The 57,188-nt window shown below is 60.9% G+C and carries 52 protein-coding genes and 1 tRNA gene; 27 read left to right on the plus strand and 26 right to left on the minus strand.

What is annotated here, in order from left to right:
• The 9 genes from VJR68_RS20230 to VJR68_RS20270 all read right to left on the minus strand — a co-directional run.
• Positions 1-884: amino acid--tRNA ligase-related protein (locus VJR68_RS20230; RefSeq protein ID WP_324150572.1), on the minus strand; the 884-nt coding region annotated here is incomplete at its 3' end.
• A gap of 93 nt (positions 885-977) precedes the next feature.
• Positions 978-1,292, minus strand: coding sequence for a hypothetical protein (locus tag VJR68_RS20235; protein WP_324150573.1), 315 nt, complete (start codon positions 1,290-1,292; stop codon positions 978-980).
• Positions 1,293-1,314: 22 nt separating this feature from the next.
• Positions 1,315-2,440 (minus strand): peptide chain release factor 2 gene (gene prfB / locus VJR68_RS20240; RefSeq protein ID WP_324150575.1). Its coding sequence is split into 2 segments (ribosomal slippage): positions 1,315-2,364 and positions 2,366-2,440, totalling 1,125 coding nucleotides; the frame shifts between segments, so codons are not numbered across the junction.
• 333 nt (positions 2,441-2,773) lie between these two features.
• Positions 2,774-4,441: an asparagine synthase B gene (gene asnB, locus VJR68_RS20245; protein ID WP_324150576.1), complete on the minus strand. Its 1,668-nt coding sequence runs from the start codon at positions 4,439-4,441 to the stop codon at positions 2,774-2,776.
• Between the two features lie 116 nt (positions 4,442-4,557).
• The gene (locus VJR68_RS20250) at positions 4,558-4,686 is read right to left on the minus strand and encodes a hypothetical protein (RefSeq protein ID WP_324150577.1); all 129 of its coding nucleotides are present in this window, start codon (positions 4,684-4,686) and stop codon (positions 4,558-4,560) included.
• A 107-nt stretch (positions 4,687-4,793) separates the two neighbouring features.
• On the minus strand, positions 4,794-5,159 hold the full coding sequence (locus tag VJR68_RS20255; RefSeq protein WP_324150579.1) for an STAS/SEC14 domain-containing protein: 366 nt from the start codon (positions 5,157-5,159) through the stop codon (positions 4,794-4,796).
• A 205-nt stretch (positions 5,160-5,364) separates the two neighbouring features.
• A complete protein-coding gene (gene recJ / locus VJR68_RS20260; RefSeq protein WP_324150632.1) occupies positions 5,365-7,083 on the minus strand; it encodes a single-stranded-DNA-specific exonuclease RecJ in 1,719 nt (572 codons plus the stop codon).
• Positions 7,083-7,997, minus strand: a complete 915-nt coding sequence (locus VJR68_RS20265) for a phosphoglycerate mutase (RefSeq protein ID WP_324150580.1) — start codon at positions 7,995-7,997, stop codon at positions 7,083-7,085. Before VJR68_RS20265 ends, recJ begins: the two co-directional genes overlap by 1 nt.
• A gap of 3 nt (positions 7,998-8,000) precedes the next feature.
• Complete coding sequence (locus VJR68_RS20270; protein WP_324150581.1) at positions 8,001-9,884, minus strand: ABC-F family ATP-binding cassette domain-containing protein; 1,884 nt, start codon at positions 9,882-9,884, stop codon at positions 8,001-8,003.
• Between the two features lie 172 nt (positions 9,885-10,056).
• Between VJR68_RS20270 and VJR68_RS20275 the strand changes: the two genes are divergently transcribed.
• The 8 genes from VJR68_RS20275 (at position 10,057) to VJR68_RS20310 (ending at position 16,527) form a co-directional block, all read left to right on the plus strand.
• A complete protein-coding gene (locus VJR68_RS20275; protein WP_324150634.1) occupies positions 10,057-10,401 on the plus strand; it encodes a hypothetical protein in 345 nt (114 codons plus the stop codon).
• Between the two features lie 256 nt (positions 10,402-10,657).
• Positions 10,658-11,695, plus strand: coding sequence for an agmatine deiminase family protein (locus VJR68_RS20280; RefSeq protein ID WP_324150583.1), 1,038 nt, complete (start codon positions 10,658-10,660; stop codon positions 11,693-11,695).
• A 13-nt stretch (positions 11,696-11,708) separates the two neighbouring features.
• Positions 11,709-12,461 (plus strand): helix-turn-helix transcriptional regulator, encoded by a 753-nt coding sequence (locus VJR68_RS20285; protein ID WP_324150584.1) that lies wholly within the window; start codon positions 11,709-11,711, stop codon positions 12,459-12,461.
• 309 nt (positions 12,462-12,770) lie between these two features.
• The gene (locus VJR68_RS20290; protein WP_324150586.1) at positions 12,771-13,298 is read left to right on the plus strand and encodes a YbhB/YbcL family Raf kinase inhibitor-like protein; all 528 of its coding nucleotides are present in this window, start codon (positions 12,771-12,773) and stop codon (positions 13,296-13,298) included.
• A gap of 78 nt (positions 13,299-13,376) precedes the next feature.
• Positions 13,377-14,267 carry a carbon-nitrogen hydrolase gene (locus tag VJR68_RS20295; RefSeq protein ID WP_324150587.1) on the plus strand — a complete coding sequence of 297 codons (891 nt, stop codon included), beginning with the start codon at positions 13,377-13,379 and terminating at the stop codon, positions 14,265-14,267.
• A gap of 193 nt (positions 14,268-14,460) precedes the next feature.
• Positions 14,461-15,693, plus strand: coding sequence for a TraB/GumN family protein (locus tag VJR68_RS20300; RefSeq protein ID WP_324150588.1), 1,233 nt, complete (start codon positions 14,461-14,463; stop codon positions 15,691-15,693).
• A gap of 129 nt (positions 15,694-15,822) precedes the next feature.
• Positions 15,823-16,155 (plus strand): cytochrome c, encoded by a 333-nt coding sequence (locus tag VJR68_RS20305; protein WP_324150590.1) that lies wholly within the window; start codon positions 15,823-15,825, stop codon positions 16,153-16,155.
• Between the two features lie 21 nt (positions 16,156-16,176).
• Positions 16,177-16,527: a cytochrome c gene (locus tag VJR68_RS20310; RefSeq protein ID WP_324150591.1), complete on the plus strand. Its 351-nt coding sequence runs from the start codon at positions 16,177-16,179 to the stop codon at positions 16,525-16,527.
• An 85-nt stretch (positions 16,528-16,612) separates the two neighbouring features.
• Here VJR68_RS20310 and VJR68_RS20315 read toward each other — a convergent pair whose 3' ends face one another.
• Entirely contained in the window at positions 16,613-17,221 is a 609-nt protein-coding gene (locus VJR68_RS20315) for an NfuA family Fe-S biogenesis protein (RefSeq protein WP_324150592.1), read from the minus strand.
• Positions 17,222-17,417: 196 nt separating this feature from the next.
• On the opposite strand from VJR68_RS20315, the gene VJR68_RS20320 reads away from it, so the two are divergent.
• Both VJR68_RS20320 and VJR68_RS20325 read left to right on the plus strand, forming a co-directional pair.
• Positions 17,418-17,759, plus strand: a complete 342-nt coding sequence (locus tag VJR68_RS20320; RefSeq protein WP_324150594.1) for a 4a-hydroxytetrahydrobiopterin dehydratase — start codon at positions 17,418-17,420, stop codon at positions 17,757-17,759.
• Entirely contained in the window at positions 17,756-19,273 is a 1,518-nt protein-coding gene (locus VJR68_RS20325; protein ID WP_324150595.1) for a CPBP family intramembrane glutamic endopeptidase, read from the plus strand. Before VJR68_RS20320 ends, VJR68_RS20325 begins: the two co-directional genes overlap by 4 nt.
• A 64-nt stretch (positions 19,274-19,337) precedes the next feature.
• Here the strand turns inward: VJR68_RS20325 and VJR68_RS20330 are convergent, their stop codons facing one another.
• Positions 19,338-20,312, minus strand: coding sequence for an RluA family pseudouridine synthase (locus VJR68_RS20330; protein WP_324150597.1), 975 nt, complete (start codon positions 20,310-20,312; stop codon positions 19,338-19,340).
• A 340-nt stretch (positions 20,313-20,652) separates the two neighbouring features.
• On the opposite strand from VJR68_RS20330, the gene rne reads away from it, so the two are divergent.
• Positions 20,653-23,778 (plus strand): ribonuclease E, encoded by a 3,126-nt coding sequence (rne, locus tag VJR68_RS20335; protein WP_324150598.1) that lies wholly within the window; start codon positions 20,653-20,655, stop codon positions 23,776-23,778.
• Positions 23,779-23,874: 96 nt separating this feature from the next.
• Here rne and VJR68_RS20340 read toward each other — a convergent pair whose 3' ends face one another.
• The gene (locus VJR68_RS20340) at positions 23,875-24,525 is read right to left on the minus strand and encodes a response regulator (RefSeq protein WP_324150600.1); all 651 of its coding nucleotides are present in this window, start codon (positions 24,523-24,525) and stop codon (positions 23,875-23,877) included.
• A 219-nt stretch (positions 24,526-24,744) separates the two neighbouring features.
• Here VJR68_RS20340 and VJR68_RS20345 point away from each other — a divergent pair, with 219 nt between their 5' ends.
• Together VJR68_RS20345 and VJR68_RS20350 are read left to right on the plus strand one after the other, a co-directional pair.
• The gene (locus VJR68_RS20345) at positions 24,745-24,984 is read left to right on the plus strand and encodes a hypothetical protein (RefSeq protein ID WP_188792283.1); all 240 of its coding nucleotides are present in this window, start codon (positions 24,745-24,747) and stop codon (positions 24,982-24,984) included.
• 93 nt (positions 24,985-25,077) lie between these two features.
• Positions 25,078-25,164, plus strand: a tRNA-Leu gene (locus tag VJR68_RS20350).
• A 27-nt stretch (positions 25,165-25,191) separates the two neighbouring features.
• Here VJR68_RS20350 and VJR68_RS20355 read toward each other — a convergent pair.
• A complete protein-coding gene (locus VJR68_RS20355; protein WP_324150602.1) occupies positions 25,192-25,791 on the minus strand; it encodes a carbapenem self-resistance protein CarG family protein in 600 nt (199 codons plus the stop codon).
• A gap of 187 nt (positions 25,792-25,978) precedes the next feature.
• Here VJR68_RS20355 and VJR68_RS20360 point away from each other — a divergent pair, with 187 nt between their 5' ends.
• The 3 genes from VJR68_RS20360 to VJR68_RS20370 are packed head-to-tail and all read left to right on the plus strand — an operon-like array spanning position 25,979 to position 28,074.
• Positions 25,979-26,257, plus strand: a complete 279-nt coding sequence (locus VJR68_RS20360; RefSeq protein WP_324150603.1) for a hypothetical protein — start codon at positions 25,979-25,981, stop codon at positions 26,255-26,257.
• On the plus strand, positions 26,254-26,499 hold the full coding sequence (locus VJR68_RS20365) for a hypothetical protein (protein WP_324150604.1): 246 nt from the start codon (positions 26,254-26,256) through the stop codon (positions 26,497-26,499). The genes VJR68_RS20360 and VJR68_RS20365 overlap by 4 nt, the downstream gene beginning before the upstream one ends.
• A 12-nt stretch (positions 26,500-26,511) precedes the next feature.
• The gene (locus VJR68_RS20370) at positions 26,512-28,074 is read left to right on the plus strand and encodes a PepSY-associated TM helix domain-containing protein (protein WP_324150606.1); all 1,563 of its coding nucleotides are present in this window, start codon (positions 26,512-26,514) and stop codon (positions 28,072-28,074) included.
• Here VJR68_RS20370 and VJR68_RS20375 read toward each other — a convergent pair.
• Positions 28,069-28,266, minus strand: a complete 198-nt coding sequence (locus VJR68_RS20375) for a hypothetical protein (RefSeq protein WP_324150607.1) — start codon at positions 28,264-28,266, stop codon at positions 28,069-28,071. The two genes, VJR68_RS20370 and VJR68_RS20375, sit on opposite strands and share 6 nt — an antisense overlap.
• Between VJR68_RS20375 and VJR68_RS20380 the strand changes: the two genes are divergently transcribed.
• Complete coding sequence (locus tag VJR68_RS20380) at positions 28,255-30,291, plus strand: TonB-dependent siderophore receptor (protein ID WP_324150609.1); 2,037 nt, start codon at positions 28,255-28,257, stop codon at positions 30,289-30,291. The two genes, VJR68_RS20375 and VJR68_RS20380, sit on opposite strands and share 12 nt — an antisense overlap.
• 137 nt (positions 30,292-30,428) lie before the next feature.
• Here VJR68_RS20380 and VJR68_RS20385 read toward each other — a convergent pair whose 3' ends face one another.
• Both VJR68_RS20385 and VJR68_RS20390 read right to left on the minus strand, forming a co-directional pair.
• Entirely contained in the window at positions 30,429-31,811 is a 1,383-nt protein-coding gene (locus tag VJR68_RS20385; RefSeq protein ID WP_324150635.1) for an ATP-binding protein, read from the minus strand.
• Positions 31,812-31,816: 5 nt separating this feature from the next.
• Positions 31,817-32,482 carry a response regulator gene (locus tag VJR68_RS20390; protein ID WP_324150610.1) on the minus strand — a complete coding sequence of 222 codons (666 nt, stop codon included), beginning with the start codon at positions 32,480-32,482 and terminating at the stop codon, positions 31,817-31,819.
• 141 nt (positions 32,483-32,623) lie between these two features.
• Here VJR68_RS20390 and VJR68_RS20395 point away from each other — a divergent pair, with 141 nt between their 5' ends.
• On the plus strand, positions 32,624-33,592 hold the full coding sequence (locus VJR68_RS20395; RefSeq protein ID WP_324150611.1) for a zinc-binding alcohol dehydrogenase family protein: 969 nt from the start codon (positions 32,624-32,626) through the stop codon (positions 33,590-33,592).
• Between the two features lie 47 nt (positions 33,593-33,639).
• Here VJR68_RS20395 and VJR68_RS20400 read toward each other — a convergent pair whose 3' ends face one another.
• Positions 33,640-34,002 carry a 2-hydroxyacyl-CoA dehydratase gene (locus tag VJR68_RS20400; protein WP_324150613.1) on the minus strand — a complete coding sequence of 121 codons (363 nt, stop codon included), beginning with the start codon at positions 34,000-34,002 and terminating at the stop codon, positions 33,640-33,642.
• A 352-nt stretch (positions 34,003-34,354) separates the two neighbouring features.
• Between VJR68_RS20400 and VJR68_RS20405 the strand changes: the two genes are divergently transcribed.
• Positions 34,355-36,016 carry an MASE1 domain-containing protein gene (locus VJR68_RS20405; protein WP_324150614.1) on the plus strand — a complete coding sequence of 554 codons (1,662 nt, stop codon included), beginning with the start codon at positions 34,355-34,357 and terminating at the stop codon, positions 36,014-36,016.
• A 24-nt stretch (positions 36,017-36,040) separates the two neighbouring features.
• Here the strand turns inward: VJR68_RS20405 and VJR68_RS20410 are convergent, their stop codons facing one another.
• Positions 36,041-36,532, minus strand: coding sequence for a hypothetical protein (locus VJR68_RS20410; RefSeq protein ID WP_324150615.1), 492 nt, complete (start codon positions 36,530-36,532; stop codon positions 36,041-36,043).
• A 332-nt stretch (positions 36,533-36,864) separates the two neighbouring features.
• Between VJR68_RS20410 and VJR68_RS20415 the strand changes: the two genes are divergently transcribed.
• Entirely contained in the window at positions 36,865-37,272 is a 408-nt protein-coding gene (locus VJR68_RS20415) for an H-NS histone family protein (RefSeq protein WP_324150616.1), read from the plus strand.
• A gap of 225 nt (positions 37,273-37,497) precedes the next feature.
• Here the strand turns inward: VJR68_RS20415 and VJR68_RS20420 are convergent, their stop codons facing one another.
• Positions 37,498-40,458: a TonB-dependent receptor gene (locus VJR68_RS20420; RefSeq protein ID WP_414647825.1), complete on the minus strand. Its 2,961-nt coding sequence runs from the start codon at positions 40,456-40,458 to the stop codon at positions 37,498-37,500.
• A 390-nt stretch (positions 40,459-40,848) separates the two neighbouring features.
• On the opposite strand from VJR68_RS20420, the gene VJR68_RS20425 reads away from it, so the two are divergent.
• The 3 genes from VJR68_RS20425 to VJR68_RS20435 all read left to right on the plus strand — a co-directional run bounded on the left by VJR68_RS20425 (position 40,849) and on the right by VJR68_RS20435 (position 46,344).
• Positions 40,849-41,898 carry a phosphatidylinositol-specific phospholipase C1-like protein gene (locus VJR68_RS20425; protein WP_414647826.1) on the plus strand — a complete coding sequence of 350 codons (1,050 nt, stop codon included), beginning with the start codon at positions 40,849-40,851 and terminating at the stop codon, positions 41,896-41,898.
• A 179-nt stretch (positions 41,899-42,077) separates the two neighbouring features.
• Complete coding sequence (locus VJR68_RS20430; protein ID WP_324150617.1) at positions 42,078-43,313, plus strand: histidine-type phosphatase; 1,236 nt, start codon at positions 42,078-42,080, stop codon at positions 43,311-43,313.
• A 193-nt stretch (positions 43,314-43,506) separates the two neighbouring features.
• Positions 43,507-46,344 carry a ligand-binding sensor domain-containing diguanylate cyclase gene (locus tag VJR68_RS20435; protein ID WP_324150618.1) on the plus strand — a complete coding sequence of 946 codons (2,838 nt, stop codon included), beginning with the start codon at positions 43,507-43,509 and terminating at the stop codon, positions 46,342-46,344.
• Between the two features lie 204 nt (positions 46,345-46,548).
• Here the strand turns inward: VJR68_RS20435 and ilvD are convergent, their stop codons facing one another.
• From ilvD to VJR68_RS20465, 6 genes are all read right to left on the minus strand, one after another.
• A complete protein-coding gene (ilvD, locus tag VJR68_RS20440; RefSeq protein WP_324150619.1) occupies positions 46,549-48,387 on the minus strand; it encodes a dihydroxy-acid dehydratase in 1,839 nt (612 codons plus the stop codon).
• 527 nt (positions 48,388-48,914) lie between these two features.
• Positions 48,915-49,247, minus strand: a complete 333-nt coding sequence (locus VJR68_RS20445; protein WP_324150620.1) for a hypothetical protein — start codon at positions 49,245-49,247, stop codon at positions 48,915-48,917.
• A gap of 71 nt (positions 49,248-49,318) precedes the next feature.
• Positions 49,319-49,906, minus strand: a complete 588-nt coding sequence (locus VJR68_RS20450; protein WP_324150639.1) for a hypothetical protein — start codon at positions 49,904-49,906, stop codon at positions 49,319-49,321.
• Between the two features lie 67 nt (positions 49,907-49,973).
• Positions 49,974-50,417, minus strand: coding sequence for a GNAT family N-acetyltransferase (locus tag VJR68_RS20455; RefSeq protein ID WP_324150621.1), 444 nt, complete (start codon positions 50,415-50,417; stop codon positions 49,974-49,976).
• Positions 50,418-50,573: 156 nt separating this feature from the next.
• Entirely contained in the window at positions 50,574-52,115 is a 1,542-nt protein-coding gene (locus VJR68_RS20460; protein ID WP_324150622.1) for an oligopeptide:H+ symporter, read from the minus strand.
• 369 nt (positions 52,116-52,484) lie between these two features.
• Complete coding sequence (locus tag VJR68_RS20465) at positions 52,485-52,886, minus strand: hypothetical protein (RefSeq protein WP_324150623.1); 402 nt, start codon at positions 52,884-52,886, stop codon at positions 52,485-52,487.
• Positions 52,887-53,245: 359 nt separating this feature from the next.
• Here VJR68_RS20465 and VJR68_RS20470 point away from each other — a divergent pair, with 359 nt between their 5' ends.
• From VJR68_RS20470 to VJR68_RS20480, 3 genes are all read left to right on the plus strand, one after another.
• On the plus strand, positions 53,246-53,419 hold the full coding sequence (locus VJR68_RS20470; protein ID WP_324150624.1) for a hypothetical protein: 174 nt from the start codon (positions 53,246-53,248) through the stop codon (positions 53,417-53,419).
• Between the two features lie 290 nt (positions 53,420-53,709).
• Complete coding sequence (locus VJR68_RS20475) at positions 53,710-55,539, plus strand: CHASE3 domain-containing protein (RefSeq protein WP_324150625.1); 1,830 nt, start codon at positions 53,710-53,712, stop codon at positions 55,537-55,539.
• 95 nt (positions 55,540-55,634) lie between these two features.
• Positions 55,635-56,003 (plus strand): response regulator, encoded by a 369-nt coding sequence (locus VJR68_RS20480; RefSeq protein ID WP_324150626.1) that lies wholly within the window; start codon positions 55,635-55,637, stop codon positions 56,001-56,003.
• Positions 56,004-56,064: 61 nt separating this feature from the next.
• Here VJR68_RS20480 and VJR68_RS20485 read toward each other — a convergent pair whose 3' ends face one another.
• Positions 56,065-56,448, minus strand: coding sequence for a hypothetical protein (locus VJR68_RS20485; RefSeq protein WP_324150627.1), 384 nt, complete (start codon positions 56,446-56,448; stop codon positions 56,065-56,067).
• 119 nt (positions 56,449-56,567) lie between these two features.
• Between VJR68_RS20485 and VJR68_RS20490 the strand changes: the two genes are divergently transcribed.
• Positions 56,568-57,059 carry a hypothetical protein gene (locus VJR68_RS20490; protein ID WP_324150628.1) on the plus strand — a complete coding sequence of 164 codons (492 nt, stop codon included), beginning with the start codon at positions 56,568-56,570 and terminating at the stop codon, positions 57,057-57,059.
• The last annotated feature ends 129 nt before the right edge of the window (positions 57,060-57,188 follow it).

The raw sequence follows: 57,188 nt of genomic DNA on the forward strand, positions 1-57,188 counted from the left end.
GTGAGGTCCATGATCTCGTGATAAGTGGCGTAAGCCTGGTACAGCTCCAGCATGGTGAATTCGGGGTTGTGCCGCGTGGACACGCCCTCGTTGCGGAAGTTGCGGTTGATCTCGTAGACGCGGTCGAAACCGCCCACCACCAGGCGCTTCAAATACAGCTCCGGCGCCACGCGCAGGTAAAGATCGATATCCAGTGCGTTGTGATGCGTGATGAAGGGACGCGCCGTCGCACCGCCGGGGATGATGTGCATCATCGGCGTTTCCACTTCCATGAAGCGGTATGGTTCGGCTTCGAGCCACTTGCGGATGTAGCCGATGATCTTCGAGCGCAGCATGAAGGCACGGCGCGCTTCTTCGGTGACGATCAAATCGACGTAGCGCTGACGATAGCGCTGCTCGACGTCGGCCAGGCCATGCCACTTGTCCGGCAGTGGACGCAGGCTCTTGGTGAGCAGGCGCAGCGTTTGCACTTTCACCGACAGCTCACCGGTCTTGGTGCGCATGAGCACACCTTCGGCGCCGACCAGGTCGCCGACGTCCCAGCCCTTGAATGCCTCGTACGTCGCCTCGCCCACCGTGCCCTGGTGAATGAACAGCTGGATACGGCCGGTGAAATCCTGCATCTGCACGAAGCTGACCTTGCCTTGCACGCGCTTGAGCACGATGCGGCCGGCGACTTTGACATGGCGCGCCAAGGCTTCGATGACTTCGGCGGTGTGCTGTTCCTTGTCTTCGAACTCAGTTTGCAAATCGCCAGCGAAGCTGTCGACCTTGAAGTCGTTCGGAAAGGCGATGCCCTGCTCGCGCAGCGTCTTCAGCTTTTCGCGGCGCTCGGCGATCAGCTTGTTTTCGTCGACGGGCAGGTTGTCAGTAGGTTCGCTCATGGAGATTCCATTGCTGCCGGCGCTCAAATCGAGTGCCAGGTGTTTCTTTAAAGGTCAAAGCCAGAGTGGATTTGTTCTGGAACAAGACGTGCGTCAATTGTCTTTGCCGAACGTACGTTTCACGGCATGTTTGGTGGCATCCCAACCTTCGCGCGTACCGTGCGCAACGCCGTGACCCACTTCCTTGGCGCCATGCCCGATGCCCTGGCCTGCCTCTTTGGCACCATGACCAATGGTTTTGGCGACATGTGCGGTGGCGTGACCAACGTCGCGCGCACCGTTGCCAATCGCATGTCCGGCGTCTTTGGCATCCTGCTTGACGGTCTGGTCAGCAGCGAGCGCTGCGTGACTGAAGAACGCGGCACCGGCACATGCAAAGAGAGCTGCATAGATCGTTTTGCGGTTCATGCAATGACTCCTCGATCGGTAATCAAGCATCGACGCGCTTGGCGCCAGCGTCCAGACCCGCCTTCAGGCTGGCCTCGATGAAATCGTCGAGATCGCCATCCAGCACCTTTTGCGTATCCGTGCGTTCCACGCCGGTGCGCAGATCCTTGATACGGCTCTGGTCCAGCACGTAGTTGCGGATCTGGCTGCCCCAGCCGATGTCGGACTTGGTTGCTTCCAGCGCATCCTTTTCGGCGTTGCGCTTTTGGATCTCCAGTTCGTACAGCTTGGCGGCCAGCATTTTCATGGCGCGGTCGCGGTTGGCGTGCTGGCTGCGTTCGGTCTGGCAGGCCACCACCACACCGCTGGGCACGTGGGTGATACGGACGGCCGATTCGGTTTTGTTGACGTGCTGACCACCGGCACCGGACGAACGGTACACGTCGGTTTTCAAATCGGCCGGGTTGATCTCGATGTCGATGTCGTCATCCACTTCCGGCGACACGAACACCGAGGTGAAGCTGGTGTGGCGGCGATTGTCGGAGTCGAACGGGCTCTTGCGCACCAGGCGGTGCACGCCGATTTCGGTTTTCAGCCAGCCATAGGCGTAGTCGCCTTCCACGCGGAAGGTAGCGGACTTGATGCCGGCCACGTCGCCGGCGCTGACTTCCATCAGCTCGGTTTTCCAGCCGCGCGATTCGCACCAGCGCAGGTACATGCGCAGCAGCATTTCGGCCCAGTCCTGCGCCTCGGTGCCACCGGCGCCGGCTTGGATGTCGACGAAAGCGTTGGCCGAGTCCATCTTGCCGGAGAACATGCGCTGGAATTCCAGCTTGCCCACTTCGGCGTCGAGCTTGCCGACGTCGGTCTGCACGGATTGCACGGTGGCTTCGTCGCCGTCGGCGGCGGCCATGTCCAGCAATTCGCCAGCATCGGCGAGGCCGGAGCTGATGCGGTCGATGCCGCTGACGATGGTGTCGAGACGGGCGCGTTCGCGGCCCAGTTCCTGTGCGCGGGGCGGATCGTCCCACACGGTGGGGCTTTCCAGTTCGCGGCTTACTTCTTCCAGACGCTCACGCTTGGCGTCGTAGTCAAAGATACCCCCTAAGCGACTCGATACGGGCCGTAAGGTCCGTGATCTGCGCAAGGATCGGATTGGTTTCGATCATGGTGTTGAACCCTGGAGGGATGGCGCCCGATGGGCGCGAGACAAACGGCAATGCTAGCAAACAGGGGGCAGAGGCGCCTAGGGACGAGCGTGGGTTGGGGTGCGAACCCCAACGGCAATGGCACTCACCGCACTTCGCTCGAATACGACGAAAAATCTCAAATCGTCACCCCGGCGAAAGCCGGGGCCTAGTGACTTTGGGCGCCCCAGAAAGTCACTGGGTCCCGGCTTTCGCCGGGACGACGAGTTCAACGTTTTCGCAGTGCGTAGGTTGGGGTGCGAATCCCAACCTTTTTATCCGCTGGCCTGGCGATGTTGGGGTTCGCACCCCAACCTACGGGGTTGCGAGCGCGTGCGTATGCACGTCGCGTACCGCACGTCCGGAGGGATCGGCCATCGCGGCAAACGCCGGATCCCACGCCAGTGCCGCAGGCGACGAACAGGCGATCGATTTGCCGCCCGGCACCGTCGCGGCGCAGGCCTCACCCGGGAAGAATTTCTCGAAGATGCGGCGATACAGATACGCCTCTTTCGTCGCCGGTGTGTTGAAGGGATAGCGCGAGGCAGCGGCAGCGAATTCGCGATCGCTGACCGCCTGCTCGGCGTGCGCTTTCAGGCCATCGATCCAGCCGTAGCCCACGCCGTCGCTGAACTGCTCCTTCTGCCGCCACAGGATCGATTCCGGCAAGGCACCGGCAAACGCTTCGCGCAGCACGGCTTTTTCGATGCGTCCCTTGCCCGCCATCTTGTATTGGGCATCCATGCTCATGGCCGTTTCCATGAATTCCAGATCCAGGAACGGCACGCGTGCTTCCACGCCCCAGGCCATCATCGACTTGTTGGCACGCAGGCAGTCGTAGCTGTGCAACGCGTCGAGCTTGCGCACGGTTTCTTCGTGGAAGGCTTCGGCCGAAGGCGCTTTGTGGAAATAGAGGTAACCGCCGAAGATCTCATCGGAGCCCTCGCCAGACAGCACCATCTTTACGCCCATGGCCTTGATGCGGCGCGCGAGCAAGTACATCGGCGTGGAAGCGCGAATGGTGGTGACGTCGTAGGTTTCGATGTGGCGAATCACTTCCGGCAGCGCATCCAGGCCTTCCCAGAAGTTGTAGACGAAACCGTGGTGCACGGTGCCGAGCGCATCGGCGACGACTTTTGCCGCAGCAAGATCGGGCGAGCCTTCCAGTCCGATGGCGAAGGAATGCAGGCGCGGCCACCAGGCTTCGCTGCGATCGTCATCCTCCACGCGTTCGCGTGCAAAGCGCGCGGCGCAGGCAGCGACCAGCGACGAATCCAGGCCGCCGGAAAGCAACACGCCATACGGCACGTCCGTCATCAACTGGCGGTGCACGGCTTGCTCGAAGGCCTGGCGCAGTTCGCCCGGGCCATGGCCCTTGGTGGCTTCGTAATCGCGCCACGGACGCTGGTAGTAACGCTGCAATTCGCCGGTGGTGCTGTCGTAAACGTGTCCGGGCGGAAACGGCGCAACGTCCGCGCATACGCCAACCAGCGCCTTCATTTCCGACGCCACCAGCAACCGGCCTTGCGCATCATGCCCCCAATACAGCGGACACACGCCGATGGGATCGCGTGCAATCAGGTAGCGCTTCGCATCGCCATCCCACAGGGCGAACGCAAAAATGCCGTTGAGCTTGTTGAGGAAATCCGCGCCCTGTTCGCGGTAGAGCGCGTTGATCACTTCGCAATCGGAGCCGGTGGTGAAGTCGTAGCTGCTGTGCGCGCGCAGCTCGCGGTGGTTGTAGATCTCGCCGTTCACCGCCAGCGCCAGGTGACCGTCGCGAGAACGCAGCGGCTGTGCGCCACTGGCCGGGTCGACGATGGCCAGGCGTTCGTGCACCAGGATCACGCCCGCATCCACGAATACCCCGCTCCAATCCGGTCCGCGATGGCGCTGTCGTTGCGACAACTCCAGGGCTAGCAGGCGTAGCGCAGCCAGGTCATCGCCTGGCTGAAGATCGAACATTCCGAAGATGGCGCACATGATGGGATTTCCTTAGGTTCGCTGGTTGGGTGAAACGCTAGAAAACGAAGTACTAGAAAACAAAAGGGCCCGCACTTTGGCGGGCCCTTTTGCGTGTATAGGTTTGTTGCTCCCGTCTACACGCCGGCCCGTCCGCGGTTGCGGTTATTGTTATTGGCGTTGTTATTCAGGCGTGTTGCAGCCACGGCAGCACGCGCCGCAAAGGCGGCGTGGTTGGCGAGGTGGCTGGCGAGAAAGGTGTGCATGGCGTCGACTAAAACACAAGTCCGTACCGCTCGCAACGGTTGCAGTTGTTACCTAAGCCACGAACCGCCCGGCTGTTCTGCCGGTTTTAGCCCAGCCAACGCCCGGCCTATATCGAGGACACCCAGCGCAGGGCCTCGTCGAGTTCCGCGTTCGTGAACAGCTTGAAATGCGTGGGCATGGCGAATCCGAACATGCTGGACATCACGCGCACCCAACCCACGTCGGTGACCAGCGCGGTGCGCTCCCAGCCGCTGATGTGGCGGAAACCAAGTTTCACGTCATCCCACATGGCGCCGGGCGCGAAGCCGGTGAAGTCGTCGCCGATGTGGATCACCAGGCGCAGCTTGCGATTCAGCGCGAAGGCCGCTTCGATGTCCGGCACCATCACGTTTTCATAGTCCTGCGCGGTGACGAGGCCGCGCATGCGGAAGCCGAGAATGCCTGCGGGCAGCGAAGGGAGTTGTTCGATCATGACGTCGCTCCTTGGTGCTTCGGCCGAGAGTGTTATCCAAGCGCGATTTGAGCCTTTGTACAAGTGAAGCGGCGTGAAATTCACTCAGGACGGAATGCAAACTCCAAGGCGAAGATCATGCCCTCCCCTGCTTGCAGGGGAGGGAGCCGATCACGGCAGCATCAAGATGCACGCTGTATGGGAGGCATTTTTGGTTACTCCCAACCTACGCAGGCTCCATATAGCGCAGCAAAAGCCGGGGCGACTCCCTGCCCTGCCAGTCATTGATGGTCAGCTCATAAGCGGCCCGCATCATGCTCGGCGGCGGCTTGCCTTCATAGGCATTGAACATCACCGCATCGTGCACCACGTCGTCGCGCGGATCGCGCAGGCTTAAGCGCAGGTGCCGCTCGCCCATCGGTTTCCAACTGAAGCATTCGAAGCGGTTTTCGAATACCGGCTCAGGAAACGCCTGCCCCCACGGGCCGGCATAACGCAGCATGCGCGCCATTTCCAACGTGAACATGCCGGCGGGCATTTCGCCGTCGGTGTAGAGAATGGCCTGCAGTTGTTCTTCGCTCAACCATTCGCGCGCGACCGCGTCGAAAGCTTCGGCGAAACGCGGGTAGTGCTGCGCAGGCAAGCTGAGCCCCGCCGCCATGGCGTGGCCACCGAAGCGTTCGATCAAGCCGGGGTGGCGTGCATCGACCACGGCCAGCGCATCGCGGATATGAAAACCGGCGATGGAACGCGCCGAACCGCGCAAATGATCGGGATCATCCTCGCCCGCCGGTGCAAAGGCGATCACGGGACGGTGCAGGCGCTCCTTCAATTTGGATGCGACCAGGCCGACGATGCCGGCATGCCAGCCTGGCTCGAACAGTGTGACGCCTACGCTTTGCACGTCCACGTTCGCAGCGGCGGCCACCATGATTTCCGCTTCCGCCACCATCGCCGCCTGCAGATCACGGCGTTCCTGATTGATGGAACTCAAGAGCTCCGCATAACGTCGCGCTTGCGCGGCATCGTCGGTGAGCAGGCATTCGACGCCAAGCCGCATATCTTCCAGCCGCCCCGCCGCATTCAAGCGCGGCCCGATGGCGTAGGCGAAATCGCTGGCACATAGCGAGACGGCGCTGCGTTGGCTGGCTTCGATCAAGGCCAGGATGCCTGCACAACCGCGGCGGCTGCGCAGGCGTTTCATGCCCGCTTCCACCAGCACGCGATTGTTGTAGTCCAGCGGCACCAGATCGGCGACAGTGCCCAGTGCCACCAGATCCAGCAGTACCGATAAATCGGGTTCCGCTTTCATCGCAAACCAGCTTTGTTCGCGCAGATGCGCACGCAAGGCCAGCAGCACGTAGAACATCACGCCGACGCCCGCCAGCGCCTTGCTGGGAAAACCATCGCCCTGCACGTTGGGATTGACGATGGCATCCGCCTCCGGCAGGTGGTCGCCCGGCAGATGATGATCGGTGACGATCACGCGCATGCCGCGCGCGTGTGCGGCAGCCACGCCGCCCATGCTCGCGATGCCGTTGTCGACGGTAACGATCAGCTGCGCGTGCGATGGCAGCGATGCCACCAGTTCCGGCGTCAGCCCATAGCCGTGAATAAAGCGATTGGGCACCACGTAGTCGACATGACGTGCACCAAGCATGCGCAAGCCGCGCACCGCCACCGCCGTGCCGGTCGCGCCGTCGCAATCGTAGTCACCGGCGATCATGATCGAGATGTCGTTGCGAATCGCCTCCGCCAGCAGCAGCACCGCCTGTTGCATGCCGCTTAAATGCTGCGGCGACAGCAGCCGGTTCAAGCGATGCTCGGCTTGTTCGGGGCTCAGCACACCGCGTGCGGCATAGATGCGTTGCAGTACCGGATGCACGGCATCGCCCCAGCCTGCCGGTTCACCCAGCAGCGGGCGACGCTTCAATACCTGCCGCATCACGGTTTGCTCCGCTGCCAGAAACGCAGGCGATGCCAGGGACGATGCAGCCAGCGCTCGCCGCTGGCGAAGGCAAACCGCAGCGGTTCGCGCTTGCCCAGTTGCTGCAACGTAGGCCACCACTCCGAGGCGATCACATCGACAGGCTGATCCTGCAAATCGATCAACCAACCAGCCTTGGCCGAGTCCAGCCGCGTGCGGCGCTGCACGGGAATGCCTGCGCGCTTGGCCAACGCCAGCAGCAACACGTCTTCACCGATCACGCCGCTTAGCGCCGTACTTACCTGCGCTGGCAACACACCGCCGCCCCAGAACCACAGGCTGTTGATCGGCGGCAATCCGCGTTCACGGCGCTGTGCGTTGAGCGGGTGTTGATGCAGCATGACTTGCACTTCGTTGAACAGCACACGCCAGCGGCGCGCTGCCTCGCCTTGAGGTAAATGCTCATAGAGGTCTTCGCCGAGCGCAGCTTCCGGTGCGGCGAAATCGGGCAACGTGCTTTGCGCCGGCAAGCGCAGATGCCAGCGTTGCGCGGAGGAGATTTCCAGCTTCATGCCTTCGTCGGCAAACACGGCTTGCAGCGGTTCGGCCAGTGCTTCGGCTTCGTCCATGCTCAACGGCAACTGGCCGCAGGCCATCAGGCGCGCGCCAGTCATATCCGGCTGCACCCAGGCCGGGTCGGCGCCGAGCCAACAGGCGTCACCGGCATCGCCGTGCAAGTATTCGCGCGTGAGCGCCGCTGCCGGCATGCCGGCGTCGCAATGAAAATAGGCGGCCAAACCGCCGAGGTAGCCCACCGCACCGCCGGGAAGACGATCCGCTCGCTGCAGCCAAGCGCGCAACGGATGTGCGTGGTCGAACCGCTGCCAGGCAGGCAGCCAGCATTCCAGGGTTTGCGGTACGGGGTCCGTCATGGCTCAGGCTTCGAGCAGCTCGTACAGCTCGAGCCATTCGGCTTCGAGCGTTTCTTTTTCTTTGCGCAATTCTGCCTGGCGCTGGCTGAGTTTCATCAGTTCGGCGGTGGGGCCGTTGTAGGTTTGCGGGTCGGCGAGTTTCTGTTCCAGCTTGCCCAGCTCGTCATCAATGGTCGCGACACGCGTTTCGATTTTCTTGACGCGCTGGCGCGAGGCCTTTTCGCTTTCGCGTTGCGCGGCGGCGGCTCGGCGGCGATCGGCGGCGGATTCGACCGGCTTGGCTTCTGTCTCTGTTTTCTTCGGCGCGGCGCCGCGTGCACGCAGCCAGCGGGCGTAATCGTCCAGGTCGCCGTCGAACGCTTCCACTTTGTGATCGGCCACGCGCCAGAAGCTGTCGCAGACCATGCCGAGCAGATGGCGATCGTGCGAGACGAGCACCAGTGCGCCATCAAAATCGGCCAGCGCATCGGCCAGCGCTTCGCGCATGTCGAGATCGAGATGGTTGGTCGGTTCGTCGAGCAGCAACAGGTTGGGTTTGTCCCAGGCGATCAACGCCAGCGCCAAGCGTGCGCGTTCGCCACCGGAAAACCCGTCGACGGATTCGAAGGCGCGATCGCCGGCGAAATTCCAGCCGCCGAGAAAGTCACGCAATACCTGTGCGCCTACGCCAGGCGCCTTGTCCTGCAGATGATCGAAAGGGCTGGCGCCTTCGCGCAGGCTTTCGACGGTGTGCTGGGCGAAGTAACCGATCTTCAGGTCCTTGTGCACCTTGCGCTCGCCGTGCAGCGCGGGCAACTCGCCAACCAGGGTTTTCACCAGGGTGGATTTACCCGCGCCGTTGGGGCCGAGCAGGCCGACGCGCTCGCCGGCTTCCAGCCGGAAACGCACGTCGCGAAGAATCACGGCGGGAGGCGTGCCGGCATATCCCGCCTCCACGTCTTCCAACTGCAGCATGGAATCCGGCAGGCGGTCCGGCACCGCGAACTGGAAACGAAACGGACGCTCCGCACGGATGGCTTCCGTGCCAGCCATTTTTTCCAGCCGTTTCATGCGCGACTGCGCCTGCTTGGCTTTGCTGGCCTTGGCCTTGAAGCGATCGATAAAGGATTGCAAGTGCGCGCGTTCGGCTTGCTCACGCTCGTGCGCGATCTGCTGCAGGCGCAATTGCTCGGCGCGTTGGCGCTCGAAGGCGCTGTAGTTGCCGGCGTAGAGCTTGGCCCTGCCCTCGTTGAGATGCAGGGTGTGGGTGATCACGCCGTCGAGGAATTCGCGATCGTGCGAGATCACCAGCAAGGTGCCCTGGTAGCGGCGAAGCCATTCTTCCAGCCACAGCACGGCATCGAGGTCCAAGTGGTTGGTGGGCTCGTCGAGCAGCAGCAGGTCGGATGGCGCCATCAGGGCGCGGGCCAGGTTCAGGCGAACGCGCCAGCCGCCGGAAAACTCCTGCACCGCACGCTCATGCGTCTCCGGGCTGAAGCCGAGGCCATGCAACAGGCGGCCGGCGCGGGCGCGCGCGTCATAGCCATGCAGTTCTTCAATGCGGTGATGGGCGCGGGCCATCGCTTCCATGTCACCGCGTGCCTGGGCATCGGCTTCCTCGCGCATGGCGGCGGCCAGTTCGACGTCGCCGCCCATCACGTAGTCGATGGCAGGATCGGGCAAGGCCGGCGTTTCCTGCGCCACGGAAGCCAGGCGCAGCCTGGCCGGCATGTCCAGCTCGCCCGCATCGGCTTCGAGGTGCCCCTGCAACGCGGCAAACAGGCTGGACTTGCCGCAGCCGTTGCGGCCCACCACGCCCAGGCGCCAACCGCTCTGGATGACGAGGTCGATATCGGAAAGCAGCAACCGGCTGCCGCGGCGCAGGGCGAAGTGGCGGAACGCAATCATGGGGAGGTCTGGCTAAGCCGGGCGTCGCGCCCGAAGCCGCACATGATAACGGTCAGCGGCGCCCAGGTTCATGCAGATCGGCGCTCCATCACATCTGCCGGTTTTGCTCGTGGCGTGTCTTCAACGGTTCTGCTACAACAGCGCGGCAACGCTTTGTGCGGAGAGGGGAATCATGTTCAAGCACCGTCACACCCTGCCCTTGCTGGCAGCCATGGCCCTTGGCGCCGGGCTGGCCGCGTCGCAGGCTGCCCATGCCCAGGAAACGCTCACCCAGCGCGTGCAGGAAGAGAAAACCATGCACCTGCCGGCCCGCGGCATGAGCATGGCGCAGGTGGAGAAACAGTACGGCGCACCGCTGCGCAAGCTGTCGCCGCGCGGCGGGGATTCGGCACATCATCCGACCATCAACCGCTGGGAGTACTCGAATTTCATCGTGTACTTCGAGAAAAGCCACGTGATTCATGCAGTGTTGAATACGCCGGCGGGAAATAACCGGAATCCAGCGGCGGTGAATTAACCCGCTCGTCATTCCGGCGAAGGCCGGAATCCAGTTTTAAATACGTCGTGCGAAGCACACATAACACTTCGTTATGCTGAGTGCTTCGCACGTCATGTTTGTACTGGATTCCGGCCTTCGCCGGAATGACGGGGAGGCAAGATTGGGCCATCTCAGTACAAGCCTCCTCGCGCAACTATCGGCGGCATCGTAAACTTCCACACTTGCCAGCCTGGCCAGCCGCCAGGCGCTTCCTCTTAGCGCGAGTGTCGTCCCCATGACCGATTCCACCTTGCGCCTGCCGGCCGAATGGGAGCCGCAGGCCGCCGTGCTGATTGCCTGGCCGCATGACGGCACCGACTGGGCCGAGCGGCTCGAACAAGTGGAATCCACCTATGTCGCGCTGGCCGCGGCAGTTACGCGTTTCCAATCGCTGATCATCGTGGTGGCCGATGCCGCGTTGCGCGCGCACGCCACGGCGAAGCTGCAAGTGGCGCATGCGGATCTGTCGCGCATCCGCTTCGTGGAGCTGCCCTACGACGATACCTGGTTGCGCGATTCCGGCCCGATCACCTTGCGCGGCGACAACCAACACTTCCAGCTCACCGATTTCCGCTTCACCGGCTGGGGCGGCAAGTTCGGTGCGGAGCAGGATGATGCGTTGATCGCTGGATTGGTGCAGGCCGGCGTGTTCGGTTCGGCCGAGCATCAACGCATCGATTGGGCGCTGGAAGGCGGCGGTATCGAAAGCGATGGCGTCGGCACCATTCTCACCACGTGGCGCTGCCTTACGCAGCGGCATCCGGAGCAATCGCGCGAGGAGATGAGCAACATCCTGCGCGACAGCCTGCACGCCAAGCGCGTGCTGTGGCTCGATTACGGTTATCTGGAAGGTGACGACACCGACGCGCACATCGATACGCTGGCGCGCTTTGCGCCGGGCGATCGCATTGTTTATCAGGCTTGCGACGATACCAGCGACGTACACCACGCCGAATTGCAGCGCATGGGCGAAGAACTGGCCGCGCTGCGCACGCCGGATGGCAAACCCTACACGCTGTATCCGTTGCCCTGGGCCGAGCCGATCCTCGATGACGGTCGCCGGTTGGCCGCGTCTTACGCGAACTACCTGATCGTCAACGGCGCGGTGCTGGTGCCGGCTTATGGTGATGCGGCCGACAACGAAGCCGCGCGCATCATCGGCGAAGCGCATCCTGGCCGTGTGGTGGTGCAGGTTCCCTGCCGTCCGTTGATCTGGCAAAACGGCAGCTTGCATTGCATCACCATGCAATTGCCGGCGGGGTTGCTGGGCTGATCCAGCACGCCGCATGAGCGTCGCGCTGCTCAACTTCTATGCCAGGCGCCGGCAGCGCATGGCTGCGGTGCCGTTCGGCGATTTCATCGTGGCGCGCATCCGTGCCGGGCAGAAACGGCTGGCGGATGGCATGCGGCGCGAAGCTGTCGACGTGGGCCACTATCTGGTGGTCACGCCCGGCATGCTGCTGAATGTGGAAAACCTGCCAGCCAGCGACGGGCCATATCGCTCCAGTTGCGTGGCGGTGTCGCGCGAACTGCTGCTGGAAAAGCAATGGTCAGCGGATACCGCGCCGGTCACCTGGGCGGTATTGCCGTCCTCTCCGGCCTTGGATCAGTCCTTTGCGCATGTGGAACTCGGCTTGCAGCAGCCATTGCCGCAAGCAGTACTGGTGCATCGCGTGCGTGAATTGCTGGAAGCGCTCGACTTGAGCGGCTTTCGCCCCGTGCCGACGCAAGCGCCCGCGATGGCCGAGCGCGTACGCATACTGCTGGCCGAGACACCGAACAAAGCGTGGCAGGCCGAAGAAATGGCTGCGCAACTGGCGATGAGCGTGGCGACCTTGCGCCGCAAGCTGGCCGCCGAGAACACGAGTTTTCGTGCCGTGCTGGAAGAAGTGCGCCTGGCCCGCGCGCTTACCTTGATCCAGACCACATCGCAGCCGCTCAAGCGTATTGCCGAGGATTGCGGCTATCTCTCGCCTTCACGTTTTGCGACGCGATTTCGCATGCGTTTCGGCACGCTGCCTTCCGAATTGCGTGAGTGACAGGCGCTGACCGACATCACACCTTAAAAGTTCTCGGTTAGCCCCCGCCTTGGGCAGAAGGACTCACCGGAAGAGCACTGTTTCCAAATCACTCGCCACGCGCATTCTCCAAGGCATGCTGCGCACGACCGTGAACGTGGGCAGCGATATGGTGGCCGCCACCGTGGTGGATGCGCAGGTGAGCAAGGTAGAGGCGACTGGCGTTGAAGAAAGCATGAGCGTTTCGGGCGATTGATTGCGCGTGGCGTGGCAGGTCGGCGGGGGATGCCTGCGTATCCTGCCGCCATCCACCCACACGAGTGCTTGCCCATGCTCCGTACGTTTGCTGTCTTGTTTGCCTTGAGTGCCACCGTTGTCCATGCAGGGAATTTTTCCTTGCGTGTCGAGGCCGCCGACGCCGCCGGCCATATTGCCCCGAAGTACACCTTCAACGGCTTCGGCTGCAGCGGGCAGAACCTTGCTCCCGCCATGCAATGGCAAGGACAGCCAGTAGGCACGCGCAGCTTCGCGATGACGGTGTACGACCCCGATGCGCCCACTGGCAGCGGCTGGTGGCACTGGGTGGTGATCAATCTGCCCGCGTCGACCCATTCGTTACCGGAAGGCGGTGCCTTGCCCACCGGCGCGCGCGGCGTACACAACGACTTCGGCACCACCACCTGGGGCGGCCCTTGTCCGCCGGTGGGCGACAAGCCGCATCACTATGTCTTCACCGTGTATGCGCTGGACGTGCCGCAGTTGGATATTCCTGACGGCGCCAGCGCTGCGCTGGCGGGTTTCATGGTGCACGGCCATGTGCTGGGCAAGGCGCAGCAGACACTGACGTACGGGCGATAGCGTTCCATCGCACTCTGGTATTGCGCACATTCGCCTACACTATGCGTTTCTCGCCGCCAAGCGACCAGGAAACACCCCATGACCCGCAAGACCCTGAAGGTCGCGCTGCTGCAGGAAACGCACCGCGGCAGCCGCGACGCCAATCTCGACGCCATCGAAGCTGGACTGCGCGAAGCCGCCGCGGCCGGCGCCGAACTTGTGCTGCTGCAGGAGCTGCACAACGGCCCGTATTTCTGCCAGCACGAATCGGTCAACGAGTTCGACAATGCCGAGAGCATTCCCGGCCATAGCACCGCGCGCATCGGCAAGCTGGCCGAGGAATTGAAGCTGGTGGTGGTGTCATCGCTGTTCGAAAAGCGCGCCGCCGGGCTGTATCACAACACCGCGGTGGTCTTCGATCGCTCCGCGGCGATCGCCGGCAAGTACCGCAAGATGCACATTCCGGACGACCCGGCGTTCTATGAGAAGTTTTATTTCACGCCGGGCGACCTGGGCTTTGAGTCGATCGACACCTCGGTAGGCCGCCTTGGCGTGCTGGTGTGCTGGGATCAGTGGTATCCGGAAGCCGCGCGCCTGATGGCGCTTGCCGGCGCCGAATTGCTGCTCTATCCCACTGCGATCGGCTGGGACCCCAACGACGCGCAAGACGAAAAGGACCGCCAGCGCGAAGCGTGGATCACCGTGCAGCGCGGTCACGCGGTGGCGAACGGTATTCCCTTGCTGGCCTGCAACCGCACCGGCTTCGAACCTGATCCGGCCGGCGTGGGTGCGGGCATCCAGTTCTGGGGCAACAGCTTTGTGGCCGGACCGCAAGGTGAGTTCCTGGCCCAGGCCTGTTCCGACAAGCGCGAATTGCTGATCGTCGAGATCGACATGGCGCGCAGCGAACACGTGCGGCGCATCTGGCCGTTCCTGCGCGATCGCCGGATTGATGCGTACGGCGATCTATTGAAGCGCTTCCGCGATTGATTTGCAGGTTGGGGGGCGAACCCCAACATCGCCATGCAAGGTGACGCAGGAATGTTGGGGGTCGCACCCCAACCTACCGTCCGGTGAAATTCGCCTGCGACAGCGGCCAAATCCTCATCTTTTCAAAGACAAGCTTGCACTGGGCACCCTGAATCTCCATGCTGGGTGCCCCCTCTCACCTGCATCACCCCGCATGAGCGTCCCCGAAACCCACCTGCCCACCAAGCCTGACCTCAGCGGCCAGCCGATCGAGCGCGTGCAGCGCGATGGGGTGGAGTATGTGGTGCTGGGCACGGCACACGTGTCACGCGCCAGCGTCGACGCGGTGAAGGCGCTGCTGGCGAGCGAGTCGTTCGATGCCATCGCAGTGGAATTGTGCGAAAGCCGTGCGCAGGGCATGCGCGATCCGGAAGCCTTCAAGCAAATGGACTTGTTCCGCGTGATCCGCGAAGGCAAGGCCGGCATGGTGGCGGCGAGCCTGGTGTTGTCCACGTTCCAGAAACGTCTCGCCGATCAGTACGGCATCCAGCCCGGCGCCGAAATGAAGGCGGCGATGGATGGCGCGGCCGAACTCAACGTGCCGCTATGGCTGGTCGATCGCGAAGTGGGCACTACGCTCAAGCGTGCCTGGCATAGCGTGGGTTTCTGGCAGCGCTTCGGCCTGCTCGGCGGCATGCTGGCCAGCGTGTTCGAGCGCGAGACGATCGACGAGAAGGAAATCGAGAAGCTCAAGCAAGGCGACATGCTGGAAAGCGCCTTCAGCGAATTTGCCAACGAATCGGCGCCGCTATATCGCAGCCTGATCGCCGAACGCGATGCATACATGGCCGCGCGTCTGCGCGAGGAAGCCGGACGTTCGGTCACCGCCAACCCGTGCAAGGTACTGGTGGTGATCGGCGCGGGGCATCTAAAAGGCCTGTGCGAACACTTGCGCATCCAGCAGGCCGACCCCAGCGACACCGTGGCCGAGCTGGCCAAAACGCCACCCAAGGCGAAGTGGCCGAAATGGCTTGCAGTAGGCCTTGTGCTATTGGTGTTTGCGGCAATCGGCTATGCCTTCCATCGCAACACGGCGCTGGGTGCACAAGCCTTGCGCGACTGGGTGCTGTTTACCGGCGGCTTCTCGGCGATCGGCGCGCTGCTGGCGCGTGCGCATCCGTTGAGCATCATCGCCGCTTTCATTGCCGGACCGATCAAGCCGTTCCGCCCAGGCATTCCATCCGGCGGCATCAGCGCGATGGTGGAGGCGTGGGTACGCCGGCCGCGCGTGGCGGATTTCGAAAGCCTGCGCGATGACATCGTGCACTGGAGCGGCTGGTGGACCAACCGCGTGGCGCGCACGCTGCTCAACTTCTTCCTGGTTTGCCTTGGAACCATCGTCGGCGAGTACACCGCGGGCATCCACATTCTCAAGAACCTGTTCTGATTGGCGGGGATGCGCGGCTTTTTGTCGCGACCCGTGCGCCTGCATCGCCCATTGTGACGGCTCCGGAGCAGCCTCTATACTCGGCCGAGTACGTTGCACGCATCCGCTGGAACCTTGGGGATCCTTTTGATGATTCGATTGCAATTGTTTGGCCTGGCCGCCATCACTGCAGCTGTTCTGCTTTGTTCCAGCTCCGCCCATGCCACGGGCGACAAGAAAAACGGCCGTACCCTCGTCTATACCTGCAATGGTTGCCATGGCGTTCCCGGCACCAACAACGCGTACCCGCAATATCCGGTGCCGAAGATCGTGGGGCAGAACGAGCAGTACCTGATCAGCGCGCTGCATGAATACAAGTCGGGCGATCGCACGCATCCGACCATGATGGCGCAGGCGCAGAGCCTCTCCGATCAGGAGATCGAGGACATTGCCGCGTATCTTTCCAGCATTGCCAACAAGTAACAGCTCAAGGATTCCATCTGCATGAAACGCACGCTCACGCTGCTCTCGTTCGGTATGGCTCTTGCGCTGGTGTCGGCACCGCTGCTGGCTGGCGGTGATGCGGCAAACGGCAAATCCAAGGCAGCCGCTTGTTTTGCCTGCCATGGTGCGGACGGCAACGCTGTCGATCCGCAGTATCCGCGGCTGGCCGGCCAGTACTTTGGCTACATCCAGCAGGCCCTGCACGAATACAAGGATGGCCGCCGCAACAACCCGATCATGAAGGGTTTCACGGCGACGCTATCGGATCAGGATATCGACGACATCGCTACGTATTACTCAACGTTGCCGACGAGGATGGATACGTTGAAGGGGCACGTGCAGGGCGATTGATCCGCCCTTCGTAGGTTGGGGTGCGAACCCCGACATCATGGTGTCCACATAGATGGCAATGTTGGGGTTTGCACCCCAACCTACGTCAGCCCATCGCAGACTGGCCTTCCTTCTTGCTGTAGTACGGATTGGCGCCACCTTTGTGATCCGTCGCATCGCGTACCGCGGTGATTTCCGGCACGCGCTCGCGTAGTGTTTTTTCCACGCCGTGCTTGAGCGTGACATCGACCATGCCGCAGCCATGGCAACCGCCGCCGAATTGCAGCACCACCACGCCATCGGCATCTACTTCCAACAAGCTCACGCGTCCGCCGTGCGCGGCAATGCGCGGATTCACTTCGGCTTCGAGCACGTAGCGCACACGCTCAACCAGCCCTGCATCCGTACCCGGCAGTTGACCCTTGATCTTCGGCGCCCTGATGTTCAACTGGCCACCGGTCTGGCCCGGCTCGTAATCGATGGTGGCGTTTTCCAGCCAGGATGCACTGTCGCCTTCGATGTAGAAGTTGAAGCCCTGGCACTCCACCGTCCACTCGCCGCCGGTGAGCTCCTGCGGCTCGCAGAATTCCAGTTCGCAATCGGCAGCAGGTGTGCCCGGTGAGGTGACGCGCAGGCGAATGCCCAGGCCATCGATGCCTTGCTGGGCGAGTAAGCGCAGGAAATGCTGCTGCGCGCGTTCGGAAATTTCGATCATGCCTGCTCCGGAACCACTAGATGCTGCGTAGGCTGGGATGACAATCCCAGCATCTGAAATCCGCCAGAGCGCCGGGATTGCCATTCCAGCCTGCTCTTGAGCGATACAGCACTATTTTAGTCCTGTTTCGCGCGAATGTTCGCTTTCGTCGTTTTCGCGTACAGTTCCCGCGCTTGAGCACACGACGGAGATCGCCATGACTGCCCAACCGCTATCCGCCCAGCACTGCCAGCCGCGCAAAGGCAAGGAGCATGCGCTGGACGAAGCAGCCGTCGCTGCGTTACTGCCGCTGGTGCCTGGCTGGAAACTCGGTGCGGAGAGCGACGCGCTCGTGAAGGACTTCCGCTTCGATAACTTCCATCACACGCTGGGTTTTATCAATGCCGTAGGCTTCATGGCCAATCATGAAGATCACCACCCGGATATCGAGGCCGGCTACGGGCATTGCAAGCTGCGCTGGTCCACGCATGACGTGGGTGGTCTGTCGTTGAACGATTTCATCTGCGCCGCGCGCGTCGACGCTCTGCTCGAGCGTTGAGCGCCACCGGGCGGCTTCCAGCGGTGTTGATCTGCGCCGGCTACGTGCTGGTCGCGCTGGTGGTCTGCCTTGCGCTTGGTCGGTTGGCGGCGACGATGACCGCCACACAATTGCTGGATCAGGCGCAACAGCAACTCGCACGGGTAGAAGCCAGCCAGCCGCTATGGCAGTGGCATCTGCGCAAATCGCGCGATGTGGTGGCAGGCCGCGCGTTCGGCAACGCCACGGTGATGCAGGACGACGACGCACTGCGCATCACCAGCAAAGACGGCACACCGTTTGATCTGGGTTTGCCGATCGCGTGGTCGCTCGATCTGAAGCATTGGCCGATCCTGCAGTTGCAGTTGCAGAGCAACGCGCCGGGCGAGCTCGGCCTGGTATGGCAAGGCAGCGGCCAGGCACCGGCTTGCCTGGCACCGGTAGCCGAGATGCTTACACCTCATATAAGCAGCGTGCGTATCGACTTGCGCGCATTAGGCTGGCGCGGCGCCGAACCCGGCGCATGTGCGGTGCCAGGCATCGCGCAGATGCTTCGCCTGCGCATCCAGATACCTAGCCACGCAAGCGTGCGCATCGCTTCGGCGGCCTTGCTTACCACCGAGCCGATGCCGCGCCTGCAAGACGTTGCGGTCGACGTGCCCAAAGGCGCCACGCAACAAGACTTCAACCGCCTCACTGCGACCGCGCAAAACTGGTCGATGCCGCTGTTCCGCCTGCCTGAAGGCAGCAGCGCCGAAGCCATGCTGTGGCTCCGCAACCAGCTTCGCGATCGCTGGCCTGCCGCCTTGATCGTTCCGGCCGGCGAGACGCCACACGCCGAACGGATGGCGCGCCGTTCGCCAGCATGGCCCTGGAGTGCCTGCCTCCTTTACCTCGCCGTACTGCTCTGGTTGGTGTTGCGCCCCATCCAAGGTCCACTGCGCCCGTGGATCGACATCGCCGGCTGCCTGCTCGGTCCCTTGTGGCTCATCATGGGCCTGCACTGGGGCCTACGCCCTACTCCGTTGGGCGTGGCGGCTTTCGGCGGTGGGCTCGTTTATGCGTTGGCAATCGAGCGTCGGCATTTACAGCGGCTATGGCGCTGGCCTGAGGCGGGTCGCCATGGGTTGTGGCCGCTGGCGACGCTGCCGGCCGCAGTGCTACTTATTCTTATTTATGGGCACGCGCTACGCCCCCTGCTGCTGGGCCACGTCGTTGCCTATTTCGCCTGGGCCTGGCTGCAGCAATGGCTGATGCTGATCGTGCTGCTGCGCCGCTTCGAGCAGATCCTGCCTCGACCGAGCTGGGCCATCGTGCCGGTGGCGCTGGTGTTTGCGTTGTTGCATACCCCCAACGGCACGCTGATGCAGCTGTGCTTTGTCGGTGAGCTATGGTGGGCGTGGTGCTTCATGCGTTCGCGCAGCGTATTGCCGATCGCGCTGGCCCACGCGGTCTGCGCGTTGCTGGTGGAGTCGGGACTGGCGGGCGGGACGCTGCTGCGCTCGCTCGAAGTGAGCGCGCGCTTCTTTCTTTAGGTTGGGGTGCGAACCCCAACATCGCCATGTACATGCATCCCGATGTTGGGGTTCGCACCCCAACCTACGGTCTGCGCGCGCTTTTTCCCTTGGTGCCGATCGCATCCAACACGGCCTTCAAGTCATCAGGCAGGGGCGCGGAAAAACCATAGGCGCGCCCGTCCAACTCGAACGACAGGTTCGAGGCGTGCAGAAACAACCGGTGCAATCCCTTCTCACGGAAGCGCTTGTTCGCTTCCTTGTCGCCGTACTTGGTATCGCCGGCCAGCGGATGGCCGATGTGCGCGGCGTGCACGCGGATCTGGTGCGTGCGGCCGGTGCCCAGGGTGGCCTGCATCAGGCGCGCGCCGGTGTATTGCTCCATCTCCCGGAAGAAGGTGAGCGACGGCTTGCCATCGTCCGCCACCCGCACCATCCGCTCGCCGCCCTGTAGCACGAACTTCTTGAGCGGTGCGTTCACGTCGAACTTGGCCTTCTGCGGGTGTCCCACCATCAGGCACAGGTACTGCTTGGTGACTTCGCCAGCCCGGATGGCGGCCTGCAGACCGGTGAGCCCGGCGCGGGTGCGGGCGAACACCAGCACGCCGCTGGTATCACGGTCCAGGCGATGGACCAGTTCGAGGTGATCCTTGGGCCGAGCCTGCCGCAGCAGCTCGATCGCCCCGAAGCTCACCCCGCTGCCGCCGTGACTGGCCATGCCGGACGGCTTGTCGATGACCAGGAAATGCTTGTCCTCGAAGATCACCGTGTCGGCGACTGCAGTGAGGGCCGCCTGGGGCGCGCCCTCTTCGGGCGGGCGTTCGGCCACCCGCACTGGCGGGATGCGCAGGATATCGCCCTGGCTGAGACGCGTATCCGGCTTGGCGCGCTTGCCGTTCACGCGCACCTGGCCGGTCCGCAGCAGCCGGTAAATCATGCTCTTGGGCACCCCCTTGAGCAGGGTCACGAGGGCGTTGTCGATGCGCTGACCGTCCCGCTCCGGACCGATCTCTACTTGACGCACCCCTTGAGGTACATCGGGGGAAGTTGCCGTCTGCATTGAAAAAAACCTGGGTTGAGAGGATACTCGCACAGCGCTCAGCCCGGTCCACCGACATCCCGTTGGGACCCGGGCGCCCGCCTGTTACGCCGGCGAGGTTTGCTCCGGTCGGCCGTCTTGGCAGCCGGTTGCAAACACCCATTCATCGTAACGGTTCGGGTAGCCGCTTGTCCGGTTTTGTTGACCTGATGCTGCGGCGTGCGTGCATAGAATCATCCCGGTATCGGGAACGTTACCGTTATTTTGCCGCTTTACCGCAGCGGCGCGATCCCCGGAACGGCCGCCACACCAGGCGCCACCGCGGCGCGCGACGCGCGGCCAAGCCAAGGAATCACACACAATGAAAAGAATGTTGATCAACGCGACTCAGCGTGAAGAGTTGCGTGTGGCCATCGTCGATGGCCAGACCCTTTACGATCTTGATATTGAAATCCCTTCCCGCGAGCAGAAAAAAGCCAACATCTACAAAGGCCGCATCACTCGCGTCGAACCCTCCCTCGAAGCCTGCTTTGTCGACTACGGCGCCGAACGCCACGGCTTCCTTCCGCTGAAAGAAATCGCCCGCGAGTACTTCACGCCGGGCCTCGATCCCTACAAATCCAACATCCGTGACCTCCTCAAGGAAGGCCACGAGGTGGTCGTGCAGGTGGAGAAAGAGGAGCGCGGCAACAAGGGCGCCGCCCTCACCACCTTCATCAGCCTGGCCGGCCGCTACATGGTGCTGATGCCGAACAACCCGAAGGCGGGTGGCGTCTCGCGCCGCATCGAGGGTGAAGACAGGCAGGCGCTGAAAGAAGCGCTGGAACATCTGACCGTCCCCGACGAGATGGGCCTGATCGTGCGCACCGCCGGCATGGGCCGCGACGCCGAAGAGCTGCAATGGGACCTGGATTACCTGCTGGCCACCTGGAAAGCCATTTCCCAGGCCGCCAATGCCCAGAAGGCGCCGTTCCTGATCTACCAGGAATCGAAGCTGTTCATCCGCGCCCTGCGCGACTATCTGCGCAACGACATCGGCGAGATCCTGATCGACGAGGAATCCCTCTATCAGGACGCACGCGACTTCATGCAGCAGGTGATGCCCAACGCCCTGCGCAAGCTGAAGTTGTACAAGGACGACACGCCGCTGTTCTCGCGCTACCAGATCGAAACGCAGATCGAGAGCGCGTTCGACCGCACGGTGCGCCTGCCTTCCGGCGGCTCGATCGTGATCGACCAGACCGAAGCGCTGACCGCCATCGACATCAACTCCTCCAAGGCCACCAAGGGTGGCGATATCGAGGAGACGGCGTTCAACACCAACCTGGAAGCGGCCACCGAGATCGCCCGCCAACTGCGCATCCGCGACGCTGGCGGCCTCATCGTGATCGACTTCATCGACATGGACAGCCCCAAGCATCAGCGGGAAGTCGAGGAACGCCTGAAGGATGCCGCCAAGCTCGACCGCGCACGCATCCAGATCGGCCGCATTTCGCGCTTCGGCCTGCTTGAGTTGTCGCGTCAGCGCCTGCGTCCGTCGCTGGGCGAAGCCACCCAGATCGTCTGTCCGCGCTGCGAAGGCCACGGCCATATCCGCAGCGTGGAATCGCTGTCGCTGTCCACGCTGCGCCTGATCGAAGAGCACGCGATGAAGGACAACACCGGCCAGGTGCTGGTGCAGGCCCCGCAAAGCGTGGCCAACTACATGCTCAACGAAAAGCGCGCCAGCGTGGTCGAGATCGAACTGCGCAACAAGGTGCACGTGGTGATCGTGGCGGACGAGAAGCTTGAGACGCCGCACATCGAGATCCAGCGCATCCGCGAAGCGGACATGGGCGAGCACAGCAAGCCCAGCTACGAGCGCCTTACTGCTGAAGAAGCCAACGTAGTGCGCAAGATGGGCCAGATGCTGGGCAGCAGCGAACAGCCGGCGGTAAGCGGCATCGTGCCGAGCAGTCCGGCCCCGCTACGCGAAGAAGAGCCCGTCACGGCGCCGGCTGCTCCGGTAGCCAAGCCGCGTCAGCCAGTCGCCGCGCCGTCGCCGGCCCCGGCTGCATCGCAGGGTGGCTTCCTCTCCAAGCTGTTCGGCTTGTTCCGCGGCAACGACGCCGCTGCGCCGGCCCCTACCCCGGCTCCCGTGGCTGCGCCCCCGCAAGCCGCGCGCGGCAACCGGCAGCAGGACAATCGCCGTAACGAGCAACGCACTCGCGGCGAAGGTCAGCAGCGCCAGAACCAGCAGCAGCGCGAAGCCCGCGGCGGTGCGCAGCAGCAAGGCAAGAACCAGAATCAGCAGCGCCAGCGCCAAGAGCAGCCAGGGCGCCAGCAGCAAGGCAAGCAAGAACAACAGCGCCAGCCCAAGCCCGCACAGACCGGCGAAGCGGCTGTCACTGAACAGCGCAACAAGCAACAGAACGCTGAAGCCAACAAGCCAGCCCCGCAGGAACGCCAGCCGCGCCAACCGCAGGCCGAGCGTCAACCGCCGCAGCAACAACCCGCCAATCCGCCCGCCGCCAAGCCGGTAGAAGCGCCAAAGCCAGCGGCGGAAGCCGTCGTGGCAGTTGCCGCGGCAACCGAAAACAACGCTGCCGCAGGCGAAGCGTCGGCCGAGGGTACCGGTCAGTCGCGCCGCCGCCGCGGCCGTCGCGGTGGCCGTCGTCGTCGTCGTCATGAAGGTGGCGTTGCGGGTACGGGGCAGAACGAGCAGGCCAACGCGCTGGATCTGGACGACGAGGATCGTGATGACCTCGAAGCGTCCGAGCTGGAAGCCGACACGGCACCCGCTGAAAAGGCCGCCCCTGTCGCCACGCATGTCACGGCTGCACCGACCCCTGCATCTGCGCCGGCAGTGGACGTTGCGCACACCACACCGCTTACCGAGAACCATGCACCGGTGACGGTGAAGGAAGCGGTTGCCGAGGTGGAATCGATCAGGGTAACGGCGGTCGAGCCGCAGGCTGCTACCGCGACGGCCGAAGACAGCCACGCCCCCGCGCCGCTGATCATTGCGCCGGCACCGGTGCCGTCATCGTTCAACTTGCCGGTGCTTCCGCCCATTCCGGTGCGCGAAGCGCCGGTAGAAACAGAAGCACCTGCGGCGATCGAAGAAACCGTTCCGCAGCCGCGCGAAGAAGTGACGGTAACGCAAGCCGACGTGGTCACGGTGTCGGTGCCGCACGGCGTGGAACCGGCCATCAACGAAACCAGCGTGGCCGCCGAATCGATCGTTATCGCCGAAACCAAGCACGCAGACGAACCCGTGCTGATCGAGCCCGTGGCCGCCCCCGCTCCCTCAGAACCGGTCGTAGTGACGCCAGCACCGCTGGTCCATCAGCCCGAGCAAGGTGACCTGCTCTCTGCACCGTTGCACCACTCGACACCGGCCGAGCCAACGCATGGCCACAACGAGCATATCGATGAGACGAAGGAATCGTCGTCCGACGAAGAGCAGCTTCCAACCGGTCATCAACGCGACAATCGACTTTCCTGACGCGCCATCGCCGACGGTAGCCGTAAAGCAAAAGGGCCGGACGTGATGTCCGGCCCTTTTGCTTGCCATGTCGAAAAACGTGCGGAAGCTCGTTCCTCAGTTTCCAACCTGGTTGTTGTGCGTATCCAACAGCCCGTGCACGGTCATCAGATGTGCCAGGCTGATCACATGATCGACCTGCAGCTTCTCCATCAGACGTTGCTTGTAGGTTGAAACCGTTTTGGGACTGAGATTCAGTTGCTCGCCAATGGCGGTGAGCGCCTTGCCGCGCACCAGCATCATGGCCACTTCCAGCTCACGGCTGGACAAAGCGTCGAACGGCGAACCTTCGCCATCCAGTGTGGCCAGCGCCAACTGCTGCGCTACCGCCGGCGCCAGATAGCGACGGCCGCCAGCCACCTGCCGCACGGCATTGAGCAGTTCCTCCGCCGCACAGCTCTTGGTGAGATAGCCATGCGCGCCGGCGTCCAGCAGACGCTTCGGGAAGCGGGCATCCTCCACCACTGTCACCACGATCACGTGCGTGGGCAGATTCGCCCGCACGATGCGCTCGGTCAGCTCAATGCCGCTCATGCCTGGCATGTGGACATCGACCAGCGCGATATGCGGCTTGCTGGCCCGGATCAGCCTCAGCCCGTCCTCGGCGGTGGCCGCTTCGCCGCAAACACGGATATCCGGCTGCTGCAAAATCATTCTGAAGCCGGTTCTTACCAGCTCGTGGTCATCTACCAGTACAACGTCGATCATCTAGCGCCCTCCTTGGTTAGGAACTGTGCCTTCGCAAAGTAGGCAGGTCTCTGACACATTGCAAGTCGATAACCCCGCGTTCCGAAAGGAATTTCCATCTTGAGCCAACTCCCACATTCAAGGTAGGAAATTACCTACATACATGTCCTAATTTTGGTGCCATGATTAGCGAAATAGCTGTCGTAAGTCACGCGTTCCACCCCCTGCCGGAGTGCATCGATGGTGATCTACTCGCTCAGACAGTCGCCTGATGGAGATTGGAGCATACGAAGGGACTCGGCCACGCTGTTCAGTCAGCTGCGCCTTGGTCCCGCTATTCAACTGGCGCGCGAAGCTGCCCGCGACGAGCACAATCGCTCGGGCCGCAGCACCTGCGTGGAAATGCCAGGCCCCGCATCCACCATCCGCCTCGCGCAATACGCGCGTCCGGGACAACCGCTGGAAAGCGCCGTGGCCTGACCGATTCACATCAAAGCGGAGTCGATTGCTCCGCCTGCGCAAACTGCATGTTACGATCGCGCGCCTGCAGCCGGTCATTCTGCACCCCTTCCCGCCCGGATGGCGAAACAGGTAGACGCAAGGGACTTAAAATCCCTCGACCGCAAGGTTGTGCCGGTTCGATTCCGGCTCCGGGCACCAGCGCTTTCAAGCGAATCTTCGATCCGCTCACCGAACCCCAAGCTCGCTGGCCATCGCTTCATCGACGTCGCAATAAGGTTTCGATGCATCCACGCGATGGTCGAATTCGAAATAGACCGGCGGCCGTCCTATTTCCCCGTCTTTGTTTTCTTTCAAGCGATAAACATAAAAATGCACCGGCTCCGCGTCGGCATAACTGAGTTTCATGTCACGCTCCGCGCGAATCAGCCACGTTGTCGCGGCGTGGGCAGAAGTGAAAATGCGGAAGTCATGTAGCAGGCAATCAGCGCCGCCGCCCTTCAACAGATAAAGCCGCTCGTATTGATCTTTCGGGTCCACGTTGAACACCGGCACGACGTTCCATGCCGGCTCGTCCGGGCTATCCGAAGGCCCCTGCGTGTAGATCGTTGCCATGCTGAAGCTGTGCGCGTTGTAGTTCTCTCGCTTCGCGACAACGATGGTGGTTTTGTGGCCACCTAGAACGACGTGATTGAAACCGTTGTTCAGCGCAACCGGATGCGCATTATCAAACTGTCCTGCAAGCGCCGCTGATGTCATCACCAGGCCCGGCAGCAGTGCGCAGATATAGAAAATCCTTCGCATGGGCACTCCTGCCAAAACCAGCAAGATGTCGGTACGTGCGCGAAAGCTTAATCAAGATCACTGTCGCAAGCACGGCATCCGCAGGGAAGCATGAGGGCTGTCGTGAGGCAGGAAAACACCAGCCGTTCTCCCTCGCCAGGCGCCGTTGACTGAGCCGATAATAATGAGAATAATTCTCATTATCTCATCCCAACCACCGCCGACACCGCCAATGACTTTCTGCGCTTTGCTCCTGACGCTCTCCGGCGCGTTCCTGCTTTACCTCGCACACGCGCAACAACGCCTGTTGCACGTGGCGAAGTCGTGGCCGGCACGAACAGCCGGAAGCGCCATATTGCTCATAGGCACCCTCGCCTGGTGCGAAGCGCAAGGCGTCGGCGCAGGGGTGGCCGGGGCGCTGACCGCCGCGATGTGTGCGTGGGTGCTGCTGCCGTACATCGCATGGTGGCGTGGCAGTCATACATCCACGGCGAACGAGCGCACGCGATGATCGCGCGTTACCTGGCTGGCGTCCTGCTCGGCTTTCCACTTGCAGCATGGCTGTTGCGCCTGATGCTCGCGACACTGCCCCATCGCGGCGCTGAGTGGCTCATTCCCGCATTGATCCTGTTTATTCCTTTATGGATAGCGCTGATCGCGGCCGCGTTCGCCTTTCGCAATGCCGCGCGCGCATGGGTGGCATTCGGCTGTGCCAATGCAGCGGCTTTCGCACTGACGCAATGGATTGGATAAGGCATTCCACAGATGAAAGCCGCCACGCTACGCACCTTCCAGACCGTGCACACATGGACCGGCCTGATCGCCGGTTTCGCCTTGTTTATCGCGTTCTACGCTGGCGCTCTCACAGTGTTTCACGCCGACATCGCCGCGTGGCAAAACCCACCGTGGCGAAGCGAAGGCGATGCAGATGTTTCGCTGGCCACGCTGATCGAGCGCCTTGTTGCGGACCATCCACAAACCAAAGACGACTTCGGCATCGTATTGCCCAGCGACGCCTCGCACGCTGCCTACGCCTATTGGCAGGAAGACAACCAAACGCGCTTTGCCACCTACAGCAACATGGCATCGCCCAGTGATGACGAGGGCCATGCCGGCTCGCTCGCAGATTTCATTTACGCCCTGCACGATTCACTCGGCTTGCCGGTAGTGGGCATGTACCTGATGGGCATCGTGAGCCTGTTGTATGGATTGGCCTTGCTATCGGGCGTGGTGATCCATCTGCCGCGGTTGCTTGGCGACCTGTTTGCCTTACGCGCTGGCCACAACCTCAAGCGGCTCTGGCAGGACGCACACAATGCCATCGGCGTCGTCAGCCTGCCTTTTCATATCATTTTCGCCGTCACCGGCGCGCTGCTTTGCCTGTTCACGCTGTTGTTTGCCGCGCTCAACGGATTGGCCTTCAACGGCAAGCTTTACGAGGCGTATGCGCAAGCCATCAACACGGCACCGCCGCGCACGTCCAGCCACATAGCGGCGGCCATGTTGCCGCCTGACGAACTGATCGACCGCGCACGGCAAGCGGCTAAAGGCGGCAACGTCAGCAGCTTTGAGCCGGACTATCTGCACTACATGCACTATGGCGATCGCCACGCCGTGATTGAAGTACGCGGCTTGTCGCAACACACATTAGGTACGTACGGTACGGTAGCGCTGTCTGCCGTGGATGGAAGCGTACTGGCCATGCATGTGGGCAGCACGCATACCATCAATGGCATCAGCAACTCTGCGATGTATGCGTTGCACTTCGGCAGCTTTGGCGGGCGCATCGTGCAATGGCTGTATTTTGCGCTGGGTTTGGCAGGTGCGTTCCTGTTCTATTCCGGCAATCTGTTGTGGATCGAATCCCGGCGCAAGCGTCGCCATATCGATCAGCCACGACGCACCCGTGTCATGGCGCGCGCCACGATCGGTGTATGCATCGGCACATGTCTGGGCATTTCCGGCGCCTTTGCTGTCACATGGATCGCCGGTTACTTGGGTGTCGATGCCGCATGGCCGCAACGCGTCGCCTGCTATGGCCTGTTTCTTGGTGCGTGCGCCTACGCTTGCATACGCCCGATACCGCGTGCTGCCGTGGAATTGCTGCTGGCCACGGCCGTATTGACCGTGGGCGTAGCGTTCGCCGACCTGATTTGCAATGCAGACATGCTGATACGCGACCCTTCGCCCCAACATCATTCGGTACTCGGCGTAGATCTCACTGCGTTGTGTCTCGGCCTTGTTTTCATGGCGTTCGCGCGAGCAGCCGCACGACGCGCGCGCCGTGGCGATCCTCATAGCGTATGGGCACTTGCCTCCACGTCATAGTTCTTTCCACTCGGCAAGCCAACGCCAGCCGGACATCTTTTCAAGGAGTATTCCATGTCCGTTGCCCGGCACCGCCGTGCCCTGCCTTTCCTTGTCGTCCGCAAAAGCGTTGCGGTGTTCGTTTCCGGCCTTGTCATAAGTCATGCGCACGCCGATGACACGCAACCGCCGAAAACCAAAGTGCTCGAACAAGTGCATGTCACCGCGGCGAGCCCATTCGATCTTTACCGCACCAACGACGCCAGCACCGGCGCACTAGGATTGCGCGATTTGCTCAACACGCCTTTCAGCATCTCACCCGTCACGGCGGAACTGATCACGAACCGCCAAGCCATCGACATCAACGAAGCCTTTGCTGCCGATCCCGGCGTTACACCGGTAGCGAGCGGCTACGTGGGTGAATCGTCCGGTTTCGCCGTGCGTGGCCTGGCGTTGGATTTGCTCAATGGCTACAAGATGGACGGTCTGGCCATTCCCAACTGGGGCAGCGATTTGCCGTTGGAGCCTTTCAGTCAGGTCGAACTGCTGAAAGGCCCCGGTGGTTTCATGTACGGCTTCGGCCAACCCGGCGGCATTCTCAATTTCGTTTCCAAGCAGCCTACGTCAACACCGTATGCGAGTTTTACGCTGGGCTATGTTTCCAACGGCGTGTTCAAGCAAGCGGCCGATGTCGGCGGCACGGCGAGTGGATGGGGCTACCGCCTCAACCTCGTGCACGAAGAAGGCAACACCTTCGTGCACGATGGACATATCCGGCGCAATGCCGCGTCGCTCGCACTCACCAAGAACATCACCAATAGCCTGCAATGGCACTTCAACAGCATCTACCAGGATCGCGATGTGCAAGGCGCCTATTACGGCATCATCCTCGGGCAGGATTTCGGTTATCCCGTTGCCGAGCCGGTGCGCGTGCCCATTGCGTTGCCGGGCGATCAGCGTGTCAGTCAGCCTTACACGGGTTACCAAACGACTTATCGCGTCGCGAACACCGGCCTGAAGTGGGATATCTCGCCTGACTGGAGCTTCCATCTCGACTACAGCTACGCCAAGCAGACACGCGAGAACCGTGACAGCGCCATCATCCTTACCGACAACCAGGGCAATTACACCGATCTCAACTATCTGGGCTATTCGCGCTACAACTACGCGCAGTGGCAAGGCATGTTCAACGGTACGTTGACCACCGGTTCCATCAAGCACGATCTGGTATTCGGCGCCTCCGCGCAAACGTTGAATTCGCACTATCCAGCGGACTGGAACGTCAGTGCCGGACAAATGTTGGGAACCGGCAATCTTTTCGATCCGTCACTATTGCCCGATCCCAACACATCATGGAGCCGCGCCACGTACCTGGCGGAAGCCACCACGCAGCGCGCACTGTTTGTCAGCGATACACTTATTTTTTCGCCGCAATGGTCCGCCCTGCTTGGCCTGCGCTACATCGACTACCTGGACACCTCATTCGGGCCGGGCAGCACGCAACCCACGGCCCGCTACGACCAAAAGCCGGTGACGCCGACCGCCGCACTGATGTACAAGCCACTGGCGCCGATCACGCTGTACGCCAGCTACGTGCAATCGCTGGAGCAACCCGCCAGCGCGCCGCAAAGCGCCGTGAATGCGTACCAGACGTTTGCACCCACCACCAGCAAGCAGTTTGAACTGGGCGCAAAAGCCGAGTTCGATACGTGGAACGCGAACCTTGCGTTGTTCCAGGTGCAACGCGGCTTGCAATATCTCAATGCCGACAATGTCTACGTGCAAGATGGCCAGACGCGCTATCGAGGCGTGGATGCCTCGTTCCAGGCTTCGCTTGGCAGCCATTGGACCGTGCTCGGCGGCGTCATGGCGCTCGATGCCGTCAACGTACGCACGGCATCCGAGGTCGATGGCAAGCGTGCTTATGGCGCACCGAAACTGCAAGGCAATCTGTATGCGGAATACAGCGTGCCGCAGCTACCGGGTCTGGTGCTGACGGCGGGTGCACGCTACGTCGGCAACCAGGCTATCGAGGCCAATAACAGCAACATTATTCCGGCGTATCACACGTTCGACGTGGGCGCACGGTACGCCAGTACGCTAGGCGGGCATCCGGTGATTTATCGAGTTGGCATCGACAATCTTGCTGATGAAAAGTATTGGCTGACGAGTTTTGGTTTCATTCTCAACCAAGGCACACCAAGGACGGTGCGGGCGAGTGTGACGTTTACGTTGTGAGGCAAAACCCGCGGGCAACAGCTGGTGATGGATTCCGGCCTTCGGCGGAATGACGATGCGCTTATCTGTAGGTTGGGGTGCGAACCCCAACATCGTGATGTCTGCAGGCATGGCGATGTTGGGGTTCGCACCCCAACCTACGTGCTGGTGGGGATGGCTACGCGCACCCGCAACCCATGTCCCGATGGCGCATCCAGCAATTCGATCGTTGCATCATGCAACTGCGCCGCACGCTGCACGATGGAAAGACCAAGACCATAGCCATCGCCACCACTCGACTCGCGGTGAAAACGCGCAAACACACTCGCGCGCCGCTCGGGTGGAATGCCCGGCCCGTTATCGACCACTTCGATCACGATACCGCTTTGCAAACGGTGCATGGACAACTGCACCTGCCCGCCCATCGGCACATGATGCATGGCGTTCTCAATGAGATTGCGCAGCAACGCAGCGAGCGCCGCTTCATAGCCATCCATCTTCAGGCTGTCATCGTGTTCGGCAAAGGCAAACTCGACGCCGCTCTCGCCAAGCAGCGGTGCGAGTTCGTCAATCACGTTCATCGCCACGACAATCAAGTCGACCTCGCCGCGCTGGCCGGCTGCTGCGCCGGCTTCCAGGCGTGCAAGCGCCAGCAATTGCTCGATGCGCCGCGCCAGACGCACGAGTCCGGATTGCGCGCTGGTCAATGCAACCTGTGCATCGGCAGGGAGTGATGCTGCCATCACGCCATCGAGATGGATCATGGTGGATGCAAGCGGCGTGCGTAGTTCGTGCGCAACATCTGCGCTGAAACGGCGCTCACGCTCCAGCGCATCCTCCAGGCGTTCCAATTGGGCATTCAGGGCATCGACCACCGGCTGCAATTCCTGCGGCGCATGATCCAATTGAATGGGTTGGCGATTGCCCGGCGAGCGCGATGCCAGCGCTTGCCGCAAACGTTCGAGCGGGCGCAAACCGCGCCGCACCGCCCACCCCACCAACACCGCCAGCAATGGCAGGCCGACCACCTGCGGCAACCCCAGATCAAGCCACAAGGCCCGCGTGATATCGCGCCTGCTGTCATCACGCTCGCCGACCCGAATCACCACGTTATTGACGTCGTCCACCAGCGTAAAAATGCGCCAGCCGTAACCCTCGAAGAAATGATTGTCGAAGCCGGAAACCGGGGTCGACGGCATGGGCAGGCGTGCCAGGTTGGCGGTGGTCAGGCGCATGCGATTGTGCATGTCGAACACCTGATAACCCACTTCCGTTTCGTAGGTGCGCGTGTGCAGGAGTTGCACTTCGTCTTCGCGACTCATGATCGGCACTTCCAGCGAACCTTGCGCTGGCGAGCGCAAGGCATCGAGGCCGGCGCGCCGGATCAGCACGTCCAGCGTGCGTGCCGATTGCGCCAGCCTTCCATCCAACAGCTCGCGTGTTTCCTTCAAGGTGCGGTTGTAGCTATACAGGCCGATCGGCAGCAGCACCGCAATCAGCACCGCAATAATCATCCAGCGCAGCCGGTCGCGCAGGCTCATTCGCTTCACGTGGGATCCCGGGGAATCATGTAACCCACGCCGCGAATGGTGCGGATGGCATCGAAGCTCAGCTTGCGGCGCAAGGCATGGATTTGTACTTCCAAGGCGCTGCTGCCTACGGCGTTATCCAGGCCATACAGCGAGTTTTCCAGATGCTCGCGGCGCACGATGCGTCCCGCGCGTTCCATCAAGATACGCAGCAAGGAAAATTCGCGGCGCGTCAGTTCAACACGCTTGCCGCGGTATTCGGCTTCGCACGTGCCGATATCCAAACTGATCACGCCCACGTCGATGCGATTGGCGGCAAGCCCCTGCGCACGGCGCGTCAACGAGCGGATGCGCGCGCTCAATTCTTCCAGGTGGAAGGGCTTGACCAGATAGTCGTCCGCACCGGCATCGAGGCCACGCACACGCGCTTCCAAACCGTCGCGCGCCGTCATCACGATCACCGGCGTGTTGACGTGCGAACGGCGTGCTTCGGCCAATACTTCGATGCCGTCCTTGTTGGGCAGGCCTAAGTCGAGCAGGACCAGGTCAGCCGTCTGGTCACGCAGCGCGGTCAGCGCCTCGCGTCCGTCACGCAGCCAGGTCACCGCGTAGGAGAGTCGTTCCAGCGCCTGCCTGATGGCTTCGCCGAGTTGCAGGTCATCTTCGACCAGGATGATGTGCATGCCGCCGTTTACCTTCGCCCGACTTTGTGGGAAGTATTGTCCTGCCTGGTCATTTTGCGCAGATTAGCTTAGGGCGGTCTTACTGCGCCCACCGCACGATAACCCGATACTCGCCCGCCCTCTGTCAGCCTGGAGACCCGCATGAAAGCCCTGCGAATCACCCGCCATGGTGCGCCGGAGGTGCTCGAGTACGCCGACGTCGCCATGCCCGAGCTGGACGCCAACAGCGCGCTGGTGCGGGTGCATGGCGCATCGGTCAATCCCAGCGACGTCAAGAACGTGTCCGGCCATTTTTCGCAGACCACGCTGCCGCGCATTCCTGGCCGCGATTTCAGCGGCGTGGTGGAGCAAGGGCCGCCGGCATGGCGCGGTGTGGAGGTATGGGGCACGGGTGGCGATATCGGTTTTATTCGCGACGGCACGCACGCGGAATACATCAAACTGCCAGTCGCCGCCTTGGTGCGCAAACCTGCGGCACTCGATCATGCACAAGCTTCCGCCATCGGCGTCAATTTCGTGGTGGCATGGCTGGGGGTGGTGGATTACGCGCAATTGCGCGAGGGCGAAACCATCGCCGTGATCGGCGCGGGTGGCGGCGTCGGTGGCGCGGTCACGCAGATCGCAAAATCATTGGGCTGCCGCATCATCGGCATCGATCGGCATCCGGTGGATGCCAGCTCGCCAGCCGGAAAGCGCATGCATGCCTTTGTGCCGTTCGACGAGCATGCCGCTGCCAATGTACGCCGCCTGGAGGGCTTGGCCGATGGCGTGGACGTGGTGTTCGACAGCGTGGGCGGGGTGGCTTTCGAAGCGGCGCTGGGCATGGCCAGGCGCCGTGGCCGGGTGGTGGAAATCAGCGCTACCGGCCGGCGCCAGGTGGAATTGGACCTGATCGACTTCTACCACAACGAAACCCAGCTGCTGGGCGCCGACAGCGCCAAGCTGGGCGTGGTGGAATCGGCCCGGCTGATGCAGGCGATTGCACGGGAGTTCGACAACGGCAAGTTCGATGCGCCGGTGATCGCCCATCGCTACAGCCTGGCGCAAGGGCGGGAGGCTTATGAGGCCGTCGCCCAGGGCACGCCGGGGCGGGTCGTGATTGTGCCCTGAAGGGGCAGCTTGTTACCCAAGAGGAGCGACGGTGACAGTACCCTACCCTATGGCTGCGGCGTAGCACTCTTCGGCTTGCGTCCCCGCCGCGGCTTGGCTTCTGCCTGCTGCGCAATCAGGCTCTGCAGATAGGCGATTCCCTCTTCCTCCGGGAAAAACGCCACCACGTCCGCCACGGTCAGATTGTGACGTGTCTTCAACGCCAGGAACTCCTCCTTCGCCCTCTCCATGGCGCTGATGGCGGCCTGTTTGGCCGTCTCTTTCCTGCTTTTGGGCGAACGTTGTTCGATTTCCTTATCGAGGGCCGCGAGTTCTTCCTGGAAGCGGCGGAAGGCGTCTTTCGGGAGGGTCATGGGAACGCAGTGTGCTACAGGATCGGTGATTATCTCATAGGCAGGTGCGCCATCCATGGATTGTTCCCTTTTTCGTGCGCCGTATTGGCCTTAAAACAGGCTGACGGCGTGGGAGCTGTCAGCGCGGGCCACGGCTGCCCTCCTGCATGTTCGATAAATAGGCGCTGGGATAACCGCGGCGACGTGACTTGGCCCCAGCCTCGTATGCCCATTTTTCACGTTTCCAAATACCCGCCTGCGTATGATGGCTCCCAGCGCCGTCCTCGCCGCAAGCAGCTAAAAAAAGCAGCCTCTGGACCTACGCGGGGGGATGTATGGCACGGTCTAAGCATTACCTCTGTTGCACCATCGGATGTCATATCGCAACGGACGGTAGGGGCGCGCTTAATCAAAGCTCAGGGGTGCACCGATGCTGAAATCAATCATGGAAAACAAGTGGCTCCGGCAGGTGGCGGTTTTCGTCGTATACGGAACCCTTTACACGCTGCTGCGACCTTATTCGGTCGGCATCTGGCACATCATCAGCGGCCTGCGCCTGGGCGTTCTGCTGCTGTTGCCCTATCGCTACTGGCCCACCCTGGCCCTGGCCGAACTCGGCCCAACGCTCTACTACACCTCGCCGGGGCAGGCACCGTTCGGGCTGGCCTGGGAGATCGGCAATTCGATTCCGGCCATCTTGTTCGCCATGCCCATCGTGGCGTGGTGCAAGCGCAAACTGGGGTTGTTCCCTTCCCGGCACCTGGTCAGGGCGAAGGCATTGCTTATCTGCATCGCGCTGTCGTCGGCGGTGTGGACCGCCATTACGGTGCTCCTGCTGCTCGTTGTGGTGCAGCCGCCTGGCACCGAGCATCCCTATCAATTTCAAAGCATCCAGGCCGTGCAGGTTTTCCTCGGCAAGTACGCGGGGATTCTTACCGTTCTGCCGATCGCCCTGGCGCTCAAGCTGCAAAAGCCGCAGCCCTGGCGCCGTCAATTCGCCAACTGGATCGGCAATCCGTTGCTGCAGGAATCCCTGGTGCTGCTGCTGCCGTCATTGGCCGTGCTCTATTGGCTCAATGTGCACGTCGTCGCCGACATTAAGCCGGTGATACGGATGGCCATGCTGCTCCCGGCCGCCTGGCTCACCATCAAACATGGTTGGCGCGCAGCAGCAGTCGGCACCACGGCGGCGATCGTCTGCATCTTCCTCAACATGGAATCGCGCATCGGCGATCTGGACGTGATTGGCGCGCAAGCCTTCCTTGCTTTCTCCGTCACCTGCCTGCTTGCGTTGGGCGTGCGTGTCAGCATGCAGAATGCCGTGGAAGAACAGGAGCGCATCGATGCCAAGGCGGCGGTCAAACTGGCACAACAAGGCTTGTACTTGTGCGAATTGCGCATGCGGCAGGCGTCGCAGACGCTCGAACAGGTGGCCGGCGGTCTGCAATTGACGCAAACGCGGTTGCTCAATCGCTTCAAGCACATGATTCCGCCGATGGAAGGCCAGAGTTACTACAAGCAAATGGCCGCCACGCAGAGCCAGGTCTATCAACTGGTGGAATCCATGCACCCGACCGCCTGGCGCGAACGCGGCCTGCCAGCCGCCTTGCGCGAGACCATTGGCCGCGCGCTGGATGAAGCCGGGATTGCCTATCGCTTCGAGTTGAGCGGCCGCGGCTTGAGCCAGCTCTCACCCAGCGTGCACGCAGCCATTTATCGCCTGGCCTGCGAAGCGGTGGTGTATGTGCTTGCACAACAGGATTGGTCCACCGTCACCATCTCGCTGCGCGGCGGCTTTACGCACGGCCAACGTTGGGCGGTGCTGCGTGTGGCGGGCAGTGCTCATCACACGGCGTCCGTGCCGCTTATCCAACGGAAACACGAAACGCAGCATCTAGCGGCCAAACTGGGTGCCAACAGCCTGAGCGCGATTGCCATGCGCGATTACGCCCGCCTCTATAACGGCGAGTTGCACACCTTCAACGACCCAAATGTGTTTCGCATGACCGGCTTGCTGCATGACGTAAGCCAGCGGATGCAGGAGCCGCGTGCGGCGGCTCCCGCTGCGTCGCCGGAGCTGTACATTCGTTGACAGCACCGGCGGCGCCAAGCATCGTCAACCGCCGTTGCCGCCACCAGCCGCGTTGCTGCAATTGACGGGGTTCGTACAAATATTGGGTACGACCACCGGCGTCGTTGCCACGTTGATCTGCAACGCGCCCGTGCTCATCACCGTGGCGGTAATACGCGTCGTGCTGTCGCTGTAAATCGTTTCTGTCAGGCCCGCATTTCCTGATGCAGTGCCACGCTGCGTCGTCACATAGGCAGCATCCACGCCCACCGGCAACACCAGCACCACGTTATCCGCCATCGCCACGGCCGCACGCACCGTGCCATTCAGATCGTTGATCTGCACATAGCGAATGCCATCGCGAGTGAATACGTACACATGGTAATGCGGGCTTACGCTGACATCCGCAGCGTTCGGCCACGCTTGTCCAAGCCCGGTGGTAGGTGCCTGCGCCAATGCCGAGGTGGAAAGAACCGCGGCGAAGGCGATCGTAATGACGCGAATATGCGCAGCAAATCCGAATGGTTTGCGGAACATAAATAACCCCCTTTTCTGTCATGACGGCACCGATTTCTGGCCGTATCTAACACCCGGCGACGTATAGGGCGTGTGGTGCCTTTATGCCACGCTCGCTTCGGTTATAGGCTCAAAAATGGCCCGCGATGGAGAACCCGTTCTCTTTTCCAATAAGGTTTTTCAGGGGTTATTTTCTAAATCGATGAAAATAGTTATTGTCCTAGGCTGATTACCTTTTTGTAAAAATCACAGGCGGCCTTACCGGCGCATATCGTTAAAAAGATTTGCAAAATTTGTTCATATTGACTAGCTTGATAGCGGCATCACCCAAAAAACCACTATAAGGACCAGTCATGGCCATTGACCTGAAAAACCTTTCACCGAAAGAACTTCAATCGCTCATTGCCAACGCGAACGCGCAAATGCAAGAAGCCAAATCCAGCCAGATCCACGAAGTCCGCAAGAAAATCGATACCCTGCTCAGCAACGCCGGCCTCAGCCTGGCTGACGTGTATCCCACCCGCGGCGGTCGCCCCGGCAAGGTCGGCAAGCGCGGTACCGTTGCACCGAAATACCGCAATCCGGAAGATCCGTCGCAAACCTGGACCGGCCGCGGCAAGCGCCCGCTGTGGTTCGCGGCGGCGCTGAAAAAGCGTGGCGTCACCGCAGAAAGCCTGCTGATCGATGGCGCCGTGACCCGCAAAAAAGCCGGTCCGGCGAAGAAGGCGGCGAAGAAAGCCACCCGTCGCAAGCGGCGTTGATGCGGGTTTTGCCTCTATCCCTCTTCTCTTAGGGAAGATGGGTGGGGTGAGAGGCCAAACTGCCAGGCACGAAAACCAAAAGGCGCGGGAAAACCCGCGCCTTTTTATTTGCCAATAATTCCAAGCTTGCCATGTAAGCTGGGATGAGGCATCGCCGAACCCAACATGGCGTGCAGCTGTTCGCAACGTTGGGGTTCGCATGCGCTCACCCCAACCTACGCAGCATCAGAAGGAATATTTCACCGTCACCAGCGTGGTCATACCCGAATCCACAATGTCGGACAACGCAAGATTGCTCTTCCCGACATGCGACCAATATGAGTAATTCTTGGTCAGGTTGGAGATCGACACATCCACCTGTAAGTTGTTGTAGAACGCATAACCGGCATGCAAATCCACGCGCGTGGTCGGGCGGATCCACAAGTCATCCCACGGCGCGCCCTGCCCCAGATAATCGTACGTGGAGATATACGAGCCGGCGTAGTGATAGCTCAGGTTGACGGAGAAACCGTTCTTTTCATAGAACAGCTCGCCATTGGCCATCAGGTCCGGCGCATTCTGGATGCGCTCGTTATGAAAACCCGCCATGCCAAGATCCACCGAGGTGCGCTGGCCGGTCACGTTGAAGCCCACGCCGAAACCATCCAGCGGCGCCGGCATATCCTGAAACTTCTGGCGTACCGCCGCTTCGATGCCGTAGACCCGTCCATCGCCGCCATTCATCGGCTTGACGTATTGAATCGAACCGCTGTCAGTCGTACCTGCATTGACCGGATTGCTGCCGGCTTCGTAGATGTAGTTGGACAACTTCTTGTAGAAACCGGCGAGCATGGCGTGACCGCCGTGCTGGTTGGTCCACTCGCCGGACAGATCGATATTGAGCGATTCGATCGGCTTCAGATCCGGATTGCCTTCGTTGATGGTGGTCAGGCCATCGGCCGACACGCTCACCTGCGAACCGCCACCCAACTGCACAAAGGCCGGACGCGTATAGCTGGTCCAGATCGAACCGCGATACACCGCGCCATCGCTCGGGCGATAGTTCACGAACACGCTCGGCAGCGGCTCGTCGTAATGGGTGAAGTTCTTGGCGAAGTAGCCGGGCAGCTCGTTGCCGGATGCATCCTGCGGCGTCACCCAGAAATTGTTGCGAATATCGGTGTGCTCAAAGCGCATGCCCGGAATCACTTCCAGATCGCCCCACTTCAGCGTGACCATGGCATACGCGGAACTGACCGACTCGTTGGCACGTTGCGTATTGCAGTTCCAATTGTTGATGTACAGGCTGCTGCAGGTGTCGAGATCGCCAGGAACCACGTGCGCCGCAATCAGGCGCTTCAGCGCAGACTGGTCGATGGTGGGAACGTCATAGCTGTACACGCCCGGAAACACGGACGAGTAGTAACCATCGATCAAACCCAGTGAACCAAAGCTGCGGCCATCCGTAAATTTTGGCGTAGTCCAATCGCGATTGGTGAACTCGCGGTGGCTGTCGACGTACTTCACGCCCATCTGTAGGGAGGTCAGCGCACCGTCGTTGAAGTCATAGCGCGCATCGAATTTCGCGCCGCCCTTCTCCTGGCCGCTGTACGATTCGGTCAATTCACCCGCGCGCCGTGCATACAGAGTGGACGCGCTGTTGAACTGCGCCGTCATTGCCGGCGTCAGCATGGGATACGGAAAACCGTTGGCGCCGTAGGCCATCACGGTGCTGGCGCCATAGGGGAAATTGGCGGAGGAATACTCGTCGTTGCGCGCCGAGATTTCCACGTGATCCGGACGGTCGTTATGGCCCCAGCTGTAGAACAGATTGGGCGAGAAGGTCCAGCCGCCAACGTTCTTGTCGGCACCGAGCTGGAACGTGCCCAGGTCAGCCTTTTCCGGATTGGTCTCGTACCAGAAGCGTGTGGCAATGCGGCCGATCACCGGCTGGTAGAGGCCGGTAGTGCCGATCGGGCTGTACTTCACATTGGCCGGGATCAGCTGCAGATAAGTCGTATCTTGCTCGGTCTTGGCATACGCATAGCTCATGCGCGCATAGGTGGTCAGCGTGTCATCGATCTTCCAATCCAGCGATACGTTGCCGCCGTAGCGATGGGTGTAACCCGAGGATGTACCCAGGTACATGCCGGTGCTTTCCAGGTTGCGCTGCGGATCGAAACCCGGCGCGTTGTTGCCCGAGGCAGTAGTGCGCGCAAACTCCCAGGTGCCATCGCCGAGCGCCGCCGTCGCCGCAGCAGCCTCGCTGTTCACGTAATTGCGGCTGTCGTAATACGCGCTGGTGTAAATGCCGAACTGATGCGCCGAGCCCAACTTGGTCTGGAACTCGCCGGCCACGCCGCCACCCAAGCCATCGTCACCGTAGTCGCGCGCACGGCTTTCCACCCGGCTGCTCGCGGTAATGCTGCCGCTGGTCGGCGCATTGAAATCGAACGCGGTCGGTGTGCGGAAATCTATCGTGCCACCGATGGCATCACCGTCCATATCCGCGGTCGAGGTCTTGTTGAGCACGATGGTCTGCAAGCCGGACGGCGGCAACAGGCTGAGCTGCACACCGCGGCTGTACGCCATGCCTTGCGCCACATCCACGCCATTGATCAGGTTGACGTTGTATTCGGCGTTCAAGCCGCGCACCGAGGTAAACATGCCTTCGCCGCGCGATGAGCCGTCGATGCCGCCGAAATACGATTGCCCCGTATTGAACACATTCACGCCGGGCAGCAGGCCCAGCGCTTCAGCCACGTTGTGCACGGCGGTGTATTTCAGGTCGTCCGCCGATAGCACATTGACCGTGTTGGTGGCATCCATCTGGATCTGGCTGGCGTCATAACGATTGGCCGCCACGGTAATCTTGGTGAGCGAGGTGGCGCTATTGAATACCGCCGTCACCGTACCCTGTTGCGGCACATCCACCGAAGCCGTCAACGCACGCGATGCTGGCGCTGCAGCCGTCAGCGTGTAGTGGCCGGCGGGTAGATCCTTCAGCACGAAATGGCCGGCAGCATCCGTTTGCACGCTCTGTCCGGTCGCTGCAGTGATGACGGTCATGCCGGCCAGCGGCTTGCCTGTGGCAGGATCGGTAAGCACGCCGCTCACATCACCTGCCTGCACGGCCGGAACCAGCATCAGGCTACTTATCGCGGCAAGGATCGAACATGCCAGCAAACGCTTCTTCGTACGGGACATCGCAACGCACTCCAAGTGGGAACCCCAACCGCTTGCCGGCAAAGCGGCAAGCGAAAGCCGGCGAAGCTAGAGAGTGCGTATGAAAATTCGATGGCAATGACATGAATCATTGCGCATAGCACGATGCGCATCACTCATATCGACATGAATTTTAGACGTCTAAATGATTTTTCATTGTATTCATGGCGGTGTCATATGGATGCAAGCCTCATGCATCAAAAATCGCCTATATAGATCGATTGAAACACCCATGAGTCCCGATAGACAAAGTTGTCCCAAAATGACAATAGCCGGCCACCCATGCGCCCACCTCGACCTATCATGATCAAGTACGCCGCCATGCATCTGCTTGCCGTGTTGTGCGCTGGTTGCGCGATGAAAGCAACCGCCATGCACACAGCAAGCTTGCGGTTGAATGAGCTGCAATACATCGGCAGCCACAACAGCTATCACGCCGGCCTGGGTGCCAGCGAAGCGGTGATCTGGAAGCGCGTCGATCCCGCCACGCTTGCGATGCTCGATTACGCCCATCCGTCATTGACCAGGCAACTCGATGATGGCGTGCGCCAGCTTGAACTGGACGTCTACGGCGATGCCAAAGGTGGCCGCTACGCGCACCCTGTCATCGACAAGCTGGTACGCGAGGCCGGGTTGCCATCCGATCCGCCTTTTGCTGATTCCGACGTGATGCAGCGCCCTGGCTTCAAGGTCATGCACATTCAGGACCTGGATCAACGCAGCAATTGCCAGCCGTTCATCGCCTGCCTCGCTGACATCCGCGCCTGGTCGCAAGCACATCCTGCGCACCTGCCGATCTTCACCCTGGTGGAAACGGTGCTTTCGCCCGCGCGCAAACCGTATCCCATCGTCGAACCGGAACCGTTCGATACCAAGGCACTGGATGCATTGGATGCGGAAATCCGCAGTGTGTTTTCGCGCCATGAATACGTCAGCCCGGATGATGTACGCGGCCAGTTTCCTACGCTCAACGCCGCCATTTGCAAACAAGGCTGGCCCACGCTGCAGGGTGCACGCGGCAAGGTGATTTTTCTGCTCGATCAACGCTGGGTAGGCCCCGCCTACCTGCAGGGACACCCTTCGCTGCGCGGCCGCGTCTTTTTCACCAACGCCGTACCCGGCACCGATGATGCCGCCTTCACCGAACTCAACGACGGTGATGCAGGCAGCATCGCAATGCTGGTGAAGCAGGGTTATCTGGTACGCACGCGTACCGATGCGGATTTAAAAGAAGCTGCGCGCCATGACACCACGCGACGCGACGCGATGCTGGCCAGCGGTGCGCAGTTGTTGAGTACGGATTATCCGGATGGCGAGGCGGCGGCGACGGGTTATGTGGTGAGCTTCCCGGGGCATTTGCATGCAAGGTGTAATCCGTTGTTTGTGCAAACATCCTGCACGTCAGCTGATCTTTCGCCTTAAGGCAACATGGATTCCCGCTTTCGCGGGAATGACGACCATGAGGAGGCGCGTAGGCTGGGATGAAATCCCAGCATGCTTGTGGCTCCCGATGCTGGGATTTCATCCCAGCCTACGCGGCGACACTGCTGCCGCGCGGCATTAATCAGAGCATCCCTAAAGCCGGCCGTGCTAGGAGAAACATGTTCACTTACCGACATAAAAACATCGCGCTCCTCGCATGTTTACTGTTTACGCAGTTCGCCTTAACAGCGACAACGCATGCCGCCAGCAACCTCCAACTCGAACGCGTCATCCTCCTCTATCGCCACGGCGTACGCACCCCGCTCCCCGGCGAGGTCCAGCTCGACGAGGTAACCGGCAAACCCTGGCCCACCTGGGCACAACCACCCAGCGAACTCACACCGCACGGCGCGGCCGGCGCACGCCTGATGGGCCAATACGATCGGCAACGCCTCGCCGCAGCAGGTCTGTTTTCACATCATGGTTGCCCTGCTCCCGCACAACTCTGGTTCTGGGCCAACACGGATCAACGCACCATCGCCAGCGCGCGGGCCCTGGCCGAAGGTTTTGCGCCGGGCTGCCACATCGCCATCGGCCATCTGCCACAAGGCAGCGACGATCCACTTTTTCATCCCATCGAAGCCGGCGTCACCAACTGGAATGCGCAACAGGCGGTAGCTTCGATCCAGGCCGGCATCGGTGGCCCGGATGCACTGATGGCTTCGCACCGCGACGCACTCGCCACCATGGCTCACGTAATGGGTTGCAGCTCGCAACACGATCCAGCGTGGTGCGCTACCGGGAATTGGCACGGCAGCCTTGCCGTTTCACCCGATCATCAGCATATGCAGCTGACCGGCCCCATCGACAAAACCTCCGGCACCGCGGAAGTAATTCTGATGGCCTATGCAGAAGGCCGCGCAATGAACGACGTCGGCTGGGGCCGCGTAACGCCCGCACAATTGGAACAACTCTCACAATTGCACGCCTTGTTGTTCGATATCTACGCGCGGCCCGACTACATGGCTGAACGCGTCGCCTCGGTGATGCGTCAAAATATCCGGCACTTGCTGGAGGATAAGCAAGCACCTCGGCTGAGTGTGATGGTGGGCAGCGACAACAACATCATCGCCTTGGCATCCGTGCTTGGCCTGCATTTCAAGATGCCCGGATACGCCAAGGATGATCCGCCGATTGGCGGTGCGCTGGGCATTGAACTCTGGCGCAATCCCGCCAATGGCCAGCGTGCCGTAAGAATTTTCTATCAGGCGCAAAGCCTGACGCAGTTACGGTTGTTACCATCCGCCGGTGCGCAGGCAGCGCCCGCCGCGCTGACCTTGCCGCTATCCGGCTGCGCACCCGACGAGCAGGGTCGCTGTCCGCTATCCGCCCTGCTTTCACGCCTGCGCCGGTAATGAACTGGCGTCATTAGCCGGCATCGACCAGTTTCCGCGCTACCGTTCCCTCCCCAGATAAGCAAGAATCAGCCATGCGCGGGCGGATAGCGTATGGCGAACGGGGCGCCACGAAGTGTCTAGGGGGAATCCAAAAGCATCATCAGCGGCACAGCACTGGCAGCGCAGTGCTCGTGCCTGGCTTGCGTGGCTCATGCTGCTGATCCTGGCACCGCATGCCCATAGCCAGGCCATCAGCCTGGCGTCTTTCACGCAACTCAGGGGACTGACCAGCCTGGAAGACAACTGCCTGGTGCAAGACCACCGCGGGTTCATCTACGTGTGTACGGAGAACGGGCTATTTCGTTTCGACGGTCATGTTTTTCAGCGCATCGGCGCAGCCGAGGGCCTGCGCGGCAGCTATATCGCCGCCCTGCATGAAGACGCCGCGGGCCGGCTTTGGGTGGGTACGCGCACCGGGCTTTACGTGGGTGACGGCACGCAGTTCACGCCGGTCACGGCAAACACGCATCCCTTGCAAGTCGACCCCGGCGCCATGCTGGCGGATCTCGATGGCCGCTTGTACGTGGTAAGCCAACACCACTTGTGGGTCGTCGAATCCATGGGTACGGCATGGCACCTGCACCCGCTTTTCGATCGTCCGGCACTTGGCAAAAACCCGGCCCTGGAAAACATCACCAGCGTCTTCAGCGATGGCAGCTCCTTATGGTTCGGCTGCGATAAATCCCTGTGCCAGCTGGCAGGCGATCAACTGCATAGCTGGAACGAACGGCAAGGCATTCCCGCCGATTCCTGGACATCCTATTTGCGCGCTCGCGATGGCACCTTATGGGTACGCAGCCCTCGCTACATCCGCGCGCTATCGGTGGGTGGATCATCGTTCGCCAATCACGACCTGCCAGGCGCACGCGTCGTCACCGCCTATCTGGACATGATCGAGGACGATCATGGCCGTCTGCTGACGCGCGCCAATGACGGGCTGGCGCGTTGGGACGGCAAGACCTGGCGCGTTTTCGATACCCGCAATGGTCTGCCGGACATCGGCATCGATGCCTTGCTGTACGACCGCAATCATGTGCTCTGGATCGGCACCTATGGTCGCGGCGTGCTGCAATGGCGCGGCTACGATCACATGCAGAGCTGGCAGACCGCGCAAGGCTTGGATAGCAGCCCTACATGGGCGATGGCACGCACGACGGACGGCACGCTGTGGATCGGCGATGAGCTTGGCGGCAGCATGCTTGCACCCGGCAGCTCGCGCCCCGTGCCTTGGCCGTTGAAACCGCCGGCGCTGGCGCAAGAAACCACCGGGCTGCATGCACTGCCTGATGGCGACATGCTGGTGTCTTATTATTCTGGTGAGCTGTTGCGCTATCACGCCCGCCTTGGCACCACCGAGGAAATGGCGCATTCGCCCGCCTATATCCGCAACACGATGCCCGATAGCCAAGGGCGCGTATGGCTTTGCACGGAACGCGGCATATATCTCTACGACGGACATTCGCTGCAACGTGCAGGCGGTGACGTCATTCCTGACACTGCGTTCACGGACATCAGCGAAGACGCGCAAGGCCGACTCTGGTTCAGCGGCGATGCGGGTCTGTTTCGTCTTGACCATGGTCAATGGACGCGCATTCACGTCACCGGTGCGCCATCCGATCAAGGCTTCACCCACATGGCGATTCTGCCCGGGGGCGATGTTTATCTAGCCGGCAATTTCGACGGCCTGTGGCACGGCCAGGTAACCAGCACTGACACGCTGGCAACGCAACACGTCGCAAACGATCTTATCGACAACACCCGCATCTATTTCATTCGCCAGGATCGCCGCGGCTGGCTGTGGATCGGCGGCACCGATGGCGTGGAGCTGTTCGACGGCCAGCATTGGCGACGCCTAACGGAAGACGATGGGTTGATCTGGGATGACATCGGCGAGAATGCCTACTTTGAAGATAACGACGGTTCGATATGGATCGGCACGTCGAATGGCATCACCCACGTTCTCGACCCCACATCGCTGATCACGCCCGATCCGCTGACTGCCGTCATCACGCAAGTAAGCCTGGACGATGAGCCGCAGTCCCCTGCATCCACCTATCGTTTCGACAACGCAACCGAGCAACCGCTTACGCTTCACCTTGCAACGCTGGGCGCTCCGACACGACGCACACTGCAATACCGCTACCGGCTGCAGGGCCTGGAGCACAGCTGGGTCACGTCGGATCGTTCGCAAGTGGATTACCCGCCCTTGCCGCCTGGCGATTTCGTATTCGAAGTCGCCGCCTATGATCCGGATAGCCGCCAGTTCTCGCCCGTCATCTCATTACCGATTCACATCGTGCCGCCGTGGTGGCAGCGAACACCAGCCATGCTGGTGGCTGCGCTACTGCTTATTCTTGGCATGGTGTTGATCTGGCAGCTGCGCACCCGAAACCTTCGGCACCGTGCACACACCCTCGAACGGCTTGTCGCGCAACGCACACACGAATTGGAAATCGACAAGCAAGCGCTGGAAGAAACCCGCGCCGCACTGTGGCACCAAGCCAACCACGATGCGTTGACCGGTCTCCCCAACCGCTCACACGTGCTGGAAATATTGGCCCAAGCCATGACACACGCGCGCGAACATCGCCAGCCGCTGGCTGTCGCGCTGATCGATCTGGATCACTTCAAGCACATCAACGATTGCTATGGCCATCTTGCCGGCGACGCTGTATTGATCGAAGCGTCCAAAAGGCTGCACGACACGCTACCGTCGAATGCCACCCTGGGCCGTTACGGCGGCGAAGAAATCCTCGCCGTCATCCCAGGCATTGCTCCCGCCAGCCATACGCCCTTTGAAACCCTGTGCCGATGCATCGCGCGACATCCCTTCGGCGGTGACGGCGCACGCGTAGAACTCACCTGCTCCGTCGGCGTAGCGTGGCTGCAACCGCAAGATCGTGATGGCTTCGATCTGATTCGCCGCGCCGACGTGGCGTTGTACATGGCCAAGACGTCCGGGCGTAATCGGATCATGATTGCTGCTTAGTATCGCTGGTGCGTGGCCAAGAGTGCTTTTAAATGGACGGCTGATCGTGCAAGAGCCAAAAACGTGTCGTCCAAAAACGCGAAGCCCGGCGGGACGACGGGCATAGTTTGCAGGTTGGGTTAGCGCAGCGTAACTCAACAATTCGGAGCGATTCCTTGGGTTATCCCCGGATCAAAGTCCGGGGTGACCCAACCCACCTAAGCCTCAACCATCCAGCATTGCTTTGTTGCGCACCGCGCCTTTATCGGCGCTGGTAGCCAGCAACGCATACGCTTTCAATGCGGTGCTCACCTTGCGCGCACGCGCTTCGGCAGGCTTCCAGCCTTTGGCATCTTGCTCGGCACGGCGCGTGGCGAATTCCGTATCGCTGATCAGCAGATCGATGCTGCGGTTCGGGATGTCGATGCGAATGCGGTCGCCTTCGCGAATCAAACCGATGGCGCCGCCGGCTGCCGCTTCCGGAGAAACGTGTCCGATGGAAAGGCCGGAGGTGCCGCCGGAGAATCGGCCATCCGTAAGCAACGCGCATTGCTTGCCCAGGCCCCTGGATTTCAAGTAAGAGGTGGGATACAGCATTTCCTGCATGCCCGGACCACCGCGCGGGCCTTCGTAGCGAATCACCACCACGTCACCGGCTTTTACTTCGTTGCCGAGAATACCTTTGACGGCAGCGTCCTGGCTTTCAAATACCTTGGCGTTGCCTTCGAACACGAGGATGGACGCATCCACGCCCGCGGTTTTCACCACGCAGCCGTCCTCGGCGATATTGCCGTGAAGCACGGCCAGGCCGCCCTCTTTGGAATAGGCGTGCTCGTAGTCGCGGATGCAGCCTTCGGCGCGGTCAAGATCCAGGCTGTCCCAGCGTGTGGCCTGGCTGAAGGCGACTTGAGTAGGGATGCCCGCCGGGCCCGCCTTATAAAACGTGTGGACGGCAGTGTCCTGCGTTTGCGTGATGTCGTAGCCGGCGATCGCATCGCGCATGGTCGCGCTGTGCACGGTGGCAACGTCGGTATGCAGCAGCCCCGCGCGGGCCAATTCGCCAAGGATGGCCATGATGCCACCCGCGCGATGCACGTCTTCAATGTGGTACTTCTGCGTATTCGGTGCGACCTTGCACAGTTGCGGCACCTTGCGCGAGAGCGCATCGATCTCGCGCATGTCGAAATCAAGCTCGGCTTCCTGCGCGGCCGCCAGCAAGTGCAGGATCGTGTTGGTAGAACCGCCCATGGCGATATCCAGCGTCATCGCATTCTGGAATGCCTTGAAGTTGGCAATGTTGCGCGGAAGCACGCGTTCGTCGTTGCCTTGGTAGTAACGGCGGCAGAGTTCGACGATGAGACGGCCAGCCTGCAGAAACAGCGCTTCGCGATCGGCATGCGTGGCTACCACCGTGCCGTTGCCGGGCAGCGACAAACCCAGCGCTTCGGTCAGGCAGTTCATCGAATTGGCGGTGAACATGCCGGAGCACGAACCGCAGGTGGGACACGCGCTGCGTTCGACTTCCAGCACCTGTTCGTCGGTCGCCTTGTCGTCGGCGGCGATCACCATCGCATCGATCAGATCGAGCTTGTGCTCAGCCAGCCGCGTCTTGCCGGCCTCCATTGGACCGCCGGAAACGAACACCACCGGGATGTTCAGGCGCAACGCCGCCATCAGCATGCCCGGGGTGATCTTGTCGCAATTGGAGATGCACACCAGCGCGTCGGCGCAGTGCGCGTTGACCATGTACTCCACGGAGTCGGCGATGATCTCGCGGCTGGGCAGCGAATAAAGCATGCCGTCGTGCCCCATCGCGATACCGTCGTCCACGGCGATGGTGTTGAATTCCTTGGCCACGCCGCCGGCCTTTTCGATCTCGCGCGCTACCAGTTGGCCGAGATCCTTCAGGTGCACATGCCCGGGAACGAACTGGGTGAAGGAGTTGGCCACCGCAATGATGGGCTTCTTGAAGTCCTCGTTCTTCATGCCAGTGGCGCGCCACAGTGCGCGGGCACCGGCCATGTTGCGGCCGAAGGTGGAGGTTTTCGAGCGATAGTCGGGCATGGTGCTTCCGGAACGTGAGACGGTAAACGCGCGCCGGGCAGGCAGCTCGGCGCCATGGGGCGGTCTCCGATTCTATGCACGCTTGGGTGCAAGATTAAAGCCGCTGGTTGCTTATGACGTGGCGTCGTAAGGCTGAATCGCGCGGGGGCAAGTCCGCTCTCCTGATGCCATTCCCTCCCTGCGTAGTAGGGGAGGGTTAGGGTCAATGCTCCGAACTTAAGGGTTTTCAACCGCGAGAAACTCTTGTTCGTCATTCCAGCGAAAGCTGAGGCGCTTCACAACAGCGAAGCTGGTCAATCCAGTGCCTTTCAGCCCAAAGTCGCTGGATTCCTCGCTCCTCAAAGCCGAGCACATCCATTTGCTCTCCCCGCGTACCACCTTTCGCTGGAATGACGGGTTTTGAGTTCTGTAGCGGCTGGAAGAACCTTAAGTTCGGAGCATTGACCCCAACCCGCCCCTACTGCCGCAGGGGCGGGAGTCGTCTGTCGCAGCATCAAGCTTCTCGGTTCAATGGGATGCGACACAGCCTAAACCCGCGCCCGCTTGCGCCTCCAAAAAGCAAAACGCAGTGCAATCCCCACCACCATCACCGCAGCGAACGCCCCGTAGCCATACAACGCCGGCATGACCTGCTTCCAGATGCTTCCACTTTCCCGCCCCAGATGACCGGCGTTTTGAACAACGACCTCATCGTAAGCCACCAGGGCCAACCCGTAGGCAGCGCCCAAAGCAACGATAACGACCATCACGTCGTAGACCGCATGTGGCCAGGTCACACGCGACCGCTTGAAAGCTGCCCAGTAGATCCATGCCAGAACGACGATCCAGGGGCCAAGAAGTAGCAGGGATAAGTAGCGCATACCTTAAATGAGGGAAACCATTTTTGACGATGGGGTTTTTAAACAAATCGCCTGAAGATGGCAGTGTGCTTTCACAGCGCCACAATATCGACCTGTTCGACAAATACCAGCTCGCATGCACCGTCTCCTGTGTCCTCACGCGTCATCGAGGTATGCCAATACCAGCCATTCGGCCGGCGGGCATCAACGAGAAAACCCTCCAGATGCACAAGCTGCCCGACGCGAACGCGTTCCAGTGCGCGCCGAACCGCTTTATCGGCGGGAATGAGATGCATGTTGGCGCTGGAGGTTTCTATTTCGCGCCGCGGAATCGGAAATTGGTCCACATGCCAGTAGTAGAAACGGTTGGACTGCGTGATGGTGATTTTCGCCAACACGGCACTGTCGGACATGCGGCCCCAACCTAGCGCCAGGTCCTCCGGCGCAAGAAAAGCGCCTGCATCGAAACGGTAGTCTTCCCGCGATAAAACACGCGCCGTCAACTCAAAACGTGCGCGCGTGGTGAGCGTGGTATCGCCCCTCTGAAGTTGCACACCATTATCGATATCCACCTGCTGTGGGGCATCCGGTGCAAGCATTCCCGGCGGCGGGTCAAGGGGGCGACGTTGCCACCCATGCAACGCGCCCCAGCCAGCCACCAGCAACAGCACAACAAGCATCCAACGCTGCATGATTTTTCGGTACCTGCTCCGCTGCGTAATGAAATAGGCTCACTGCACAATCTGCTTACACATTGCGCCTGAAAGCGCGCTCGTCGGGATACCACCCGATGTGATGATAGCGGCGAACTTGCGGTGCTACCTGCATGATCTGCGCCACTTCCTGCACCGGCACTTCGTACCATCCAAGCGCCTGAAAAAAGCTGCCGGTGTCTTTGCTGAACAGATAAATGCGATGGATAGCGCGAGCCTTCGCCTCAGCCATCACCGTGTGAATAAGCCGTCTCGCAAGACCGTGTCCACGGTGCCCGCTATGTACCGCGACGCTACGCAGCAACGCCGCCCCTTCCGCCAGTTCCAACCCACAGAAGCCCGTCAACGCTATTTGGCTTCGTGCTGTCCAATACAACGCTGCGGGAGAAAAAATGTCATGGGTAGACAAACCGCACGCACCAAGCAGCGCATGGACATCGCTTTGGTCGGCCGGTGTTGCAGGTTCGATGGTGATCATTATCTTTGCCAGGTAGCCACGTAGGCTGGGATGAAATCCCAGCATCACAAACCACAATAAAGCGGGGATTCCACCCCAACCGGCTCGTTATAAAACCCTGCCAGGGCAAAAATATGGCTATCAGCAGCAATCGCAATGCCGACTACGCAAGAAAAACTAGCTAGCTGCCACGGCCCGTCCATCAGCATGCCCAGCGTCGCCCGCACCGGACGCTGCGTGAGCCAACGACAAGCGTTTGATAAGCGGCAATAACGCCAGCGCCACAACAGCGCCCGCCAGCGCGAGCAAGCCAAGCTGGTCGAACAGGCGCGTATAGATCGGCAGGCTAAGCGAAGGGTCCTTCACTTCCGCGGAGAGGCTCGCGAAGTTCGCGATGATGGCACCGAGATATTGCGCCACGCCGCCGGCAACAAAGAACACCCCGATCATGAAACCGCCCATGCGAGCCGGCACATAGCGCGAAATCATTGCCAGGCCCAGCGCGGCTACCAGCAACTCACCCAGCGAATAGAAACCATAGCCCACCAACATGACCCACGATGGCACCAGGCCATTCACCGCCACCATGCCGCTCAAGCCAAAGCTGAAAAAACCGGCGGCCACCGCGGCAAAGCCGATCGCGAACTTCCCCGCCACCGGCAGATCGCGCTGCCCGAGACGTCGATAAAGCCACGCCAGCAGGGGTGACAGCACGAGAATCCATAGCGCATTCGTCGCTGAATACTGCGCTGGTGACCAGGTAAAAAGATGATGCCCGAACAGCGTCTGGTTGCCATCCACATTGCGCAGGGCGAACAGTGTCAGCGAGGTAGCCAGCTGCTGGTAGAAGATGAAAAACAGCGACGCTTCAATCAGCAGGATCAGCGCCGCCATCAATCCCGCGCGCTCATGGCGCGAACCGCGCAGGATCATGTGAACGAAAATACCGATGACGATCACGCCCCCGGCGTAGACACAATCCACACCCAGATCACTGTGACGCAACAGGTAAGTCCCGCCGCACAGCGTGGCGATCATTCCCAGCAGCACCAGCACCAGGCGGTCCTTGCGCAACGGGTGATTGTCGGGCGAAGACCCCATGCCGCCAAGCTTGTGCGCTGCCAGCGCAAAATAAGTCAGGCTGAGCAACGGCCCAAGGCAACACAAGCCAAACGCGGCGTACCAGCTCCAATGATCCTTGATCCACGGCGTAAGCAATACGCCAATGGCGGCAGCCAGGTTGCTTCCCATGTAGTAAAGCGTGAACGCGCTATCAAAGCGCGCCTGCGAACCTTCAAAGATGCGTCGTACCAGATTGGCCGCATTCGGCTTGAACAGCGCATTGCCGATAATGATCACGCTCAATGCGACGAGCAGGGCCGGCAAGCGGTCGCCATACAAGCACAACAACAGGTAGCCCAATCCCAGCGTCATGGCGCCCAGCACCAGGCACCGCTTGGCACCCAATACCTTGTCGCCAATCCACCCGCCCATGGCAGGCGTCGCAAATACCATTACTGAAAACGCGCCCCAGATCAGATTGACCTGCGCATCGCCCAAACCAAGCCGCTGCACCATAAACAGCACCAACAGCATGGTGATGCCGTAGTAGCCAAAGCGTTCCCACATCTCGATCAATAGCACCGTTATAAAGGCGCTGCCGGTACGTTGGGTTGAATGGGGTTGTGCTTGCTCCGGCGAAGGAGTGGTTGCGTCCATGTCCAAGCTATTCCTCAGGAAACCGGTGTGTCATGGCGACCGCGATCGGCATGCACCGGCATGTCCGCCACGCTGCGTGGATGATTAAATCGATAAATGGCGTGCACGGCGGCTTTGAGTGCGCCCACGACCTGACGTGGCGCTTGGCTGGCCACGCACCTGCAACGGCGGCAAGATCAAGAATAGACGACTGGCGAGCATGCTTTCCCCCCTGGATTACATGTCATAGGGGGGTATATGTAGCGCGAGTGGGCTAGCAATACAACTGGACTGATTCCAGGGTTGCCATTGCTACTGCCCTCTACTTCTCTTTTTACGGGCGGTCGATAAATATCCTACTAATGCAGGACATGAATAAACTCGGCCAGATCAACGCTTGGGCTTCAACGGCACTTTCCGGCGAGGCGGGTCAATCAGCCACGCCAAACCCAGGCAAATCACCAGAAACGGAACCATCCACAACTCGAGGCCGGATGTGCTGGCGGGGGCAAGCTCCAGATTCGTCATGTGGAAAGGGATAACGCATGCCAACGGCAAAAGCGTGGCGGCAAGCAGGCACATGCCCGCGGTAATGCGGCGCGCATACCAATTCATGCGAAACAGGCCGATGGCAAGCGCCAAGAAGGCGACAGAAAGAGCCACGGCAACAGCTATTGACGTCATGCCGCGGTATGCGTCGTAACAGGCTCGCTCCATGCTGAAGAGAAACCCAAAGGCGACAAACAACGTGGCCATCCGACGCAGGCCATGCGTCCATCCCTTGCTAATCATGTACCCGGCAACTCCGCTTCCTCTTCGCAAAACGCGCTACGTGCGCACGTTATCTCACGTGCAAGAAGTCGGTAATGTCATCACGCATTGTCATCAATCAGCGTTCAAATCCGCTGTCATGTGAGATGCCACATTGCATCCATGGACAACACATCCTGAAAGCCAATTGGCCCAACAAGACAGCAGCGGCACCTATTGGAAGTTAAGGGCAACGCTGCTCCCTCTTCCTTAAAGGCAATGGCCGCTCGGAGGGATCGACCCAGCCGCCCTGCTCCACCCGAACTAAAGCCTTGTCTGCTTTTGGCCGATAACGCAGCGAGAGGGTCATCAAAAGAGCCCGATATTGCAGGGGGAAAGTCATGAAGGGGATCGTTCTGGCATTGGTGCTGCATACCCAAATGTGCCAACAATGCTTTAATGGCCAACCGTGCTCGGAAGCCCAGCGGCTGCATGACAAATGGTGGGACCATATGGCGAAAGCCGCCTTGGGCACCGACGACCCAGCCATCGCCGTCGGCGTTGCCTACTGCTGAGTTCGTTTGCTTGAACCTTATTTAGTCATCCCCTATCGTGCCCGGCGGAACAGGGGTCGATGAGACGTATGTTGCATACGCCACCTGCGGATTAACCGCGCGGTATGCCGCCGATGATGTTGCGTTTCACGCAGCATCATCTTACGCAGCCGTGTCGGTCACATGGATCAACAATCCTTTTTTGTCCAGGCCACTCGCCGCTCGCTTTGCCCTGCGTATTGATACGCTGGCCTGGCGCGCTAGCATTTGCATTCGACCACCTATCAACCTGCAACCCATCAAGCTGAGTTATGGCCGGCGGATTGAGAAACACGATTGTCCGGATCGAAATCCTGGCCGGCTTCCTGCTTTTGCTGGTCGCGTGCGGGTTGGCGATCATCGCATCTGCCAATAGCTCGCGCGCCTTCGACCTGGCAAGCCAGTCACTGCGCGCTCGCCATGCCATCGACAGGCTCTTCGGCGAAATCAAAGATGCGGAAACCGGGCAGCGCGGTTATCTGTTGACCGGGAAATCCGACTACCTCGTCCCTTATCACAACGCCCGCAGGGAGCTGGAACAGACCCGTTCGGAATTGCGAACGATCATGGCGCATACGAATGTCCAACTCCGGCTGGTAGGCCAGCTGGATACCGTTATCGACCAGAAAATGGCGGAGCTTGAGCATACGATCCAGCTCTACGACACCACCGGTCCGGCAAGCGCACTGGCCATCGTCAACGACGATCAAGGCCTGGCCTTGATGACGCGGATTCGAACGCTTATCCGTCAATTGGATAGCGAAGAAAGCGATCAAGAACAGATGCGCCTGCATCAGTTCCGCCTGCAACAACAACTGTTGCTTGCGGCAATCATTGCCTCCACTTTGGTCGCGTTTATCCTGACCGTGCTCGTTATCCGGCAAGGCGATCGGCAACAGACCGAACTTGCGTTGAAGAATGCCGTGCTCAAAGAGCAGATGCGCCAACAATCGGCCACCGAAGCGCAGCTGCGGCATGTGCAAAAGATGGAAACCCTTGGGCAACTCACCGGCGGCATTGCCCATGACTTCAACAACATGCTTGCCGTGGTGGTCGGCAATTTGGAAATTGCCCAACTACGCCTCGATAGGGGCACCGGTGACACCCGCAAATTCATCCAGAACGCGCTGTTGGGCGCTGGCAAAGCGAGTGACCTGACCAAGCGGCTGCTCGCGTTTTCGAGACGGCAGGCGCTTCGACCCACCGCCGTGGACGTCAACGCATGCGTCCACGAAATGTCGGCCATTCTTGTCCGGACGCTGGGCGAAAACATCACCATCGACCTGCGGCTCGCCGAGCAACTTTGGCCGGCCTTTGTGGACCGGTCGCAGCTCGAAAGCGCCATCCTCAACCTGGCTGTCAACAGCCGCGATGCCATGGAGGGCCATGGGCAGCTCATCATTGCAACGGCCAATGTGCACTTCGACGAGCACTATGCCGATCAACACGAAGACGTGGCCGCCGGCGAATACGTGATGGTGGCCGTCTCGGATACAGGCCACGGCATGGCACCGGAGGTCATTCAAAGAGTGTTTGAGCCCTTCTTTACGACCAAGGCCGTCGGCCGCGGCACCGGCTTGGGGCTCAGCCAGATCCATGGCTTTATCCTTCAATCCAATGGCCATATCAAGATTGAGAGCACGCCTGGCGTGGGCACCACCATCAAGCTGTATTTGCCTAATGCTCCGGCAGGAAGTACTCGCTTGGATCCGCATCAAACGCCGGTGGCAGCGCTGCCGCACGTTGTCCTCGTCGTGGAAGACAACCCTGATGTGCGCGAACTGGCAAAAGGTGCCCTGGAAGAACTGGGTTATACCGCGTTGGAAGCAGACAGCGCCGAAGCGGCCGAGCTTGTCTTGAAGGAACATCCCGAAGTATCGATTCTGCTAACGGATGTGGTGATGCCCGGCCCGAGCGGGGTATCGCTCGCCAAGGAAATGACCAGGCGCTATCCAAATCTTCGCGCCTTGCTGATGAGCGGCTACCCGCAAGACATGCTTGATCGCGCACAGCCGCGCCATGACCGAACGCGTCTTTTGGCCAAGCCATTTACCATCCGCGAACTTGCCGAGGCGTTGCGAGGCGCCTTGAACGATGAGTAGACGAACGCGGGTTTCGTCCGGCTTTGAAAATGATCTGCATCATCCGATAACCTTGCTTTCGTTATTGTCACCCCGCCACTGCGGCTCGAATCGCCATGCAAAATGAACCCACCCGACAACTCAAGGCATTCGTGGTGGAAGACCAGCCGATGGTGGCTTCCACATTGATGGATGCATTGGCCGCTTCCGGCATCGACGTTGTCGGCCATGTTTACGATGCACCCGCTGCCATCGCATGGCTCGATCGCGAACAGGTTCCCGACGTGGTGCTTATGGACGTCATGCTTCCCAGTGGCCCGGCCTATCCACTGCTGGATCGGATACGCGAACTGCCCACCGCCATCCTGCTGATCACCGGCTTGGCCTGCGATCAGATTCCCGCGGCATACCAGGATCTTCCCTGCCTGGAAAAACCCTTCGGCGTGCATGATCTGTTGAAGGCGATTGCGGATCTTCGGCGATAAAGAAACCGCCCTTACGGGCGGTCAGGCAATGAAAGCGTGAATGGCTTGTGCGTTTCGCGGTTTAGTCAGACACCGCAAGCGTCAATAACTGCGAACTGACCACTTTGTCGTTGTCGCGTATCTCGCTGGCATAGCTAGCCGTTGCGCCGGACGAAGCAACGGTCACTTCGACGTCCACCGTGATCGCGCCAGGAGCACCCTTCTCCCCGACCTCGATCCGCGCAGGAGTACCTGCGTGAGTGATGAGCTTTGGCTGCGCCAACATCTTTCCTGAGTTGATGTCTGAGATGGCCGCGGTCACCACATAAGCGTCTTTGGCCTGCATCCGCTTAACCTGGACCTCGATTTTTGGCTTGGCGTGACTCCAATCATTCGTGGAGGCATTTTCGGCGTTGGCCAACGAACACAGGCATAACAAACTTGCTGCAAAAAGAAACTTACCCATCACCTGCTCCTAGTTGGTATGCGCAAGCATTTTGGCATGACCTTTTTTGCATGCCAAACTTGTTTCATATCGAGGGCCGCGCAACTTTTGGTGACGCGTAAGGCACAAGGGGAAAGCGGGTGAATTTAAAGTTCCTCAAACGACAAGACCTGATGGCCTTGGCGGGATGGGCTGTCTTGGCTTATTTGACGATCCAGTTCGGGGGCGCCTTTTTGTGGGTCTTGATTGGACCTTTCTACCTGGTTGTTCTGGGTGCAAAGCTCGTCATGAAGTGCATGCCGACCAAGCGCGAACAAGCATCGTTGCGATTGATGTGGCTGGGTCCTGCCGTATTTCTGGCCACGCTACCGCTCCATATCCACCGCTTCAACGCCGCCCGCGATGCTGCCAATCAATTCGTTGAAGCTGCCGAGCGGTACCGCGGCTTGCATGGGGTTTACCCGCCCACGGAAGAAGCCATGAATCTCGATCCCACCATCAAGCGCACCCGCTTTCTTTATTACGACGGCAAGGACGGGAAGCCTTCACTCTTCTACGCTTCGCCTCTCATTGTCTTTGACACCTACCAATTCGATTTCGATCGCAAGTTGTGGGTATATCGTGCGTATTAAGAAGCGATCAACGAGATTCTGCTTTCGTAGGCCGGGATGAAATCCCAGCTTTTTGTGGACGCCTTGTGCTGGGATTGCATCCCAGCCTACGTGCTACGTGCTGACTAACTAATGGAGAGAAGCGCGATA

Source organism: Dyella sp., assembly GCF_035277725.1.
Classification (GTDB): Bacteria; Pseudomonadota; Gammaproteobacteria; order Xanthomonadales; family Rhodanobacteraceae; genus Dyella_B.

What these genes read in the sequence shown, in the direction of transcription:
- VJR68_RS20265 (WP_324150580.1), bottom strand. Translation starts at nt 7,997, where the DNA reads ATGACGGACCCCGTACCGCAAACCCTGGAATGCTGGCTGCCTGCCTGG.
- VJR68_RS20330 (WP_324150597.1), bottom strand. Translation starts at nt 20,312, where the DNA reads ATGCAGACGGCAACTTCCCCCGATGTACCTCAAGGGGTGCGTCAAGTA.
- VJR68_RS20395 (WP_324150611.1), top strand. Translation starts at nt 32,624, where the DNA reads ATGAAAGCCCTGCGAATCACCCGCCATGGTGCGCCGGAGGTGCTCGAG.
- VJR68_RS20425 (WP_414647826.1), top strand. Translation starts at nt 40,849, where the DNA reads ATGCACACAGCAAGCTTGCGGTTGAATGAGCTGCAATACATCGGCAGC.
- ilvD (WP_324150619.1), bottom strand. Translation starts at nt 48,387, where the DNA reads ATGCCCGACTATCGCTCGAAAACCTCCACCTTCGGCCGCAACATGGCC.
- VJR68_RS20460 (WP_324150622.1), bottom strand. Translation starts at nt 52,115, where the DNA reads ATGGACGCAACCACTCCTTCGCCGGAGCAAGCACAACCCCATTCAACC.
- VJR68_RS20275 (WP_324150634.1), top strand. Translation starts at nt 10,057, where the DNA reads ATGTTCAAGCACCGTCACACCCTGCCCTTGCTGGCAGCCATGGCCCTT.
- VJR68_RS20465 (WP_324150623.1), bottom strand. Translation starts at nt 52,886, where the DNA reads ATGATTAGCAAGGGATGGACGCATGGCCTGCGTCGGATGGCCACGTTG.
- VJR68_RS20435 (WP_324150618.1), top strand. Translation starts at nt 43,507, where the DNA reads ATGCTGCTGATCCTGGCACCGCATGCCCATAGCCAGGCCATCAGCCTG.
- VJR68_RS20475 (WP_324150625.1), top strand. Translation starts at nt 53,710, where the DNA reads ATGGCCGGCGGATTGAGAAACACGATTGTCCGGATCGAAATCCTGGCC.
- VJR68_RS20340 (WP_324150600.1), bottom strand. Translation starts at nt 24,525, where the DNA reads ATGATCGACGTTGTACTGGTAGATGACCACGAGCTGGTAAGAACCGGC.
- VJR68_RS20405 (WP_324150614.1), top strand. Translation starts at nt 34,355, where the DNA reads ATGCTGAAATCAATCATGGAAAACAAGTGGCTCCGGCAGGTGGCGGTT.
- VJR68_RS20370 (WP_324150606.1), top strand. Translation starts at nt 26,512, where the DNA reads ATGAAAGCCGCCACGCTACGCACCTTCCAGACCGTGCACACATGGACC.
- VJR68_RS20315 (WP_324150592.1), bottom strand. Translation starts at nt 17,221, where the DNA reads ATGATCGAAATTTCCGAACGCGCGCAGCAGCATTTCCTGCGCTTACTC.
- VJR68_RS20415 (WP_324150616.1), top strand. Translation starts at nt 36,865, where the DNA reads ATGGCCATTGACCTGAAAAACCTTTCACCGAAAGAACTTCAATCGCTC.
- VJR68_RS20470 (WP_324150624.1), top strand. Translation starts at nt 53,246, where the DNA reads ATGAAGGGGATCGTTCTGGCATTGGTGCTGCATACCCAAATGTGCCAA.
- VJR68_RS20450 (WP_324150639.1), bottom strand. Translation starts at nt 49,906, where the DNA reads ATGCTTGTTGTGCTGTTGCTGGTGGCTGGCTGGGGCGCGTTGCATGGG.
- VJR68_RS20345 (WP_188792283.1), top strand. Translation starts at nt 24,745, where the DNA reads ATGGTGATCTACTCGCTCAGACAGTCGCCTGATGGAGATTGGAGCATA.
- VJR68_RS20430 (WP_324150617.1), top strand. Translation starts at nt 42,078, where the DNA reads ATGTTCACTTACCGACATAAAAACATCGCGCTCCTCGCATGTTTACTG.
- VJR68_RS20400 (WP_324150613.1), bottom strand. Translation starts at nt 34,002, where the DNA reads ATGGATGGCGCACCTGCCTATGAGATAATCACCGATCCTGTAGCACAC.
- VJR68_RS20290 (WP_324150586.1), top strand. Translation starts at nt 12,771, where the DNA reads ATGCTCCGTACGTTTGCTGTCTTGTTTGCCTTGAGTGCCACCGTTGTC.
- VJR68_RS20455 (WP_324150621.1), bottom strand. Translation starts at nt 50,417, where the DNA reads ATGATCACCATCGAACCTGCAACACCGGCCGACCAAAGCGATGTCCAT.
- VJR68_RS20300 (WP_324150588.1), top strand. Translation starts at nt 14,461, where the DNA reads ATGAGCGTCCCCGAAACCCACCTGCCCACCAAGCCTGACCTCAGCGGC.
- VJR68_RS20280 (WP_324150583.1), top strand. Translation starts at nt 10,658, where the DNA reads ATGACCGATTCCACCTTGCGCCTGCCGGCCGAATGGGAGCCGCAGGCC.
- VJR68_RS20480 (WP_324150626.1), top strand. Translation starts at nt 55,635, where the DNA reads ATGCAAAATGAACCCACCCGACAACTCAAGGCATTCGTGGTGGAAGAC.
- VJR68_RS20385 (WP_324150635.1), bottom strand. Translation starts at nt 31,811, where the DNA reads ATGAGCCTGCGCGACCGGCTGCGCTGGATGATTATTGCGGTGCTGATT.
- VJR68_RS20365 (WP_324150604.1), top strand. Translation starts at nt 26,254, where the DNA reads ATGATCGCGCGTTACCTGGCTGGCGTCCTGCTCGGCTTTCCACTTGCA.
- VJR68_RS20255 (WP_324150579.1), bottom strand. Translation starts at nt 5,159, where the DNA reads ATGATCGAACAACTCCCTTCGCTGCCCGCAGGCATTCTCGGCTTCCGC.
- VJR68_RS20270 (WP_324150581.1), bottom strand. Translation starts at nt 9,884, where the DNA reads ATGATTGCGTTCCGCCACTTCGCCCTGCGCCGCGGCAGCCGGTTGCTG.
- VJR68_RS20420 (WP_414647825.1), bottom strand. Translation starts at nt 40,458, where the DNA reads ATGTCCCGTACGAAGAAGCGTTTGCTGGCATGTTCGATCCTTGCCGCG.
- VJR68_RS20250 (WP_324150577.1), bottom strand. Translation starts at nt 4,686, where the DNA reads ATGCACACCTTTCTCGCCAGCCACCTCGCCAACCACGCCGCCTTTGCG.
- VJR68_RS20360 (WP_324150603.1), top strand. Translation starts at nt 25,979, where the DNA reads ATGACTTTCTGCGCTTTGCTCCTGACGCTCTCCGGCGCGTTCCTGCTT.
- asnB (WP_324150576.1), bottom strand. Translation starts at nt 4,441, where the DNA reads ATGTGCGCCATCTTCGGAATGTTCGATCTTCAGCCAGGCGATGACCTG.
- VJR68_RS20235 (WP_324150573.1), bottom strand. Translation starts at nt 1,292, where the DNA reads ATGAACCGCAAAACGATCTATGCAGCTCTCTTTGCATGTGCCGGTGCC.
- VJR68_RS20310 (WP_324150591.1), top strand. Translation starts at nt 16,177, where the DNA reads ATGAAACGCACGCTCACGCTGCTCTCGTTCGGTATGGCTCTTGCGCTG.
- VJR68_RS20285 (WP_324150584.1), top strand. Translation starts at nt 11,709, where the DNA reads ATGAGCGTCGCGCTGCTCAACTTCTATGCCAGGCGCCGGCAGCGCATG.
- VJR68_RS20390 (WP_324150610.1), bottom strand. Translation starts at nt 32,482, where the DNA reads ATGCACATCATCCTGGTCGAAGATGACCTGCAACTCGGCGAAGCCATC.
- VJR68_RS20305 (WP_324150590.1), top strand. Translation starts at nt 15,823, where the DNA reads ATGATTCGATTGCAATTGTTTGGCCTGGCCGCCATCACTGCAGCTGTT.
- VJR68_RS20485 (WP_324150627.1), bottom strand. Translation starts at nt 56,448, where the DNA reads ATGGGTAAGTTTCTTTTTGCAGCAAGTTTGTTATGCCTGTGTTCGTTG.
- VJR68_RS20295 (WP_324150587.1), top strand. Translation starts at nt 13,377, where the DNA reads ATGACCCGCAAGACCCTGAAGGTCGCGCTGCTGCAGGAAACGCACCGC.
- recJ (WP_324150632.1), bottom strand. Translation starts at nt 7,083, where the DNA reads ATGCGGCAGGTATTGAAGCGTCGCCCGCTGCTGGGTGAACCGGCAGGC.
- VJR68_RS20445 (WP_324150620.1), bottom strand. Translation starts at nt 49,247, where the DNA reads ATGCGCTACTTATCCCTGCTACTTCTTGGCCCCTGGATCGTCGTTCTG.
- rne (WP_324150598.1), top strand. Translation starts at nt 20,653, where the DNA reads ATGAAAAGAATGTTGATCAACGCGACTCAGCGTGAAGAGTTGCGTGTG.
- VJR68_RS20410 (WP_324150615.1), bottom strand. Translation starts at nt 36,532, where the DNA reads ATGTTCCGCAAACCATTCGGATTTGCTGCGCATATTCGCGTCATTACG.
- VJR68_RS20320 (WP_324150594.1), top strand. Translation starts at nt 17,418, where the DNA reads ATGACTGCCCAACCGCTATCCGCCCAGCACTGCCAGCCGCGCAAAGGC.